Here is a 57,671-nt window from a genome sequence, read left to right on the forward strand (position 1 = left end):
GTGAACTTAAATCCTCACTCAAAGATTTGATTTCATTATCAGATTTTGAAAAATTATAATTAAAATCCCATCTAAAATTCTCTTGTCTAATTGGAACTATATTCAATGAAACTTCTATTCCTTTATTAACTAATTTTCCGGCATTCATCATTGCATATTTGAAACCGGCAGAACCGTCTAAAGGTACTTTAGTTATTAAGTCTTTGGTGGTAGTTTGATATAATGAAATATCCCCATTTAATCTTCTTTGGAACATTTGAAACTCAACCCCTAATTCAAAAGATTCCAATTTTTCGGGTTTTAATTTATCTGTTTTAGCAACAGTTGTTAACCAAAACCAAGGATCTTTTAAATACAAGCTGCCATAATTCGGATCCTCATCCTCATCTATATTGTAAAATGTATTGATGAGTTGATAAGGATCAGTATCATTTCTAACTTCAGAATATCCCCCTCTAATTTTTAAAAATTCCAACCAATTGCTGGTAAGATATCTAGTAACTACAAAACTGGTTGCTACTGATGGATAGAAAAAAGAATTGTTTTTAGAAGGTAATGAAGAAGACCAGTCATTTCTACCGGTAGTTTCTAAGAATACAAAATTGTCATATCCTAAACTAAATGAATAAAACAAACTGTTTACTCTTTTCTTCTCTTTTTCATTCATAACTAAAGACGGCTCTAATGAATTATTTAGATTATACCAGTCTCTTATAATTAGCCCTCCTTTAGTTTTTCCATTCATTCTTCTATATGTATATTCCCTTCGGTTAGTTCCGGCAAAAGAGTTAAGTGAAAAGTTCCCTATATTTTTGTCATAATGTAAAGTTGCTTCATAATTTAGATCAGTATATTTTCTCTCTGAAATTTTAAATTGAGAAAGAGCATGTGATCCAACAGCAGTCCTGTTTTCTGTATGAAGAGTATAGGTATCAAGCATTACCTTTCCATTTACATACATATCTTTTGTTAAATTATAAATTAAACCGGCGGTACCATATAAACGATCTCTATTGTCTTTATTGGTATTTTTGTTTATAGTCCAATAAGGATTATCTGAATAAGCAGGTTTTGGATTATCCCAAGATTCTCTGTTCCAAGTTCTTTGTGTACCGTCTGCTAACTCATATTTTTGTAGATCATTATAGTCTAATGAGGTTTGACCAAAATGAAACATTTTTTGAATAATGTTGTTATTGTCATATCCCACTTCAGGTCTGTTGAAACCTCTTGTAGAAGTATAAGCTGCAGAAGCATTTATTTTTAAATCATCAGATAATTTTGAATTCAGATTCATGGATAATGAATTTTTAGTTAAGTCTGAATTTGGAGTTATTCCGGATGATTTAGTATTATTATATCCCAATCTGATATTAGTATTTTCAACACTTCTGCTAAAAGAAATACCATTATTATATGTTACACCGGTTTTGAAAAATTTCTTATAATCATTTTTAGGATATATCCACGGTTTTGCAACTAAATAATCATTTGAAAATTCAGGATCGAATGCATTCCAATGTAAGACTTTAACATTCGGATCGTATTTTGGACCCCAAGATTCATCGGTTCTATAGTCAACCACCAGATAATCCACACCATTAATATTTTTTGTTGCAAATGTTTTGCTTCCGCCACCACCATATAATTTTTGCTGATGAGGCATTTTGTAAACTTTGTCAAATACAACACCTGAATTAAATACAATCTCAGTTTTACCTCTTTTTGCTTTTTTTGTAGTAATCATTATAGCTCCATTCATGGCTCTGGATCCGTATAATGCCGCGGCAGTAGCTCCTTTAAGCACGGAAATATTTGCTATATCGTCGGGATTAATATCACCGAATGAATCTCCATAATCAATACCACCGGCTCCTCGTTCAGTGTTTTTATCATTGATATTTTGATCTATTAAAGGAATACCGTCTACAACAATAAGAGGTTTATTGGATTGAGATAGAGACCTCATTCCTCTTAATCTGATTTGTGTTGAACCTCCCATGGTTCCACTATTATTAACGATTTGCAATCCCGAAACTTTTCCCGAAAGTGAATTAATTGGATTACTTTCCCTGGTAACGGAAAGATCGTCGCCATTTACTGATTGAGTCGCATAACCCAACGACTTTTTTTCTCTTGTGATACCTAAAGCAGTTACCACGACTCCTTCAATTACTGTTTCCTTTTTTTCAGCAGGTTCTTTGTTTTCTGTAACTAGAGGCTGTAGAACCACATCATAGAAACTTTGATCATTAACAATAAAACTTGCAGTTTCGTCATCAAATGATAAAATTTCGATGGTTTGTCCGGGTTCAGCATCAATTGAAAAATTTCCTGAGTCGTCAGTATACGTTTTTTTGGTAGATCCTTGTATCGTAACAGAAACATCAGCTTGTGGCTGACCGTCACTCCCAAGAACTTTCCCGCTAATCGTTTTCATCTGAGCCCAGGCAAAAGCCGAACCCAAGAAGATAAACGAAAATCCTAAGAAAATTCGGTTTACTCTCATATCTAATACATTAATTTATCGTTTCAAATATATAATATATTTTTTAATTATCGTAAAATAATTGTTAAATAATTACATAATTCACAAATTAATTCCTTTATTTAGTTGTCTATATTATAAAAATATCGGCCTTTTATGATGTAAACTATTAAACCATTAACAAAAAAAGCCGAGGTAAACCCTCGGCTTCATTATTATTATAAATAATTTGTTGACTTTTAGATTATTTAAGCTTGACCTTTAGGACCAAAATTTAAATGGTAGGTATCATCTTTAACTGCACCAAATTGTTGTTCGAATTTTTGAATATTATCAGTTAAAGCTGTTAATAATCGTTTCGCATGTTCAGGAGTTAAAATAATTCTTGATTTAACTTTAGCCTTAGGGACCCCCGGCATTATTTGTATAAAATCTACTACGAACTCAGTCGGAGAATGATTTATTAATGCCAAATTTGAAAATACCCCGGAAGCTACCTCATCCGTCAATTCAATATTTAAGTCTTGTTGATTCTGATTTTGATTTTCCATTTCGAATTAGTTTTTGGTTAAATTTTTTCGGTTATCATTTCCTCAAATTCCTTATTCGAACCTACAACTACGTGTTGATATTCAGTTAAACCGGTACCGGCAGGGATTCTGTGTCCTACAATTACATTTTCTTTCAATCCGTTTAGATAATCAACTTTACCGGCAACAGCAGCTTCATTTAAAACTTTAGTTGTTTCTTGGAAAGATGCTGCAGAGATAAATGATTTAGTTTGTAAAGAGGCTCTTGTAATACCTTGTAATACAGGACTGGCAGTAGCCGGAAGCGCTTCTCTGGCTTCAACCAATTTCTTATCTTCACGTTTCAATTTAGAATTTTCATCACGAAGTTCTCTTGAAGTAATGATTTGTCCGGCTTTTAATTCCAAACTGTCTCCAGGATCAGTAATAACTTTCATTCCGAAAATACGATCATTTTCCTCAATAAAGTCAATCTTATGTTCAAGATTACCTTCTAAGAATTTAGTATCACCGCAATCAACAATTTCTACTTTAGTCATCATTTGACGAACAATAATTTCGAAATGTTTATCATCGATTTTTACCCCTTGTAATCGGTATACTTCTTGAATTTCATTTACCAAATATTCCTGAACGGCAGTAGGCCCTTTGATGTTAAGAATATCGTTAGGAGTTATAGCACCGTCAGATAAGGCATCTCCAGCATGTACGAAGTCATTTTCCTGTACAAGAATCTGATTAGATAATTTAACCAAATATCTTTTAATTTCACCGGTTTTAGACTCAATAACTATTTCTCGATTACCTCTCTTAATTTTACCGTAACTAACTACACCGTCAATTTCTGAAACAACAGCCGGATTGGAAGGATTTCGTGCTTCAAACAGCTCGGTAACACGTGGTAAACCACCTGTAATATCCCCTGCTTTAGCTGATCTTCTTGGTATCTTTACTAAGATTCTTCCTGCCTTAATTTTTTCACCATCATTTACGATAAGGTGTGCACCAACCGGTAAGTTAATTGATTTTAACTCATTCCCTTTAGTATCTAATATTTTTAAGGTAGGAATTAATTTTTTATTTCTAGATTCTGAAATTACTTTTTCTTCAAATCCGGTTTGTTCGTCTATTTCTAGTTGATAAGTGGAACCTTGCTCAATTTGTTCGTATTCGATCTTACCGGCAGTTTCAGAAAGTATAATTGCATTATACGGATCCCATTTACAAATGATATCTCCTTTCTTAACTTCATCACCTGATTCAACTAATAAAGTAGAACCATACGGGATGTTGGTAAGCATTTGAATGTTTCCTTCCGCATTTAATAATTTAAATTCTGTGGAACGAGAAACAACGATTGAAACTTTATTTCCGTTTTCGTCTTCACTTTCAACAGTTCTAATATCATCAAACTCAACTTTTCCGTCTCTTTTAGCAACAATGCTGCTAACTTCTGCAACGTTTCCTGCAGTACCTCCCACGTGGAAGGTTCTTAAGGTAAGCTGTGTACCCGGTTCACCGATAGATTGAGCTGCAATAACTCCAACCGCTTCTCCTTTGTTGATTAATTTATTGGTTGAAAGGTTTACACCATAACATTTAGCACAAATACCTTTTTTAGATTCACAAGTTAAAGGCGAACGAACTTCTACTGATTCAATTCCGGATTGTTGAATTAATTTAGCTATTTCGGAAGTTATCATTTGATCTGCTTCAATTAATAGCTCATCTGTATCAGGATGGTATACATCATGAAGAGATACACGTCCTAAAATTCTTTCAGATAATGGTTCAACAATTTCGTCATTTTTCTTCAACGGAGAAATTTCGATACCTCTTAAAGTTCCACAATCTTGTTCATTAATAATAACATCTTGTGCCACATCCACTAAACGACGAGTCAAATAACCTGCGTCAGCGGTTTTTAATGCAGTATCTGCAAGACCCTTACGAGCCCCGTGAGTAGAAATAAAGTACTCAAGGATGGAAAGTCCTTCACGGAAATTAGAGATAATAGGGTTTTCAATAATTTCACCTCCGGAAGATCCCGCTTTTTGAGGTTTTGCCATCAATCCACGCATACCTGCTAACTGACGAATCTGTTCTTTAGATCCCCGTGCACCGGAGTCAAGCATCATATATACAGAGTTGAATCCACCTTTGTCGGTTTTCATTCGTTGCATGATTAAATCTGTTAATCGTGCATTAGTATTAGTCCAAACATCAATTACCTGATTATATCTTTCATTATTGGTAATTAATCCCATATTATAGTTAGCTCTGATCCCATCCACTTGTTCATTCGCTTCCTGAATCATGATTTTCTTTTCTTCAGGAGTTTTAATATCACCTAAGCTAAATGATAATCCACCTTTAAATGCAGTAGCATATCCTAAAGTTTTCATATCATCCAAAAACTTAGCTGTGGTAGGGAAATCGGTTCTTTGTAATATGGTACCGATAATGTTACGTAATGATTTTTTAGTCAATACTTCATTGATGAAACCTACTTTTTTAGGTACGATTTTGTTAAATAACACGCGCCCTACAGTAGTTTCAATCATTTTTTCAACTAATTCTTCACCTTCTACAACTGTTGCTTTTACTTTAATGATAGCATTTAAATCTACTGCTTTCTCATTATAAGCAATGTCTACCTCTTCTGAAGAATAGAAAATAGATCCGTGTCCTTTAACTTTAATTTCGTCCGTAGGTGTTAATGGTTTAGTCATATAATATAATCCTAAAACCATATCTTGTGAAGGTACTTGAATAGGAGATCCGTTAGCCGGATTTAAAATGTTTTGAGAAGCTAACATCAATAATTGAGCTTCCAAAATAGCTTCAGGTCCTAAAGGTAAATGCACTGCCATTTGGTCACCGTCAAAGTCTGCATTAAACGCAGTACAAACTAACGGGTGAAGACGAATAGCTTTTCCTTCAATCATTCTAGGTTGAAATGCTTGAATACCTAAACGGTGAAGAGTAGGGGCACGGTTCAACAATACCGGATGTCCTTTCATTACATTTTCCAGGATATCGTAAACTACCGGCTCTTTTCTTTCAATAATTCTCTTGGCAGATTTTACAGTTTTTACAATTCCTCTTTCAATTAATTTACGAATGATAAAAGGTTTATAAAGCTCTGCAGCCATATCTTTAGGAAGTCCGCACTCATGAAGTTGAAGGGAAGGACCTACAACAATTACCGAACGAGCAGAATAATCCACACGTTTACCTAATAAGTTTTGACGGAAACGTCCTTGTTTTCCTTTTAAGGAATCAGACAGAGATTTTAAAGGTCTGTTAGATTCAGATTTAACCGCAGATGATTTTCTGGTATTATCAAATAAAGAATCAACAGCTTCCTGAAGCATACGCTTCTCATTACGTAAAATAACTTCAGGGGCTTTAATTTCAATTAATCGTTTTAAACGATTGTTTCTGATAATAACCCTACGATATAAATCATTTAAGTCAGAAGTAGCAAAACGCCCTCCATCTAAGGGAACTAACGGACGTAAGTCCGGTGGAATTACAGGTATCACTCTCATGATCATCCATTCCGGTCTGTTAATGCGACCATTGGAATTAGCATCTCTGAAAGATTCAACTACTTGTAATCGTTTTAACGCTTCTGTTCTTCTTTGTTTGGAAGATTCATTATTGGCTTTATGTCTTAATTCATAAGATAAAGCATCTAAATCTGTTCTCTTTAAAAGTTCTTCCAAACATTCTGCTCCCATTTTGGCAACAAATTTATTCGGATCAGAATCATCTAAATATTGATTTTCAATAGGAAGAGTTTCTAATATATCTAAATATTCTTCTTCCGTTAAAAATTCAAGATGTTCTAATTCTTCACCATTTAATTTTTTAGCTATTCCGGCTTGAATTACTACAAAACGTTCGTTGTAGATAATCATATCCAGTTTTTTGGATGGAATACCTAATAAATATCCAATTTTATTGGGTAAAGAACGGAAATACCAGATATGTGCCACAGGCACTACCAAGTTGATATGTCCGATTCTTTCACGTCTAACTTTTTTTTCCGTTACTTCAACTCCACATCGATCACAAACAATTCCTTTGTAACGTATTCTTTTATATTTCCCACAAGCACATTCGTAGTCCTTTACCGGACCGAATATTCTTTCACAAAACAAACCGTCTCGTTCAGGTTTATGAGTCCGATAATTGATTGTTTCAGGTTTTAAAACCTCTCCTCTAGATTGTTGTAATATACTTTCCGGAGAAGCTAATCCGATTATAATTTTACTAAATTTGCTAGTTCTTTGTTTAACTGCCATTATTTTGTAATCAATTAAATTGAAAAAAATTTAAATTTATTAAGAGTTAAGAAAGAAATATTTATTCTTCCAATCTTACATCCAACCCTAAACCTTGTAATTCATGTAAGAATACATTAAATGATTCAGGTATACCCGGTTCAGGCATTGGTTCACCTTTAACAATTGATTCATAGGCTTTAGCTCTACCTATTACATCATCAGATTTAATTGTTATAATTTCTCTTAGAATGTTTGATGCTCCGAAAGCTTCTAAAGCCCAAACCTCCATTTCTCCGAATCTCTGACCTCCAAATTGAGCTTTACCTCCTAATGGTTGTTGAGTAATTAATGAGTATGGTCCGATTGAACGTGCGTGCATTTTGTCATCAACCATATGTCCTAATTTCAACATATAGATAACTCCCACAGTTGCTTTTTGCTCAAAACGTTCTCCGGTTCCTCCATCATATAAATAAGTAGTTCCCCATTGTGGTACTCCTGCTTCTTTTGTAAGTTCATCGATTTGCTCGGAAGTAGCTCCATCGAAGATAGGAGTTGCGAATTTTTTACCTAATTTTTTACCGCACCATCCTAAGATTGTTTCGTAAATCTGTCCAATGTTCATACGGGAAGGTACCCCTAATGGGTTAAGGACAATATCTACCGGTGTTCCGTCTTCTAGGAATGGCATATCTTCATCACGTACTATTCTAGCAACAATACCTTTGTTACCGTGACGACCTGCCATTTTATCTCCAACATTTAGTTTACGTTTTTTAGCAATATAAACTTTTGCCAATTTAACGATACCGGCCGGTAATTCATCTCCAACAGAAATAGTATGTCTTTCTCTATTTAGAGAACCTAGTAAATCGTTATGTTTTATTTTATAGTTGTGAAGCAATTCTTTAATAGAATTGTTTTTGTTATCATCTAAGGTCCAATTTTCTCCAGCTAAATTAAAATAGTCATCAATACTAGATAAAAGCTTTTGAGTGAATTTAACTCCTTTTGGTATTACTTCTTCATTTAAATCATTATAGATTCCTTGAGAAGTTTTACCATTTAGAAGGACATATAATTTCTCTAATAGTTGATTTTTTAAATCATTAAGCTTTACTTTAAATTCAGCTTCTAATTGTTCAATTTTTAATTTTTCGTCTCCTCTTTTACGTTTGTCTTTAATGTTACGTGTAAATAATTTTTTATTAATTACCACACCTTTTAAAGAAGGTTCTGCTTTTAGAGAAGCATCTTTTACATCTCCGGCTTTATCCCCGAATATGGCTCGAAGTAATTTTTCTTCTGAAGTTGGGTCAGATTCTCCTTTAGGAGTAATTTTTCCTACTAAAATATCTCCGGGTTTAACTTCTGCTCCAATACGGATCATCCCGTTTTCATCAAGGTCTTTAGTAGCTTCTTCACTTACGTTTGGAATATCCGGAGTAAGTTCTTCCATACCTAATTTGGTATCACGAACTTCTAAAGAATATTCGTCTACGTGAATAGAAGTAAACCAGTCTTCGCTAACTGCTCTTTGATTAATAACAATCGCATCCTCAAAGTTATATCCTTTCCAAGGCATGAAAGCTACTAGAAGGTTTCTACCTAAAGCAAGTTCTCCATCTTCGGTAGCATAACCTTCAGTTAAAACTTGACCTTTAGAAACTCTATCACCTGCTTTAACGATTGGTTTAAGCGTTATAGAAGTACTTTGATTGGTTTTTCTGAATTTCGTTAATTTATATGTTTTACTTGCAGAATCAAAGCTAACTAATTCTTCTTCTTCGGTTCTGTCGTATTTAATAGTAATAATGTTAGCATCCACATATTCTACTACTCCTTCACCTTCTGCATTAATTAAGATACGCGAATCTTTAGCAACTTGAAATTCTAAACCGGTTCCTACAATTGGAGCTTGAGGTTTCAATAAGGGTACTGCTTGACGCATCATGTTTGAACCCATCAAAGCACGGTTCGCATCATCGTGCTCAAGGAAAGGAATTAATGAAGCGGAAATACCTGTAATTTGATTAGGTGCAACATCCATCAGATCCACCTTATCAGGCTCAACAACCGGATAATCAGCTTCCTCTCTGGCAACGATTCTCTCATCAAGAATTTTACCGTCGCTGTCCATATTGATGTTTGCTTGAGCAATAATTTTTCCTTCTTCCTCTTCCGCAGTTAAATATTGAGGCTCGGATTCTAAATCTACTTTACCATCAACAACCTTTCTGTATGGGGTTTCCATAAATCCTAAGTCATTGATTCTAGCGTAACAGCCTAAAGAAGATATCAAACCGATGTTAGGTCCTTCCGGAGTTTCGATAGGACAAATTCTACCGTAGTGAGTGTAGTGAACGTCTCGCACTTCAAATCCGGCTCTTTCTCTTGATAAACCACCAGGACCTAATGCAGACATACGTCTTTTATGGGTAACCTCAGATAGTGGATTGGTTTGATCCATGAATTGAGATAACTGATTAGTTCCAAAGAAAGAGTTGATAACTGAAGTTAAGGTTTTAGCATTGATCAAGTCAATAGGAGTGAACACTTCGTTATCACGAACGTTCATTCTTTCTTTAATGGTTCGAGCCATACGAGCTAAACCTACACCAAATTGACCGGCTAATTGTTCACCAACAGTTTTAACACGACGGTTAGATAAGTGATCGATATCATCAACTTCAGCTTTTGAGTTGATTAATTCAATTAAATATTTAACAATTGCGATAATATCGTCTTTTGTTAAAACTTGAATATCTTCTGATATATTTAATCCTAACTTTTTATTAATACGATAACGACCTACTTCACCTAAAGAATATCGAGCATCAGAGAAGAATAATTTATCGATAATTCCTCTAGCCGTTTCTTCATCAGGTGGTTCAGCATTACGTAATTGACGATAGATATATTCTACAGCTTCTTTTTCGGAATTGGTAGAGTCTTTTTGTAATGTGTTGTGAATTATTGAGAATTCATTACTGTTTTCTTTATGAACTAAAATAGTTTTAATTCCGGAATCTATGATTAAATCAAGATGTTCCTTTTCTAAAACAGTTTCACGGTCAAGGATAATTTCATTTCTTTCAATAGAAACCACCTCACCGGTGTCTTCATCAACAAAGTCCTCGAACCAAGTATTTAAAACCCTTGCAGCTAGAGTCCTTCCTAACATCTTTTTTAGGTTGGATTTATTAACTTTTACTTCTTCTGCAAGATCAAATATTTCTAATATATCTTTATCACTTTGATAACCGATTGCACGAAGCAAGGTTGTCATCGGAAGTTTTTTCTTTCTGTCAATGTAAGCATACATCACGCCATTGATATCGGTAGCAAATTCCATCCAAGATCCTTTAAATGGAATAATTCTGGAAGAATATAATTTAGCACCGTTGGCATGATAAGATTGTCCAAAAAATACACCAGGTGAACGATGTAATTGGGATACCATAACTCTTTCAGCACCGTTTATAATAAACGAACCGCTTGGTGTCATATAAGGAATAGGCCCTAAATATACATCTTGAACTACTGTTTCAAAATCTTCATGTTCGGGGTCGGTACAATATAATTTCAGACGTGCTTTAAGTGGTACACTATAAGTTAATCCTCTTTCAATGCATTCTTCAATAGAGTATTTTGGAGGATCAACAAAATAATCTAAAAATTCTAAAACGAACTGATTCCTAGTATCGGAAATAGGAAAATTTTCAGTAAACGTTTTAAAAAGTCCTTCGTTTTTTCTTTGATCAGGACGGGTTTCTAATTGAAAAAAATCCTGAAATGATTTAACCTGTATATCCAGGAAATCAGGAAATTCAATTTGTCCTTTAGAGTGAGAGAAACTAAATCTCTTAGGGTTTTGAGTTTTTGACGCCAATGATTTACTCATATGATATATTAAAATCTTTAAAACACAAATAGGCTTAGACCTTACCAATGTTAAATTGGAGGCCTAAACCTTTATTTTTAGGTAGAATGAATTATTTCAATTCAACTTCAGCTCCAGCTTCTTCAAGCTGTTTTTTAAGACTTTCTGCTTCGTCTTTAGCTACTCCTTCTTTAATTGGAGTAGGAGCTCCATCTACAGCATCTTTAGCTTCTTTTAGACCTTTACCTGTAAGATCTTTAACTAATTTAACAACAGCTAATTTGTTAGCTCCTGCAGCTTTAAGAATAACATCGAATTCTGTTTTTTCTTCAGCAGCACCAGCATCAGCACCAGCAACAGGTGCAGCCATAGCTACAGCAGCAGCAGCAGGTTCAATACCGTATTCTTCTTTTAATATTTCAGCTAATTCATTAACTTCTTTTACTGTTAAATTTACTAGAGTTTCAGCTAATTGTTTTAAATCTGCCATTTTTAATTTTGTTTTAATTTTTGTTTAACAACTATTTATTATGAGTGTGAAATTATTCTTCTTTTTCAGATAAGGTTTTAACCAAACCGGCAATGGTATTTCCACCGGATTTAAGGGCAGAAACAACATTTTTAATTGGAGATTGAAGTAATCCAATAATTTCTCCAATAAGCTCTTCTCTGGATTTAAGATTTGCCAATGTTTCTAATTGAGCATCTCCTACAAATACTGCAGAATCAATCCAAGCAGCTTTTAGTAATGGTTTTTCAGTTTTCTTTCTGAAATTTTGTATTAATTTAGCCGGAGCATTTCCTTTTTCTGAAATGAAAATAGTAGAGTTTCCTTTTAGACTTTCAAAAACACCTGAAAAATCTTTATCTTCTACATTTTCCATTGCTTTTCTAAGAAGGGTGTTTTTAACAACTTTCATTGAAATTTCACCTTTGAAACAAGCTCTTCTTAGTTCTGAAGTCTGTTGTGCATTTAATCCATCAGTATCAGCTATATATAATACATTTGTACTTTCAAGTACTTCCTGTAATTCTTTAATTACCTCTGTTTTTTCTTGTTTTGTCATGTTTTGGTAAAATTAAAATTAGTTAATACCTTTAGGATCAATAGCAATACCCGGACTCATAGTAGAGGAAAGGTATATACTTTTCACATAAACTCCTTTTGCTGCCTGAGGTTTTAATTTTATTAAAGTAGAAATAATTTCTTGTGCATTCTCTTGAATATTTTTTGCATCGAAAGATACTTTACCTATTGCAGCATGTACAATTCCGTATTTATCTACTTTAAAATCTATTTTACCTGCTTTCACTTCTGAAATTGCTTTTCCTATTTCAGTGGTAACTGTTCCGGTTTTAGGATTGGGCATTAATCCACGTGGACCTAAAACTCTTCCTAAAGGACCTAATTTACCCATTACTTGAGGTTGAGTAACAATTACATCAACATCTGTCCATCCATCTTTTATTTTTTGTAGATAATCATCCAAACCTACATAATCAGCACCTGCGTTTTTAGCTTCTTCTTCCTTATCGGGAGTAACTAAAGCTAAAACGCGAGTTTCTTTACCTGTACCATGAGGTAAAGATACAACTCCACGCACCATTTGATTAGCCTTACGTGGATCTACTCCTAAACGTACAGCTATATCAACGGATGCATCAAATTTAGTATAATTAACTTCTTTAACTAAATTGGAAGCTTCCTCTAATGTATAAAGTTTTGATTTATCTACTTTAGCAACTACTGCTTTTTGTTTTTTCGTTAAAACTGCCATGATTCCTACAATTAATTATTAAAGGGATTTTGCCCAGTTACTCTAATACCCATAGATCTTGCTGTACCTGCAACCATGCTAACTGCTGATTCTATAGTAAAGCAATTTAAATCTACCATTTTATCTTCAGCAATTTGTTGTACTTGGCTCCAAGTAACGGATGCTACCTTATCTCTGTTTGGTTCGCCGGAACCTTTTTTAGCTTTAGAAGCTGCTAAAAGTTGAACGGTTACAGGAGGAGTTTTAACTACAAAGTCAAAAGATTTATCCTCATATACAGTAATGATAACCGGTAATACTTGTCCTTGCTTTTCTTGTGTTCGGGCATTAAATTGTTTACAAAACTCCATAATGTTAACCCCGGCAGCACCTAATGCAGGTCCTACTGGTGGTGAAGGATTTGCTTGACCTCCTTTCACCTGGAGTTTTACCATTTTAAAAATTTTTTTTGCCATTTTAATTTTTACTTAAAAATGTTTTATTTATATCTGTGGAAGCAGCCTATATTTTTTCTACTTGAGAGAAACTTAATTCAATGGGGGTTTTTCTTCCGAAAATCAACACCATCACATCTAATTTTCTTTTCTCTTCATTTATTTTTTCGATGGTTCCATTAAAACCATTAAATGGTCCATCAATAACTTTCACGGTTTCACCAAATACAAAAGGAATGTTTACGGTATCTTCAGATTCTGATAATTCATCCATTTTACCGAACATTCTACTCACTTCGCTTCGTCTCATTGGAAGTGGATCTCCTCCTTTAGTAGCACTTAAAAAACTAATTACGCCGGGTATATTCTTTATAGTGTGTGGTAATTCGCCAATTAAATTAGCTTCAACCATAACATATCCGGGATAATAGACTTTTTCTTTGCGAATTTTTTTTCCGTTTCTAATTTGTACTACTTTTTCCATAGGTACCACTACTTGGCCAAGATTTTTTTTAAGATGTTCGTATCTTAAAACTTCATTTTCAATATACATTTTCACCTTAGATTCTTGCCCACTGATCGTTTTCAGTACATACCATTTCATTTCATCCATCGCTTCCTAATATTAAGATTTTAATCCTATTAATATAGAATAAATATTCTGAAGCGCTTTAGCAAAAATCCAATCTACACCAAAGCAGAACATAGCCAAAATGATCGATGTAATCGCTACAACAGTTGTTGAGGATTGCAGATCGGACCATTTAGGCCACTCGACGTGATCTTTAAATTCTTCTATTGCGCCCTTTAAATACTTAATGAGTCCGTTCATTTATTATTATTTTGCGCGGGCGGAAAGATTCGAACTCACGACCTTTGGTTTTGGAGACCACTGCTCTACCAGCTGAGCTACACCCGCTTAAAAAAGAAAGAACTTTAAGTTCTTTCTTTTGTTATGATTTTATTTAAATTAATCTAAAATCTCAGTTACCTGACCTGCACCAACAGTTCTACCACCTTCACGGATAGCGAATCTTAAACCGTTGTTAAGTGCGATTGGTTGGTGTAATTCAACTGTAATAGTTAAGTTATCACCAGGCATTACCATTTCAGTTCCTTCCGGTAAAGTAATTGTACCGGTTACGTCAGTAGTTCTAACGTAGAATTGAGGACGGTAGTTATTGTGGAATGGAGTGTGACGTCCACCTTCTTCTTTAGTTAAGATATAAACCTCTGCTTTGAATTTTTTGTGAGGAGTGATTGAACCCGGTTTAGCGATAACCATACCACGACGGATATCAGTTTTTTCAATACCTCTTAATAATAATCCAACATTATCTCCGGCTTCACCTCTATCTAATATTTTTCTAAACATTTCAACTCCGGTTACAGTAGATGTTAATTTTTCATCTCCCATACCAACGATATCTACAGCTTCACCTGAGTTAATAACTCCGGCTTCAATACGTCCTGTAGCTACAGTTCCACGACCTGTAATAGAGAAAACGTCTTCGATTGGCATTAAGAATGGTTTATCTTGATCACGAACCGGTAAATCAATCCAGTTATCAACTGCTGCCATTAATTCATCAACAGTAGCAACCCATTTTGGATCTCCGTTAAGTGCACCTAAAGCAGAACCTTGGATAACAGGAGTGTTATCTCCGTCATAATCGTAAGAAGATAATAATTCTCTTACTTCCATTTCAACTAAGTCTAATAATTCAGGATCGTCAACCATATCCACTTTGTTCATGAATACAACGATTTTAGGTACGTTAACCTGACGACATAACAAGATGTGCTCTCTTGTTTGAGGCATAGGTCCATCAGTTGCAGCAACTACTAAAATAGCTCCGTCCATTTGAGCAGCACCGGTAACCATGTTTTTTACATAGTCAGCATGCCCCGGACAGTCAACGTGTGCATAGTGACGGTTTTCTGTTTGATATTCTACGTGTGCAGTATTGATTGTGATCCCTCTTTCTTTTTCTTCAGGAGCTGCATCAATTTGAGAGAAATCTCTTTTTTCTGCTAACCCTTTTTCTGCTAATACTTTTGTAATAGCAGCTGTTAAAGTCGTTTTTCCGTGGTCTACGTGACCGATTGTACCTATATTAAGATGTGGTTTGGTACGCTGAAAAGTTTCTTTTGCCATGATAAATATGTTTGTTTATATTTCCAAAAATGAGTGCAAATATACTCAATTTTTTTTAAATAACAATAGCTTATAAAAAATAAATACTTTTTTATAAACAACTGTTTTGTAAATATGTCTTTAAGAAAGTTTAGGCTTATTAATAAAATTTGTGATTGTATGTTTGGATAATTGAGAGCCAATGACGGGAATTGAACCCGTGACCTCGTCCTTACCAAGGAAGCGCTCTACCCCTGAGCTACATCGGCTGTTAAAAAATTGAGCGGAAGACGAGGGTCGAACTCGCGACATTCAGCTTGGAAGGCTGACGCTCTACCAACTGAGCTACTTCCGCTTATTTTTTGATTACCTTTGTAATTCGGTTGCAAAGGTAGAAATTTTTTTTGAATTACAAAATTTTTTTTTAATTTTTTTGTGGGGAGAGGAGGATTCGAACCTCCGAAGGTAAAAACCAACAGATTTACAGTCTGTCCTCGTTGGCCGCTTGAGTATCTCCCCTTCAAAAACGAGCCGGTAGAGGGATTCGAACCCACGACCCCGAGATTACAAATCACGTGCTCTGGCCAACTGAGCTATACCGGCATTAAATTTTTTATTTCAAAGAAAATATTTCGTTATTTTTCTAAGATCATTATCTTCGTCTAACGGATTGCAAAGGTAGATAAATTTTTAATATTTCCAAATTTTTATGAAAAAAAAATATGATTTTTTACCTACATTTTTTCTTTCCTTTTGAGTATCATCTTTTTAGCGGCTTCACAGGCTAAGTCAATACTTTCTTCAAATGTAGGGGACGTTTTTTTAGCTACTAATTCATCACCGGGAACTTCTAAAACGATTTCCGTAGTCTTATTTTCTTTATTTCCAACGTTTTCCAATTTTAGGAATATATTAGCATTGATTATTTTGTCGTAATATTGATCTAATTTTAAAACTTTTTTATTTAAAAATGCCAATAGGGTGTCTTGTGCATTAAAATTTACTGCTTGTACGTTAATTTTCATCTTTTTTATTTTTAAGCCCAAAAGGATGGGACCGGTTGAATACTTTTTTTAAATCTTCTATAGTATTATGAGTATAAACCTGTGTAGCTGCTAAACTACTGTGACCCAGTAATTCTTTTATGGAATTGATTTCGGCTCCGTTGTGTAAGAGATGACTTGCAAAGGTATGACGAAGCATATGCGGACTTTTTTTATCCTTAGTAGTTACCATGCTAACATATCTATGAATTAGGTTATATACATACTTTTCACTTAAAATTTTACCGTTTTTATTGGTAAATAAATATTCATAAGGTATACCAAAATTGATTTTATAGGCTAGAAATGCATTTATTTGCTCTGATAATTTTTGAGTTATAGGAATTAATCTTTCTTTATTTCTTTTTCCTGTAACTCTAATCGTCTGATTTTTTAAATCGATTGTTGAAGTTTTAAGTTGTAGAAGTTCCATTCTTCTGATACCTGTTTGATAAAATATCTCAAATATGAGATGGTTTCTAAGAGTTTCAAAGGAATCCGAATTATCTTTTCCTGCCTCACAAGAATTTATATAAGTTTCGATGGAATAAATTTCATCTTCAGTATAAGGAAGTAAAACTTTCTTCTTTTGTTTAAGATTTTTTAAGTGTAGGGTTGGACTTGTATCCAAATAACCAATTTTAAGCAAAAATTTAAAAAAGCTTCTTATAGAAGAAATTTTTCTATTGATGGAATTTTCCGATAGATTTTTATTGGATAGATGAATAATGAAATTCCTTAGTTGTTTGGCAGTAGCATGTTCTGCATCAGCAATGCTTTCAGATTCTAAAAGAAAGCTTTGAAGATCCAGCAAATCTCTTTCATAACTTTGTATGGTAAGAGAAGAGTAATGTTTCTCTAAGGTAAGGTATTCAAGAAATTTTTGTAACATATAAAAAGCCTACTTTTCAAAATTAAAAATAATTTCGAAAAATAGGCTAATATTTTATAGAAAAAGTTTCTTATGCTTCTTCTTGACTTTGCAATCTTTGTTTGTAAGCTGCTCTAATTACCTGTTGTCTTTTAGTAACAGAAGGCTTAATAAACTGTTGTCTTTTTCTTAATTCTTTAACAACACCGGTTTTATCGTATTTTCTTTTATATTTTTTTAGAGCTTTATCAATAGACTCTCCATCTTTTACTGGAATAATTAACATAATAACATCTCTTTTTTGTTCTTCATTTATTTTCGAAGTGCAAATATATGAAGATAATTTGCAAACGCAAATTTATTTTTAATATCAACGAAAGATTCGGTTGAATTATTAGAAAGATTTTGTTTTCCTTGATAGAGGTATATAATAGTTATAGGGTAATATCTCATTTTTTATAGTAAATTTGAACGTTGAATATAAATATCTAACCAAGTATATATATGAAATCTCAAGAAGATGTTTTAAAAAAGGTAGTTGCCCATGCCAAGGAATATGGGTTTGTTTTTCCTTCCAGTGAAGTTTATGACGGATTATCAGCCATTTACGATTACGGTCAAAATGGTGTTGAATTAAAAAATAATATTAAACAATATTGGTGGAAAGCAATGGTGCAGTTGAATGAAAATATTTTGGGATTGGATTCTGCTATATTTATGCATCCTACAATTTGGAAGGCTTCAGGGCATGTAGATGCGTTTAATGATCCGTTAATTGACAATAAAGACAGTAAAAAGAGATTTCGTGCGGATGTTTTAGTGGAAGATTTTGCGGAGAAGTTTGAAGATAAAGCAAAAAAAGAAATTGAAAAGGCAAGAAAACGATTTGGAGAAGCTTTTGATTTGGAACAGTTTGAGACTACTAATCCTAAAGTTTTAGAATATAGAAAGCAAAAAGCAGATATCTTACAAAGATTAGCTAAATCTTTGGAAACTAATTTAGCAGATACTAAAGCTTTAATCGAAGAACTGGAAATTGGTGATCCCGAAACAGGTTCTAAAAATTGGACAGAAGTTCGTCAGTTTAATTTAATGTTTGGGACAAAATTAGGCTCTACTGCTGATTCTGCTACCGATTTATATTTAAGACCTGAAACGGCACAAGGAATTTTTGTAAATTACCTAAATGTTCAAAAGACAGGAAGAAAAAAATTACCTTTTGGAATTGCACAAATTGGTAAAGCGTTTAGAAATGAAATTGTGGCAAGACAATTCATTTTTAGGATGAGAGAGTTTGAACAGATGGAAATGCAATTTTTTGTTCCTCCGGGCACAGAACTGTCTCATTTTAAAGAATGGAAAGAAAAACGTTTAAATTGGCATTTAGCTTTAGGATTGGGTAAAGATAACTATAGATTTCATGATCATGAAAAGTTAGCCCATTATGCAAACGCTGCCACTGATATTGAATTTAATTTTCCATTCGGATTTAAAGAATTGGAAGGTATCCATTCCAGAACTGATTTTGATTTATCGGCACATGAAAAATATTCCGGTAAAAAACTTCAATATTTCGATCCGGAACAAAATAAAAGTTATGTTCCTTATGTAGTGGAAACATCTATTGGATTAGACCGAATGTTTTTAGCTCTTTTATCTAAATGTTTAAAAGACGAAACATTGGAAGATGGCTCATCAAGAGTTGTTTTAAGTTTGCCTCCTGCTTTAGCGCCTAATAAAGTTGCTATATTTCCATTACTTAAAAAAGATGGATTGCCGGAATATGCAGAAAAGATTTTCAATGATTTGAAATTTGATTATAATGTAATGTATGAAGATAAAGATGCCATTGGTAAACGATATAGAAGACAAGATGCTATCGGTACTCCTTACTGTATTACCGTAGATCATGACACACTTTCCGATCATACTGTTACTATAAGAAACAGAGATACTATGAAACAGGAAAGAGTTTCAGTAGATTCCTTACGAACTATTTTAGGAGAGAATGTTGAATTAAAATCTCTTTTGAAGAAAATATAACAAAAATATGCTTCCGTTACTAACGGAGCATATACACTTATTCCTATCTTTACTAGTTACAATTATAAATTAATTTTATAATATAGGGAGATAGGAATATTTATTTATACGTATCTTATTCTTACTTATTAAATCACTAACATAAATTCGACGGATTTCATACATTTACAATTATGAAAGATTATACATATACTTATAAAATTTCAGCAGATGATTATCTTACTCATCAGCTTTTTAGTGCTTCGATGAATGAAATAGTAAAACAACAAAGGAAAAAAGGGCTACTTTTATGGACTTCCGCCTTTTTTGTACTTGCTGTAATTTTTGTTTTTTTAAAAAACTATGCATTAGCCGCTTATTTTGGAGTATTTGGAATTGGTTTTATATTTATTTATCCGATTTATTCTCGTTGGATATATAAAAGATTTTATAAACGTTTTGTTTATCGAAATTTTAATAAAACGCAATTAGAAACCATTGGACTTACTTTTTCAACGGATGATATAATCCTTTCCAACGGTGAAAATGAAGGAAAAATTCCTATTTCCAATATAGAACTAATCTATGAAATTCCCTCGCATTTTTTTATAAAATTAGACAGAGGAAGAAATATTATTATTCCTAAATCTCAAATTGAAGCTATAGACTCACTTACTAAAACTCTTACTGATTTAGCAGAATTAAAATCGATCCCGTATAAAAGAATGTTAGATTGGAAATGGAAATAATTTCGATTAAGACCTTTTACTGTTTAACTATATTTAATACATTATGTAAAGATATAGGCTAAGTAATTTTAAATTTATAAAATTGTTTAGGTGAGATGTATAAATTGAACGTATATTTTTTATCTTTGAATTCCAACCTAGTAGAAAAATAAATCATGAGTAATTTCGATATAGTAATCATTGGATCGGGGCCCGGGGGGTATGTCTCAGCCATTCGTTGTGCACAATTAGGATTTAAAACCGCATTGGTGGAAAAATATTTCCATTTAGGAGGCACCTGTTTACATGTGGGATGTATTCCTTCCAAATCCTTGTTAGATGCTTCCGAGCTTTATGATAAAGCTTTACACCAATTTAAAGACTTCGGAATTGAAATTACTAAGCCAACGATTGATTTTAGCAGAATGATTCAACGGAAAAATGAAGTCGTTGAACAAACAAGTAAGGGAATCGATTATTTAATGGATAAAAATAAGATTACGGTTTTTCATGGTATGGGTACTTTTAAGTCTTCCAATCAATTGGAAGTTAAAGATGAGAAAGGAAATATAAAAAACCTGGAAGCTCGATATTTCATTATAGCCACCGGTTCTAAACCTGCAAACCTTCCGTTTGCTCCCGCAGATAAAGAACGTTTGATCACTTCAACAGAGGCATTAAATCTAAAAGAAATTCCTAAGCATTTATTGGTTATCGGGGGAGGAGTTATCGGATTAGAACTAGGATCTGTATACAAAAGGTTGGGAGCAGAAGTGACCGTCATAGAATTTTTAGACCGATTAATTCCTACTATGGATGGCGGTTTATCTAAGGAATTACTTAAAGTGTTAAAAAAACAAGGAATGAAATTTTCTTTATCCACTCAAGTTACCAAGATAGAACGTAAGGGAGATAAAATATTTGTTCAAGCAGTGGAAAAGAACGGTAAGGAAATCAGGTTTGAGGGTGATTATTGTTTAGTCGCTGTCGGAAGAAAACCCTATACTGAAAATCTTGGATTGGAAAAGGCAGGTATTGAATTGGATGATCAAGGAAGAATAAAAGTAAATGAACATTTGCAAACGAATATTCCAAATATATATGCTATAGGAGATGTGGTTCGTGGACCTATGTTGGCACATAAGGCGGAAGAAGAAGGAGTTTTAGTTGCCGAACAGTTAGCAGGACAAAAACCTCATATAGATTATAATCTTATACCCGCTGTGGTATATACCTGGCCGGAAGTTGCAGGAGTAGGAAAAACTGAAGATCAATTATTAGAGGAGGGGCGTAGTTACAAAATAGGACAATTTCCCATTCGTGCTTTAGGAAGGGCTCGAGCCAGTGGCGATACGGACGGATTTGTAAAAATATTGGCTGATGAGGCAACCGATGAAGTATTGGGAATTCATATGATAGCCGCTCGTGCTGCCGATTTAATTGCGGATGCCGTGACTTTATTAGAATATCGAGCATCTGCTGAAGATATAGCTAGAATGAGCCATGCACATCCTACGTATGCTGAAGCCATAAAAGAGGCTGCCTTAGAAGCTACCGAAAAAAGAGCAATTCACAGTTAAAATAGTTATAACATTAGATAAAAAAACACTTTCAATATTTGAGAGTGTTTTTTTTTGTGATTTTTATTTTATACAATTATTTTATTTTTAATCATCTATTTAAATTTTAAATAAATAAAATAAATAAAATAAATCTTGTATATCTTATAATATAATGTAATTTTGTGAAAAAATTATAAAATAAGATGTTAGTACGGGTAATTATAAAAAATCTATTATCTTTTAAAGAAGAGACAGAATTTAATTTACTCACTTCTTCAAAAATTACCGAATTAAAACATCATAAAGTAAAAAAAAATAATCTTAATTTACTTACATTTTCAGCGATATATGGTGCAAATGCCAGTGGTAAATCCAATTTAATTAAAATTTTTTCACTTATAAAAGAAGTTGTAATAAATGGTAAAATTCCCAAATTTTACTATGATCAACACTTTAGATATAATGAGAGTTTAGAATCAGAATCCTCAGAAGTAGCAATTGAGTTTATATATAAACGTAATATTTATTTTTATACGTTTAGTTTCTTAAGAGAAATTTTCACTAATGAATCTTTATATGTTAAGAAAAAAGATTCATATATTAATATATTTAGTCGAGATAAATCAGGGGTTAGGATATTAAATTATAATGATGATGTTGTAGACTTTATTAATGATATGGTTAGTGATGATGAAAATTTTGTTTATTATATAGGAAACTATTATAAAGGTAAAAATAAAGATTTTAATATTATATTAAACATTCAAAATTGGTTTAAAGAAAACTTAGTTATCTTATTTCCGAATAGTTTTCCGGAGGATAAAGTTAATATGTTTTATAAATTTATATTTGGAAAAAATACTTATGTTCATTTAATTCAGTCTACAATAAAGCTATTGAATTTAGATATTGAAAATTTAAATTTAAAAAAAACAGAAATAGATCCTGCTTTTTTAGAACAAGTTTTAACTAAGTACCAATATAAATCATTTGTAATAGATAAAAATGGTCCTTTTAAAACAATATTTAACAGTAGTAATCTTAATGTATTTTATTATAAAGATATTCAGAATAGTAAATTCTATAAATATGAAATAAGTGCAATTCAAAAAAACGGGCAAGGAGTTAAAAAAATATTTAAATTGGATGAATTATCTGATGGTACCAATCGTCTTATTGATATGTTACCTATATTTCTGACTAAAATAAATACAGATAGTATAATAATTATTGATGAGATTGAAAGAAGTTTGCATCCATTAATGATAAAAAAAATTTTAAACTTATTCACTGAAGAGAAAAAAATTAAAGGACAGCTTATTTTTACTACTCATGAATCTAATTTATTAGATTTAAGCTTATTTAGAAAAGATGAAATATGGTTTGCAGAAAAAAATTATGAAGGAGCTACCGAATTTTATCCATTAAGTTATTTTTCAAAACATCAAACTAAAGATATTCAATCTGGATATTTACAAGGAAGATATGGTGCTATACCATTTTTAGGAGATCTTAAACAACTACTTAATAAAACTGCTTATGTTGAACCCCCAAAAAATAGGTTACAAACCAAAAGAAGTTGAACCCTACAAGGATGCTACCGTTATAAATATATTTTGTGAAGGCGATAAGAGAGAGAGCGATTATTTTACATATTTTAATGAATTATCTCGTAAATTAATAATACAAATAATTAAACCTGACTGTGATTCTTCGCCTGAAAAACTCAAATATAAATGTGAAGAAATTATTAAAAATGATAAAAATAGTAAATTCGATGAAATTTGGTTTGTAATTGATAAAGATTCTTGGGAAATAAAGAGTATAAAATCTTTAAAGAATTATTGTAATCAAAACAAAAATTTTAATATGGTTGTTAGTAATCCTTGTTTTGAAGTTTGGCTTTATTATCACTTTTATAAGACCAAACCAATTGAAAGTATTGATAAATGGAAAAATTTTTTGCATAAAAAAATTAAAGGGGGATTTGATTCAAATATCCATCCTATGTTTATTAAGAATGCAATATTTTTTGCAAAAGAAAATTTTTCAGGGACACAAGAATTTCCAGAAGAAGCATCTACTTCTCTCTATATATTAGGTGAAAAAATTTATAATCTCTTGCGTGTTTATTTAGATAGAGAAATGGAATTAAACAAGAATCATTTAAAAATTAAAGAATTTATTTAAATTATTTAAAATAGTAACTCATTATTTAAATAAATTAACAATCATATTATTTTAATATCAAAAATTAAAAATTAAATAAAAAAAGAGATTTTAACATTAAAACCTCTTTTAACTATTATCTAAATTGAAATCCTTTATTTATTCAATAACTTTTCCAATAATTCATCTTTTTCTTTCAGCATGCGCTCATATAAAGCCTCCTTTTCGTTATAGAGCTCTACAATTTTATCAATAGGATTGAAAGTACAATTTATTGGATTATTTAAAAATGAACTTTCTACTTTATCATTAAAAGTGTTGATATAATTAAAAGTTGCTTCATCATTCATGTTTTTAATAGCATCAATCGGAACATTAAGAGTTTTGGCTACTTTTTTTAGTGTAGAATCATCGATAAATTCTTTTTGCTCAAGTTCAGAAACGGCTTGTTGGGTAATATCCAATTCAATAGCGATCGCCTCTTGTTTTATTCCTAACATTTCGCGCAATCGTTTGATATTTCTACCATGATGTGTTTTTTGAGGAGCAATATCTAATTTCATTCTGTGTTACTATTTATTTATGTATACAAAAATACTAAAAATACGGCTAAAAATAATGTATTTGTGAAATACATCTCAATAATTGTATTATACAAGTAAGTACTTGTAAAATACCATATCAATAATGAGCTAATTTTGACAGTATAATAACAAATAAGAATGACAAATACTAAAGATTTTTGGCTTGATAAAGCGCGTCATTATTTACAATCTTCTCGGGCAACAGAGGATCTTGGATCGGAAGTTGCGTTTGAAAATTATGTGCAGTTGGGAGCTTTGCTTTACTCCATTATTCATATTTCACAAAAATCGTTGTTTTTTAAAGAAGAAAAATTAGAAGAAGAGGTGCGTACAGATATATATAATCTATTGGATATAGCTAAAAAATTAATTCCACGTTCCGAATTGGAATTTTTGGATGAAATTAGAAAGGAAATAGCGTAATATCTAGTTATTGTTAGTTTTAAAAAACCGGAATGATTTTTAAAATCATTCCGGTTTGATATATGTAACATTTCAAAATGAAAAATTATTTATTTTTATAAAAGTTATATACTACCTGAGAAATATCGGCAATTATTCGAGCATTGGTTTTGTCGTCTTCTTTGGAATCTTTAATAAATACTGCAATAGAATATTGTTTCCCATTGGGTAAATAAACAAAACCGATGTCATTATCGGCGGCTTTTAAGCCTTCCAAATTTCGGGAAGAACTGCCGGATTTATGTCCAATTAAAACTTTTTTAGGTAAAAGAGCTTTTAACTTATCCGAACCTGTTTCAGATTCTGTCATTGCTTGGAATAAGAAATCTTTATAGTTTTTACAAAAGATATCTTTATTTATAAAAATATCCAATAAACGGGCAGCTTCTAACGGAGTCGTCCAATTTATATATTGGTTATTAAAATCTTTGTTCATTTCCTCTTCAGTTGCTTGAATGGAAAAATTTTTACTTCCTAGTGTACGTAAATATAGATCTGTCATTTTAGTACCACTCATATAATAATATAAAGCATCAGAAGCATTGTTGTCACTTTTGGAAACCGTATAATTTAACAAATCGCCAATTGGAATAGTAAAATTACCTTCCGGGTACTCTTTTGCTAAAGGGCTGTAAGTATCTTTTTTTATGTCTGATTTTTTCAGATATAAATTAGATTCCAAAGAAAGTAAATTATTGTTCATGTAGTCCAACAAAGCAAGTGCTTGATGAAATTTAAAAACGCTCATCGCCGGATACTCCATATCGTTATTAACTGTTAAGGTATCTTTTCCGTCGAAAATTACGGCCACTCCCACAGTGGCTTTCTTATTCTTAGTAATGGAATGAATTTTTTTTTCTAAACTTTTGTCGGCAAGCTCTGAATGGCGATCGTATACATGATCATGAGAGTTAGAGTAATTTAAATTATCTTGTTTTTGTTGAAGTGAAAGTTCACGTTTTTTTTGTGCTTTTTCGTATCCGGATAAATTTTGATTTTTGCCTATCTCTTTATATTGTCTGCCGTATTCTTTATTCATTTCTTTTCTTCCGGATTGAGCAAAGGCAGAAGTAGACAGCATTACTAGAAATGCTAAGGTTAAAAACTTGTTCATTATTATTTTGGTTTTATTAAATTAATTAACAAATAAAACCAATCAAAAAATATGCCAGTTTTAAAAGCTTTTATGTGTTTAATTACTAGCTACATAACTGTAATTTCGTAAATCATTTGAGGTAAAATTAATTAAAATTAAGATAAAAATTCTTCAATTTCATCAATAGATAAATTTTTCTGATCGCCCGTTTTTATATTTTTAAGTGTTACTGTATTCGTATTAATTTCATCTTCTCCATAAAAGGCTACAAAAGATATTTCCTTTTTTTCTGCGTAGCTGAATTGTTTTTGAAGTTTAGATTTTTCAGGATATAAATCACAAGCAATGTTTTTACTTCTAAGTTCTTTAATTAGTTTCAATGCTTGAAGACATTCATTTTCACCGAAATTGAAAAAGAGAATTTGTTTTTGATGTAATGTAGCCTCAGGGAAAAGATTAAGTTCTTCCATAACCAAATATATTCGGTCTAATCCGAAAGAAATACCTACTCCCGGCATGTTTTTAACGCCGAATATTTCGGTGAGGTTGTCATATCGTCCACCTCCGCCAATTGATCCCATGGAGATATTTTTAGCTTTCACTTCATAAATAGTTCCGGTATAATAATCCAAACCTCGCGCTAGGGTCAAGTTGAAAACCAATTCCGCAGAGGTAAGACCAATTTCTTTTACCCGATTGTAAATAAATTCCATCTCTTGAATACCTTCTTGCCCTATTTCAATATCTGTGAGTATATCTTTTAGTTGCGAAATTTTTTCTTCAAAAGTTCCTGAAAGTTCAATAATCGGAATAAGTTTTTGTAAAGAATCTTGTCCAATACCTTTAGTTGACATTTCTTCTAAAACTTTATCTAAACCAATTTTGTCCAATTTATCCAAAGCAACGGTAAAATCGATTAATTGATTTTCGATAGATGCATATTGAGCAATAGCTGCCAATAACTTTCGGTTGTTTACATGAATTTCAATAGGGATATGTAAATCCGAAAAAGCCGAATCGTATAATAAAGTAAGATTTACTTCATGCCATAAACTGGCTGAACCAACGATATCGGCATCGCATTGATAAAATTCACGATATCGTCCTTTTTGAGGTCGATCTGCTCTCCACACCGGTTGAATTTGATATCGTTTGAAAGGTAGGGGAAGTTGCCCGTGATTCATAGCGACGTAACGCGCAAAAGGTACGGTAAGATCATACCGCAAAGCTTTTTCCGAAATGGAACCGATTATATTTTTGGAACTCCATTGAGACATATCCGGATTCTTTTTTTTCGCTTCAGCTAGAAAATCACCGCTGTTTAATATTTTAAAAATTAAACGATCTCCTTCTTCTCCATATTTACCGGTTAATGTATCTAAATTTTCAAAAGAAGGAGTTTCCAACGGTTGAAAGCAAAATTTTTCAAAATTGGATTGTAACTTAGTAATTATGTATCTTCTCTTTTGTAATTCTTTAGCGGTAAAATCTCTGGTGCCTTTAGGAATTCCGGGTTTCATTTCTTTATGTCTTATTTTTAAAACAAAGGTATAGAAATGTTTTGATTTTTTTTTAGGTAAATAAGGCAAAAAAAAGAGCATAAAAATATGCTCCTTTTTACATGTATATTGAAATATAAAATTTTTACCTGAAAGGAGAGGTAAGAGGGATTTCAGAATCCGGTTGTTTCGTAATTCGGTTTCGTAAATCTCTACGCGTAATTTCAATTATCCAGGTCCAGAACGCATGTCCGAAAAATTCAGAGAAATGTTCTGCAAAAGGCTGATTCCACGGGGCAGGTACTGTTCCCAGTATTGGCATTATAATAATATGGAACATTATGAAAATAAGTATTCCATAGGCAGTTCCCTGCCATAATTTAATTTTAGGATAATATTCCGCAACTAAGCAATAGATTATTGCACAGATAATTGAGAAGGAAAAATGAATAATAAAGCTCATGATCGGTCGTGGATTATCATTAAAATAATACATGAGATGGGAGAGGTCATGAGACATTCCCAGTTGTTCCAGGAGGTGTTGTGGTGGATTGGTCATATCTCTTTCAGGAGTACGGGGAGGAAATGGAACTTCCCAACCGAATTTGATAAAACCTGAAATGATTCCTGAAATGATTCCTACCCATACGGCAACATTTTTCTTAGGATGTAAAGCATTTTTCATAAACAGAATTATATAAATGATTAATTAATTGAAATAATAACACAATTTTTTGATACTAATGTATGCTATCTAAATACATATGTTTAAAGTTATTTTCAAAAAAAATGCCTAAAATTTTACATTTATTCAGTATAATACTAATTTTATTGCAATTTTATTTATGAAATTGATAGAATGGTTAAGCAATATTTACTTATTTCTTTATTAACAAAAATTATATCAATTATTCAAATATTCAAAGAACTATAATTTTAGCTTAAATATATATGGTGTGTATATATAACCTGTTCACAGGGTTATATATTAAAGTATTGATAATATTAAATTTATTAAATTCGCATTCAAAATTGATTGTATAATGCATATTCCTGATATTCCCAGTTATTTTGCCTTAAAAGCGATTCACATTATTTTTATGGTAAGCTATTTTGCGGGGATTTTTTACTTAATACGTTTATTTGTTTATTTTATAGATACCAATGAAAAACCGGAGCTTGAGCGTGAGATTCTTAGAAAGCAATACATATATATGATTTCTCGTTTATGGGATATCATAACGGTTCCGGCAGGAATTATAATGCTTATTACCGGAACATTAATGATGATTAATACTCGCGGGGATATTACTTTTTACATTTTAAGAGAACCTTGGTTCCATATTAAGCTGGTATTTGTTGGAGCGTTGGCTCTATATCATTACTGGAGTTGGAGGTGTATTAGGAGAATAAAGGCCGGAAAATTCAATACAACTTCTATTAAGCTCCGTATGATGAATGAAGTTGCTACTATTATTTTATTTGCCGTAATATTTATAGTTATTTTCAAACAATATTTTATGGGAATGTGGCTAAGCTTATTGATCAGTTTTATTGTTCTAGTTCTTGTAATTATGTTGGTTGTAAAATTAGTTAACAGAAAAAAGAAAAAGTAAGAATCGTATGTTTTCAATTTTTAAAAAAGAACTTTGGGCATATTTTGGAACATTAGGCGCATATATTGTTTCGGCTGCTTTCTTGTTAATCTGTTCTTTATTTTTATGGTTTTTCGATAATGATTTTAATGTTTTCAATGTAGGATTGGCTACATTAAATAACTTTTTTATACTTGCTCCCTGGGTATTGATGTTCCTATTACCTGCCTTGACAATGAAAAGCATTGCGGAAGAAGAGCAAAACGGTACTTTGGTCTGGTTATTTTCTCAACCATTGTCTGTTTCATCTATTGTTTTAGGAAAATATTGGGCAATTTTAATTCTAGTCTTATTTTCTTTACTTCCTACTTTTACCTTTGTTTATACGATTAATAATTTAAGTTTACCGAAAGGAAATATAGATTCAGGAATCATTGTTAGCGGGTATATCGGATTACTCTTTTTGTCCATGACCTTTGCTTCAATTGGTATTTTTTGTTCTTCCTTAGTAAAAAATCAGGTATTAGCGTTTGTCACAGGTGTCTTTTTTTGTTTTATTTGTTTTTATGGATTTGAAAATTTGGCATCGTATAATCTGTTAGGAAATTTAGATTATACCCTGCAAAAAATAGGATTTTTTCAACATTATACCAGTTTTACCAAAGGGATCGTAGATACAAGAGATATAGGTTATTTTATCTTTGTAATAGTTGGATTTCTTTTATTATCGATTCGAATAATCAACAGCAAAAAGTAATGATATATTTAAAAAAGATAAATATTAGCTTAGTATTCCTACTTATTGCAGGTCTTATATTGGCTAGTGGTTTTTTTTATAAAAGGTTTGACTTAACTTCGGATAAACGATATACGTTAACTGAAAGTACTCGTCAAGTATTAAAAAAAATTGATGAGCCGATGCAGATTGATGTATATTTAGAAGGAGATTTTCCTGCAGATTTTAAACAACTGCAGTCTGAAACTCTCAGTCTGCTGGATGAATTTAAAAGGTTAAATTCCAATATTAATTTTCAATTAATAGATCCAATAAAGGAAAAATTATCACAAGAGACATTAGAAGCTATGGGAATGGCTCCTTCGGCTTTGCGGGTTGAAAAAGATGGAGCATCATCTCAACTAATTTTATTTCCTTATGCAACTATAAAATATAAAGGCAATGGGCAAACAGTACCGTTAATAATTTCTCAGGCAGGAATAACAGGAGATGAGCAAATGGCTAAATCTATCGAAAATCTGGAATACGGTTTTATCAGTGCTATTGATAAGTTATCCAATAAACGTTTGAAAAGTGTAGGCATTTTAGTAAATCAAAAAGAACTGAATCGATTGGAAATGTTCAGCCTGGCTAACAGGATTCATCAAAGTTATAATTTCGGACCTATTTTTCCTAAAGATAGTCAGACCTTGTCACTTCAGGATTTACCAATACTTAAGAAATTTGACGCCATACTGATTGCCAAACCAAGAAAGGCTTTTACTGATAAAGAAAAATTAACGATTGACCAATATATCATGAGTGGAGGTAAAACACTATGGGCAATTGATCAAGTTAATGCCGAAATGGATACTTTGCTTAAGTCCAGTAAAATATTGGCTTATCCGTATGATCTTAATTTAACTGATTTATTATTTTCTTACGGAGTAAGGATAAATTCCGGAATTGTTAAGGATATAAAAAATCCTACTTATATAAATTTACAGGTTGGAGAAATACAAGGAAATGCACAAAATGCAAGAGTACCTTGGGTATATTTTCCTATGGGATTTTCCTTGAATAATCATCCGATAACCAAAAATATTAATCCAGTATCCTTTCAGTTTCCTACTTCAATAGATACCTTAGATACTCCCGGAGTTAAAAAAACAATTCTCTATCAAACTTCTTCCTATACTTCGCTTCAAGGAGTACCCTCTTATATATCACTTGAAGAAGCAAAGTTATTTGAAAGAGAAAATGTAAATTGGAACGAATACAATAAAGGGCCTAAAATATTGGCAGTTTTGCTTGAAGGGAAATTTACCTCTGCATACAAGGATAGGATAGAGTCTAGTGGAATTAAAAATTTTGTGGACCGGTCAAACAATAATAAGATGATCGTTATATCCGATGGTGACATAGCAAGAAATCAGGTGATAAAAGGTCAACCTTTGCCTTTAGGTTTTGATTATTCAACAGGTATTACTTATGGAAATGAAGAATTTTTAATAAACGCCCTGGACTATTTATTAGATGATCACGGTTTAATGCTTTTAAGAAACAGGACGGTACAAATGAGAATGTTGAATAAGCCTCTAATTGTTCAGGAAAAAACGTATTGGCAATGGTTAAATTTAGGCGTTCCTATCGTTTTAGTCAGTATCGTAGGAGGTTCTTTTATATTTGTAAGAAGAAAAAAGTTTAGTAAAAAATAATTATGGCTGTATTATATTTACTTCCTGCCTATTTAGGTGAAACCTCACCCAAAGATATATTTTCTCCGAGAGAAATCGAATTATTACATACGTTAAAATTTTTTGTTGCTGAAAATCAGAAATCGGCCAGAAAATTTATTAAATTTTTATGTCCGGATACAACTCAAAGCGAATTAAGTATTTCAATATTAGATAAAAGAACCACGGAAGAGGAATTGGAATATCTTTCACAGCCTTTGAAAAACGGGGAGGATGTTGGATTAATTTCAGAAGCGGGATTACCTTGCATAGCAGATCCGGGTAATATTTTAGTTTCTTGGTGTCACAGACACGATATTCGAGTAGTTCCTATTACAGGTCCTTCTTCCATCATATTAGCCTTAATAGCCAGTGGCTTAAATGGTCAAAATTTTGCTTTTAACGGTTATCTTCCCATAGATTCTAATGAAAGGAAAAAGACAATAGTAAATCTTGAAAAGATTAGCAGAAATCAAGGATCAGCGCAAATATTTATGGAAACTCCGTATCGAAATCAAGCGTTATTTGATGACTTGATTAAATACTTAAATCCAAAAACTTCTTTATGTATTGCAACGAATGTTACTCTTCCCAACGAATCTATTAAAACTTTATATTGCAAAGATTGGAAAGCTAAAAAACCAAATTTTCACAAAGAACCCACTATTTTTATAGTGCAAGCCTAAATTTTATTTTACACTTTAGCGTGTTTATCTATCTAAAATTGAGGGGTAATAAAAAACGTACTATTTACACTATAAAATAATTTTATTGATAAAACCCTTTATAGAACCATAATTAGATTATTTTTGCATCAAGAAAGTAAGAGATATCTTTAAAAAGATTTTTAATGATCTTTCAAGACATGATTACTTAAATGTAATCGCTTTCTCATTTTTTTGTGGTTTTAGTTTGAGGTCGCTTATGCGACCTTTTTTTTTTAAACAAAAACAGATGTTTTGAGTTACCAACTATTCGAAAGAATAACCGATAAACTTTTTTGTCAATAAACGAGTTTGATCTTTTTTAAAAACTTTTTTTCTCAACCGGGTAACGGGCAGTAATCCATTTTCATCACTAAGTATAAAAAATTCATCTGCAGATTGAGCTTCGAAAGGAGATATTGGTGCTTCTTTAAAGATGTAATTTGTTTTTTCTCGTAGAAAAAGGATGTAATTTTTCTTTAAAACAGATTGGATGGCACCTTCCGTAGTGGGAGGGGAAACTATCATATTATCTTGAATTAAAAATATATTACCTAATACAGATCTAGCTATTCTTTTTTCACTATTCAGTAAAATAACGTCCTGTAACTCATTTTCTCTTGCATATTGTTCTGCTATGCTATTAAGAGGCTGATAAATTAATAAATCAGACAATAAATTGGGATATATAAGAACTTCTTTATAAACATCAACTTCATTTTCAGTAGTTACAAAGAAATTTTTATGGGGTACAATTTGTATTATAAATGAAGGGGGATGATTTTGGATATTTCTATAGATTGTTATTTTTACTCTACCTTCTGTGGTGTTTAATTTTTCAGAGAGTATTTTAATTTGATTTTCAAATAATTCAGGAGTAAAAGCTAGAGGTATATCTATCCTCATTTTTCTCATGGATGCCATCAATTGGAAATATACATTTTCCCAATAAAGGAGTTTATTTTGAAATAGCCAACAGAAACCATTTACAAAATCCCCGGAAAAATAATTGTTTTCAGTGTAATTGATTACTAATTGATTTTCTTCAATACATTTTTGATTGAAAATAATTTTCATACTAAATAATTAGTATTTTTTTGTGTTAGTAGTTTTTTTGTTGGCCCTAATACGGGGATTAATTATTATTTAAGAACCTATAATCTTTTTTAGGTCTTCAATTAAATTTTCCCAATATAATTTAGAGTGTTCTAAGTCGCTTTCTTCGGCAAAATCAGTAATTACAAGAGCTACGTCACTGGTTACATCATCAACATGTATGGCAAGTTCCCAAAAATATTTGGTTCCTTCATCTTCTTCCCATCTAAAACGCACAAAAGACTCTTCTTTATATCGTATTAAGTTAGCTGATTCTTCTTGATCTCCCCATACAAAAGTAAATTTATCTCCTCTTTCAATTACGTCATCTGCTAACCACTCACTCATACCTGAAGAAGTTCCAATATATTCAAACAAAAGAGTAGTGGAACATTTCATAGCAAATTCTAATTGGTATTTTATCTTATTCATATTAATATTTAGATTTCAAGTTGCAATATATAAATTTGTTCTATATTTTAAAAATTATATTGCTTAATGAAAAAGTTTTGATTTTACTTCATGATATTTAAGTTTTGATAGTAATAGTAGGATTTTGCAATATAAATAAGAAAAAAATAAATCAATTTTATGTTGCATGAATAAAATATTATAATTTCATTAACATTTTTTAGGTTTTTTTAAAATTTTATATATACATTTGTTCCCTAAGAAGTTGTCTTGGTTGAAAATTGAAATTATTAGATATATAGAATAAAATTTTACTCTATTAACTAACAAATATCATAAGTGATGATAAAAAGAACTGACTGTGAATTAGTTCATTCTTATATTAATGGAAATGAAAATGCTCTTAAAACATTGTTGAATAGGCATAAGTTAAAGATATATAATTATATCAATCGAAAGGTTAATAACCCGGAGTTAGCTGAAGATCTATTTCAAGATGTTTTTATAAAAGTTATATTAACTCTTAAGGAGAAAAAATATAACGAAGAAGGGAAGTTTCTACCATGGGTTTTGAGAATTTCACATAATTTAATTATCGATCATTTTAGGGTTTCGAATAAAACGAAAATAATTAACGAATCCAGTGGACAGAATGAGGATTATAATATATTTGATTTTGTAAAAGTATCCGAACTATCCATAGAGGATTTAATAATAAATGAGCAAATTAACCTGGATCTTAAAAGACTTATAAATGAGCTGTCTCAAGATCAAAAAGAAGTTTTAGAATTACGCTTTTATAAAGGTTTAAGCTTCAAAGAAATTGCAGAAGAAACAAATGTCGGGATTAATACGGCATTAGGAAGAATGAGATATGCAATTTTAAATCTAAGAAAACTAATTGAGACCAAAAATTTAACATTCATTTACAATAATAAAATTTAATTTAATATCGTTATCTATACTATAACAACTAGTAAAGAACAATATTCAATGTACAAAAAATCTATTAATTTGTCAAATGAAAGGAGAGGTCCTTCCGATTATACTATAAATTTAATATTAAACTTTTCAAAAAGTATAAAAATTATTGAATTAAGTAAAATTAAACAGTCAGTAATTTATTGCAATTAAAAGCAGCCGGTAGATATATATAATTTTATAAATTATATATATCTATTAGTTTTTAACATCAATTTTCTGAAATATCATTATTTTTTTGGAAAAATAACTTAACTACTACAGGGGCGGTGGTTACTATTACCATTACTAATACAATAGTTTCAATATGACGTTTCAAATCGAAATTAAATTCCTTAAGGAATATTTGGTAAAGATAATGTCCCGAAAATAATAAGGAAAAAGACCAAGCCGTTGATCCTAAAACATTATACAATAAGTATTTACCCTTATTCATCTGAACAATTCCGGCAATTATGGGTGCAAATGTTCTTAAAATAGGTAAAAACCGAGCAAGAATAATTGCTCTTCCCCCATGTTTTTCATAAAATTCTTTTGCTTGGAAAAGATATTTTTTTTTGAATAAAAAGGTATCTTTTTTATTATAAAGATAAGATCCGCTTTTTTTTCCAAACCAATAACCTATTTCGTTACCAATTATACCGGCAATTGAAATTAAGCATGATAATAAAAAAACACTTAAAAAATCTGATTCAATATAAAAAATTTCTCTTATTAATTCCTTACTGTATATACCTGAGAGGAATAATAAACTATCTCCGGGAAGGAAAAATCCGGCAAAGAGACCCGTTTCAGCAAAAACTATAAATAAAACTAAATAAATACCGCCTAACTTTATATAAAACTCCGGATTAACTAATTGGCCCCAACTAAAATCATTCATAGGAACAAAGAAAAATTAAATATTAACAGGTGCAAAGATATTAATATTTAATTAAGAAAAATATTGTTATAGGAGTTCGATGATGTGTTAAAAAAATTAACATATTTATAGTTAATGTCTACCCAAAGAAAAAATAGGTAATAAAAATGGCTGTGATTACGCCTAATAAATCGGTCAGCAAACCTGCAGTAAGAGAATATCTAATTCTTTTAATACCGACACTTCCAAAATAAAGAGCAACTATATAGAAAGTAGTATCTGCACTTCCCTGAAATATACAGGTAAGTCTTCCTACAAAAGAATCAGCACCATAATTTTGCATGGCCTCAATCATTAATGCACGGCTACCACTCCCACTAAGGGGCTTCATTAAAGCAGTAGGTAGTGCAGGTAAAAAATCGGTATTGATATGTAACGAGGATAAGCAATAAGAAATAGAATTAATTAGATAATCCATTATCCCGCTGGTTCTCAATAAACTGATAGCAGCCAACATGGCAACTAAATAAGGAATTATTTTTACAGATACTCCGAAACCTTCTTTAGCACCATCAATAAAACTATCAAAAACATTTATTTTTTTTATAAAAGCGCCTGTAATAAATACAACGGGAATTAGTAATAAAAGTACGTTGCTAATCACTCGAGAGGCTGTACCACGCTCAAAATTTATATATTCTTGGTTAGTTTTACAGATCAACTCAGGAGTAATTTTTTTATCTTTTACGTTAATCTCTTTCTGAAATGAATCAGGATATAATTTAATAAAATCTTCTACAGTTACATTTTCAACCGATACAGTTTGAGGGGTGATATGAGATACATACTCGACAGCATATTTTGTCCGAGAATCTGTGGAATATTTTATGAAATAGGAAAGCCCAAAAATCAGTACTAGAGCCCCTAGTAGACCGATCAATATTTGGCGACTAAATAGGTTTAAGCGTTGTTTAATTCCTACTATAATTATACCAAATAAAGTAGTGCAAAAAGTTCCAACAATACACGGTACGAATATATCGGTAGGATCTTGTGCACCATTTAAATAGCGGTAGAGCATAATGGAAGTCGGGATTAATGTTAGTCCCGAGGTATGCAAAACTAAAAACATAATCTGTGCATCCGTTGCAATATCTTTTTTAGTATTCAGTGTTTGCAAACTGTCCATTGCTTTTAATCCTAAAGGAGTGGCGGCATTATCCAGCCCAAGAAGATTGGCACTAAAATTCATCATCATATTTCCTATTGCAGGATGACCTTTGGGAATGGAAGGAAATAATTTGGAAAAAAAAGGAGATACCAGTTTAGAGAGAAAACGTATAGCACCTGCATTTTCACCAATTTTCATTATTCCTAACCAGAAAGTCATCATTCCTGCCAAAGGCAAAGCTATATCCATTACTGCAACTTTGGTAGTACTAAACAACCCGTCAACCATATGTTTAAAGATTACCGTATCTCCTAAAAACAGGAACTTAAGAATTCCTACAAAAAAAGATAAGATAATAAAGGCAATCCAAATATAATTAAGGGTCATTTATTTGAGGAGATTATAAATTTTTAGGTAATGGATTAAAAAAAGAAAAGCTAATAATTATTAGCTTTTTCTTTGTTTTTTATATTTTATTTAACTTCTTTATTCATTAACATGTCAACACAATGTGAAATGGTATTTTTTAAATCTTTTCTGTGTGCGATAATGTCTATAAAGCCTTTTTCTAATAGAAATTCAGAAGATTGGAAACCTGGAGGCAAATCTTTTCCGATAGTTTCTTTAATTACTCTTGGTCCTGCAAATCCGATTAATGCGCCGGGTTCAGCAATTATAATATCACCGGTAGAACCATATGAAGCGGTTATTCCTCCAAAGGTTGGATCTGTTAGTACAGATATATAAGGAAGTCCGGCATCACTTAATTGAGCTAATTTAGCTTCAACCTTTGCCAATTGCATCAAAGATAGCCCTGCTTCTTGCATTCTAGCACCTCCGGATTGACTTATAATTACATATGGTAATTTATTTTTAATACAGTAATCGATGGCTCTTCTAATTTTTTCTCCAACCGCTGATCCCACAGACCCTCCGATGAAACTAAAGTCCATACAAGAAATATATATTTCTTTTCCATTTACTTTACCTACCGCATTTCTTATGGCTTCAGTTAAATTAGTTTTAGATTGTGCTTCCTTTAATCGATCTTTATACGGTTTGGAATCGACGAAATTTAATGAATCTTTGCTGTGAACTTTTACGTCAAGTTCTTTAAATTTACCATTATCAAATAAAATTTGGAAATATTGGGAACTACCAATTCTAACATGAAAATCATCTTCCGGACTTACATAGAAATTAGCTGTTAATTGATCAGTTTCAATAATTTTCCCGGATGGAGTTTTATAGTATAATCCTTCAGGAACCTCCCTCTTTTCGCTAATGTCAGTACTGATGTTTTTTTTCTGTCTAGTAAACCATCTCATATATTCTGTTTTACATTTAGATTGTAAATATAGGAAAAAATTGTACAAACGGAATTTTATGTTAAAAAATCCTTAATAGGATTAATCAATCGTGTTTATGACTACCGTGTCTTTGCATTTAGTAAATGTAACTTTTAAGCTTTCATAATGAAGGACATAATGAGGACAAGGCAATGCTTGAGCATTACTCATCTTAAAATTTATTTTACCTTTACTAAGAACTGTATCTTTTATAAAATTGAGAGATATTTTTTTTAGTTTAAGACTTTCCAGACTTTGATTTGAAAATTTTAAAGGTTTGGTTTGTATTTCAGCTAAAACCCTGTCATTGGGCAAATATGACCAAGAAAATACCTTATTACCAAATACAAATAATATAAATACAAGACCCATAAAAAAACCCGTAAGATAGAGTCTTAATCTTTTAGAAAATGACATGCTTAAATAATTAGTAAATGAATGTCTTGATACGGCAGGTTGTACCAAGAAGCTATCTGTCTATTAGTAATTCTGCCTTTGTACATATAAATGCCCTGACAAATTCCACGGTTTTTTCTAAACATAGCTTCAAATCCTCCTTGATTGTTCAGATTAAGAAAATAACTTAAAAAGAAATTACTTAAAGCTTTTGAAGCGGTTCTTGCAAATTTAGAAGTGATGTTGGGAACACAATAATGTAGGACTTCATGTTTAATAAAAGCTTCATTTTTAGCATTTATTTCTGAGGTTTCAAAAACTCCTCCGTTATCAATGCTTATATCAATGACAACAGATCCCGGTTTCATTCTTTTAACAGTATTTTCAGGTACAATAATCGGAGCCCTAAGTTCTCCCTTTAAGCAACCAATGGCAACATCGCAGCGAATTAACGCTTTGCTGAGCTCTTTCGGGTCTATCGTAGATGTATATAACCGTCGTCCCAGTAATTCTTGAAATCTTCTAAGTCGAGTAATAGAATTGTCAAACACTTTTACGGTGGCTCCTAACCCTAAAGCCGAACGTGCGGCGCTTTCTCCCACATTTCCTGCTCCTATAATTACTACGTTGGATGGTCTAACACCGGTTATTCCTCCTAGTAAAAGACCATTTCCCCCATGAGTTGAAGACAGTAATTCAGCGGCAATAAGTATGCTGGAAACACCGGCTATTTCACCAATAAGTCGTACAATGGATAATTCATTATGGCTGTCTCGTATATATTCAAATCCTAAAGCCGTAATCTTTTTTTTAGAAAGTTCTTCGAAATATTCTTTGCATTGAGTATTTATTTGTACAGCAGAAATCAAATAGGAATTTGGCTGCAAGTGCTTTATTTGATCTATGGATAAAGGTTCAACTTTTAAAATGATGGGTTGAGACAGAACCTCTTTAGGGTCGTATGAAATTGTTGCCCCTGCCTCGGAATATAAAGCATCGGAATAATGAGCCCCTAAACCGGCTCCACTTTCCATTATGATATCAATACCATTAGAGCTTAGAACAGAAACAGCATCGGGAGTGAGAGCAATCCTGCTTTCAATCAAATGATCTTCTTTAGGAATACCAATACTGCATTTTCCTCCTTTTTTTATCACTTCAATTCGTTCCTCCAGGGGAATCAGCTCTTCTTCGGAAAAAGGTGTATAAATACCCATATTAGTTAAATGTTAAGTGCCTGGTTTGATCCATCAAATTTAATAAAATTTTATGATGTTCAGGTAATTCATTTTCACATATATCCGGCCATTCTATAAAACAATAATTATCGGAATCTATGTATTCATAAAAACCAATATTTATTAATTCTTCCATATATTTAATTCGATATAAATCAAAGTGATAAATTCTACCTGCAGGACACAGGTATTCATTTACTAATGAAAAAGTTGGACTGGTTATGGTATCGGGGCATTCAAGTGTTTTGCATAAATATTTTACTAAAGTGGTTTTTCCGGCACCTAGATTTCCCTTAAGTGTAAAAATTTTATATTTTGAATTTGAAATTATTTCTTTAGCAACATCTTCTAAGTCTGAAAATGTATTGATAACATAATCCATAAAATTTATTTTTTAAAAAGATTATAAGAATAGTAACTGCAAAAATAAGTAAATAAATATTTTTATATTTGTTATTTAGAATTCTTCAAAAAAAGAAGTATGAAGCTAAGTTATAAATCACTTTCCATATTTATTGGAATTGGGTATTTTATAATAGGAATATTAATTATTGTTTATAAAAAGTTTTTTATTGAATTAGAACCTGAATATTCTTGGATTTTAGGGGGATTATTAATAGTTTACGGATTTTTTAGAGCTTACCGAGCGACTAAATATATTAGACAAAATGAACAATAGATTAATAATCAGACCCATAGTATTTTTAGCTTTTTTAATTATATGTATTTCGTGCCAAGAAGATATAAAAAAGAAACAAGCGTATAGGCAAGGGAATATAACTTTAGCTATTGATCCGTCACTTATGAATTTAGGCTCTGCTTTAGTTGAAGTTTTTCAATCCTCTTATCCCGAAACAAAAATTTTATTCAAGCCGGAAGTTGAAGATTTAGTGATCGCTGATCTTTTGAACGGTAAGGTTTCCTTAGCAATGACTACCAGGGATTTATCTTCAGAAGAAGCCGGGATTTTATATAATCATACCAACGTTACTTATATTTCAACACAAATAGCATGTGATGCAACCATTTTTGTTGTGTCAAAAGAAAGTTCCATTAAAGAAATTGACCAAACTTCTTTAAAATCAAATATTATTTCAAATGATAGTAAATTTGTATTTGATGGAGGAAATTCAAGTAATTTTAATAATTTAAAAAAAAAATTAGGGTTTAAACTTACTAAAAATCAAAAAATTAACTCATTTTCAAATGGAAAAGAGGTGATCCAATTTATTAGTAAAAATAGCTCTCATATAGGAATTATTGGTTTGGATGTATTAAGTGAAGAAAATAGTAATGAAGTTAAGGAGTTCCTTTCAAAAGTGAGAATATTGCCTATAAGAAGAGCGGATGGTAATTTAATAAATCCGACGGTGCCTAATTTGCGTGAAGGTATATACCCTTTCACCAAAAGAGTTTTTCTATTAAATGCTGAAAACAGTTTTAAAATAGGGAGCAGTTTTTCAAGATTTTGTGGCTCTCAGAGAGGACAGCTTATTGTTAAAAGGGCAGGACTTCAACCCTATTATTTGTATGAAAGAAGGATTGAACTTCATGGAAGATAAATTTTAAAAAATAAATAATTTTAATACTATTAGAATACAAATAATAGTTAAAAATAAAATAAAAAGAAAAATAAATAAAAATTTAGAATGAATTACGCGAAAAAAGAAATAGGTGCAACATTTGTAATCTCTGCTTTGATGTTATCAGGATTTATGAATGCACAAAGTATTCAAGAAGGTATTAAGTATTTAGGAAATGATCAATATAGCAAGGCTAAAAATACTTTTGAAAAATTAGCAGCTCAATCACCATCAGCAGACAATTATTATTATTTAGGGGCATATTATTTATCAATTTCTAAACCTGATCTAGAAATGGCTTCACAATATTTTAATAAAGGTTTGGCTTTAGATCCAAAATCTGATTTAAACAAAATCGGATTGGCGACAATAAAATTATATCAAGGAAAAAAATCGGAAGCAAATGCAGAATTTGAATCCATCGCCAAAGGATCTAAGTACAAAAATGCGGATGTATTATTTCAAATATCAAATGCCTATCAATTATTTACTAATAAGCCGGAAAGTACAGATTATGATAAAAGTATCGAATATGGCCAAAAGTTATTAGACTTGGTTAAGAATAAAGATAAGTCCGAATACTATATAGTTTTAGGAAATGCCTATTTTGAAAAAAAAGATCCGGGTAAGGCGGTTTCCAATTATACCAAAGCCTTAGGAATTGCCGAAGATAAATCCATACCTTATGCATTAATAGGAAACATATGGGGGCGAACCAACGGACAAGGAAAATTAGCTTCAGAAAATTTTGACAAGGCCATAGCAGCTAATCCTAATTATCCATTAACATACAAATATTTGTCAGACTTTAATGTGAGAAGCGGTAATTATAATGAAGCTTTTAAAAACTTACAAAAATATATTTCTTTGTCAGGGAACAACGATGCCGAAACACAATTTGAATTAGCTAAAGTTTCCTATTTTATTAAAGATTATGCAAAGTCTTTAGATTTACTGACTAAAAATTGGAATGATATATCCGATCCGTTAAAATTTAAGTTAAAAGCATTGGATTTAATTGAAAATTCTGATTTTTCCGAAGCCTATAAAAATATAAATCAATATTTACAAACCATTCCAGAATCAAAAAGAGAAGGTTCGGATTATGGAGTTTTAGGAAAAATACAATCCTCATTAATTAAAACTGCGAGCGGTCAAGAAAAAGAGGAATTAACTAAAACCGCGATATTAAATCTAACCAAAGCCATCGGTCAAGGAGATAAAACTTACGATTACCAATCAATTCTTTTATCCTTACAACCGGGAGCTAAAACAGAAGCATCTATAACTAATTCCAAAATCGAGGCTTTGAAAAAATCGGTTGCGGCTGATGCCAACGATACAACTTCATGGTATAATTTAGCTTTAGAACAATACGAAGCTAAAGATTACTTAGGCTCTGTTGCTTCATGGGATCAATTGATTTCTCTAATTCCTACCTGGGAAGTAGCTTATGCCGGAAAAGGTATGGCATTATACGCGTATGATTCGAGTGATAAAAGCGGTCTTACAGCTCAAGCCTTCCAAAAATATATTGATATGGTTGAACCGAAGAAAGAATATTCAGCCAATGAAAAAGCATATTTAGCTATTGCCTATACATTTTTCGCTTACAAAGAATATCATGAAGGAAATAAAGATAAAGCAGAAACTTATTTGAACAAAACATTATCTGTGGATCCTCAAAATGCAGATGCTTTAAATCTTCAAAAACTTTTACAATAATTTTTACAATTAACAAGATTAAAAGGCTATTTCATTTAAATGAAATAGCTTTTTTTATTGTTAAACTTTATAAGTTGTAAAGTTCAAAAAAATTAGAAAATATAAGTTTGGATTTAATATCTGAAAAGGTAGAGATTGAATTCTTGGTTGGGCTTTAAAATTGACGGATATGAATTAATATCTAATTAAAAAATTCTAACTCATATTGAGTTAGAATTTAAATATTTTAAAATTATACTAGATTATACTAGTTATAATTGAGTGATTTTCTCGTAATTATCTTCAGGTAAATTCCATGAACAAGATGTAGCCTTATCATTTAAGATGGCTATTTTTCTATTTTCATAATCAAAAATTCTAACACCTTTTAAAGAAGTTTGAGGAGTATGATAGATATGTAAACTAACAGATATTTCCGAAGAATTATTAACTACCGAATGAATACCCCCTAAATCTTCAGGAAAAATAGCACCTTCAGGAGCTACGCCTTCCCCTTCGTATACTATGAAATTTTTATCTTCCAAGTAACTAACTTCTGTAAGATTTCCTTTTAAAACTTTTATTAATCCGTCGTAGTTTAAATGGTCATGAATGGCCGTTTTATTATTTACCCCCCAAAGCATTAAAATCGCACAGCATTTATTAGCATAAATAGGTAATCGAACATAACTGCCTTCCGGAACATTTACTTTATTAATAGAAAAAGCTGCATCGTAATCATTAAAATTATATTTAAATAATTCTGATGCAACTTGCTCATAATCAGAGTTACTTAATTTTAGATTTTCTATACAGCTAAGTAATTCTTGACTTTTATTTTTAAATATCGTTTCCATAATCATTTATTTATTTTGATTTTAAACAAAGATAATAAATATGAATTTAATATCATCTAATTCCTATAGATTTAGTGGTAAATAAAAACATTTTTTTTAGTTCATTTTTTCAAATTGACTTGTAATAGAATGTATGGGTTCTAAATTCAATATATTTTAATTTAAAAAGGCTATCTAAAAAGATAGCCTTATAAATGTTATTTCAAAATATTTTTATGAAATTAATTCAACTGTTTTATTTTCATTAGTAACAGTAACAGTAATCAATGAATGTTTAGAAAGCGATTTCATGGCTTTGTCCCATTTTTTTCCACTTAGTCCGGCCAAAGATTTTAATTCATTTAATTCCATAGAAGAATTATTATTTTGTAATAATTTGATAATAATTTTTTCTTCCTCAGAATGTTCGATGGAAGAAACTTTTTGTTCGGGTTTCATTTGCGGGAAAAATAATACTTCTTGTATAGACGGATTATTAGTAAGGAACATAATTAATCGATCCATTCCTATACCTAAACCTGCAGTCGGAGGCATACCGAATTCCAATGCACGTAAAAAATCTTGATCAATAAACATTGCTTCATCATCTCCTTTTTCAGACAATTTTAATTGTTCTTCAAAACGTTCTCTTTGATCTATGGGATCATTTAATTCTGAATAAGAATTGGCGATTTCTTTTCCGCAAACCATTAATTCAAAACGTTCGGTTAATTCAGGATTATCGCGGTGTTGTTTGGTTAATGGAGACATTTCTTTGGGATAATCAGTAATAAAGGTTGGTTGTATAAAATTACCTTCACATTTTTCTCCAAATATTTCATCTATGATTTTTCCTTTACCCATAGTTTCATCCACCTCAACACCCATTTCTTTTGCTGCATTTCTCAATTCCTCCTCAGATTTTCCTGTTATATCAAAACCCGTAAATTTTTTAATGGCGTCAGTCATGGAAATTCGGGCATATGGAGCTTTAAAATCAATTTCATGCTCGCCAAATGTTGCTCGGGTTGTTCCATTAACTGCTATGGCGCAATGTTCCAATAATTGTTCAGTAAACTTCATCATCCAATTATAATCCTTATAAGCAACGTAAATTTCCATTGCAGTAAATTCAGGATTATGCGTTCTGTCCATTCCTTCATTTCTGAAGTTTTTAGAGAATTCGTAAACACCTTCAAAACCGGCAACAATAAGACGTTTTAAATATAACTCATTTGCAATTCGTAAATATAATGGAATATTTAAGGCGTTATGATGGGTTATAAACGGTCGAGCCGCAGCTCCACCGGGAATGGATTGAAGTATAGGGGTTTCAACCTCAAAATATCCTTTATCATTAAAAAAGGATCTCATAGCATTAAACAGACGAGTCCGTTTAATAAAAATATCTTTAATATGGGGATTGACTACTAAGTCAACATATCTCATTCTATATCTTAATTCAGGATCATTAAATGCATCATGGACTTTTCCTTCTTCATCAACTTTAGGTAGAGGAAGCGGTCGCAATACCTTTGAAAGAAGTTTAAAATCGTTAACCATTACGGTTTTTTCGCCCATTTTAGTAACAAATAATTCTCCTTCAACTCCTATAAAATCACCTAAATCGAGCAATTTTTTATAAAAATCGTTATATTTAAATTTATCATCGTCGGGACAAATTACATCTCTGTTAAAATACAGCTGAATACGCCCGCTGGTATCTTGCAGCTCAGAAAAACCCGCTTTTCCCTGAATACGATTAGACATAAGTCTTCCGGCAATCACAACCTTCTCTCCTTCTTTAAATTGATCTTTTATTTCTTGGGCAGTATGCGTAACTTTATATTCTGCAGCGGGATATGGATCGATACCCGCATCCTTAAGTTTTTGTAATTTTTCTCTTCGAATTAGTTCTTGTTCTGAAAGTTGCATAATAACAATTTTATCGTGCAAATTTAGTAATAATCTGTAAGTCCTTTAAAATGTTTACCGTATTTATTTGCTATTCTTTTTAAAAATTCTTCATGATAACTTATATTTCTTAAGAAAAATTTAAATATTGATAATTTTTTAATATTATACGTTTTGATTTTTTTGAGGAAATATTATATTTATAAAAAAAGGTAGACAATGAGCGTCTACCTTTACTAATATATTACTAAGAAAAATTACCTTACAAAAGCAATTTCAGTAACCGGGCTTCCGGTCAATGGGTCTAATATTCCATTTGCTATATATCCGTTAGCATCTTTAATAGTTATATTTTTAACATAACTAATTTTAGATATATTGAAGAAATTGATTTTTCTGAAAGGAATACACATATTGAATTTAAATGAGTTAGAAGTTACATTATATGGCAGCACTTTAACTGTTTTATTAGACTCAAGAAGAGTACCATTATCAGCATATACATCATAAGTTATTTCTAAATCACCGGAAATAGTTTTTCCTGGTAAGCTGTATTTATAATCTAACAAAACATCATATCCAAAAGAGGTCAAACCGCTACATGGTACAATGGTTGCTTTACCCGCTTTAAAATTTGAAAAAGAAACAGAATTAACATAGTCTCCTTTTTTCCATATATTTATAGATTTTTTGAAAATATCGGTGCTATAGGCAGGTAAACCTAAACTTGAAAAAGTGAATGCCGCAGAGGTATAAACGGTTCCTTGTGAAAAACTTTTAGAGTCATCTGAAGAAGTTCCGTTACCGATATTAGAAGTTTTAAGTCCTACAGTTATTTTACCTTTAACATCAATTAATTTAGATTGGAAAACTTGAACTTGAGGTATGATGATGAATTTCATATCGGTTAAAACTTCTCCGTATAAATTGTTATTAAATCCGTATATTTTTTGAATTCCATTTTCATAAATATAATCCGGATTATTATTAAGTGTGAATTTAACTCCTAATTTTACATTACCTTCTGCTTTAAAGCTCACGCTAGATCCTCTATAAACGTTTGCTTCAATTTCAGTTGGAAAATTAATTTGGTTTACACTAATTTTAACCGGAACGTCTCCTAAATATTTGCCGGTAGGAATTTTAATAGTTACACTATATTTTTTTAAATAATCGATCAGGATTTGTGGAACATTATCGATAAAATCATGAGAAAATTTACCTTTAAAGTCTTTATCTAAAGTTAAAGTTGGATTATATTCTGTATGGCTGTTATAATACATTTCAATTACGCTAGGTATAACGCGTGATTTATCAAAACCTAATTTTACAGCTATAGAAGGGGTTAATTTACTGTCCGGATTAAAAATTAGCCCTTTTACACGAAATTCTTTATTAAAAATCAAAGGATGAAAAACGTATTCTTTATCGTATGCATTTTTAAGTGCAAGTAAAGAACTATTCTTATTAGTATCATCAATATTTAAAGATAAGCTTAACGTACCGTTTTCAAAAACATCGCCTATATTGGCATCCGTTGTTTCTAAATTATATATATCATTTTTCTGATTAATTGAGGTGATATTTCTTATATACGTCGAATCTTGGGTAATTAAATAAACGGTATTACCCGGGATTAATTCTTTACCGATTTTTTCAGATATGTTTTGTAAACTAATAAATCCTCTTGATAACTCCTCTTTAGTACTAAGAATAGAACTATTTTCTGTATTCAAGGTTACTAAATTAGGGTTTACTTCTACATTATCAAATGAATAGGTAACTCCTTGTATAGAGCCGGACTGATTGATAATTTTCTTATCATTCAAAGAATGAGAAGGTGATGATCCATCATGTAAGTCTTCATTATTACATGAATATAGCGCTAAAATAGTGCTAAGTGTTAAAAGAATTTTTTTCATAAAAATTGTTATTAAAAAATTAGTAATTCATTTAAAATCAGTTGTTTATAACTTTCATTAATATAGTTTTTAATTTCAGATAAATATATATTATTTTTTAATATATAGAAATAAAATATATTAATATTTATCTAAATATTTTTAATATATAATTATATGGTAGTTTATATGTAATAATTTTTATAGAATTGGTGTTTGCGGGAGAAATGTTTAATACTAAATACATTTTTAAAAGAATTTTGCAAGTCTAGTTTGAAAAGAACTTTTGGGTTTTATTTTTAAAATATTATTGAATGAATCGCAAATATTATAAAAATTTTTAAAAAAAATTATATAAAATAAATTTAATTTTAGTGGTTGCAGCTGTTTATTGATATAATTTTATAGTTTTTTAAATTGTATGAATTTATAGGGTAAAAAATTTTTTAAATAAAATATACGAATAGTTCTTTGAATAAGAGATAAATATATTAAACGATTTAAATAATCAAATGTTTAGATTAAATTTTTATCCAATATAATATATAAATGCAATAAAAATAAATTGTGGCATTAAAAATAGGGGTTTATCTTATAATTTATTAAGATTTATAATTTATACCCATTAAAAAACATATGTTTATTTTGTTTTTAATTAAAAAATTATATTTTTGCTGTATAAAATATTGGGTATGCGTAAATATATTTTAATTCTAATTTTAATATTTGTAGGTTTAGTAAGCCTTTTTTCAAATACATTATTTTCAGCAGAGTCTTCAAAAGCAGTTGCAGAAGGCATAAATTTTAATTCTGCTGATGTAGCTTGGATGTTAGTAGCTTCAGTGCTTGTTTTTTTAATGACTCCCGGAGTAGGTTTTTTTTATGGAGGAATGGTTAACAGTAAAAATATAATAAGCACTATATTTCAGAGCTTTATAGCTATGGTGACAATAACCGTTTTATGGTTTATCTTTGAGTTTGGATTGGCATTCGGACCGGATATAGGGGGTATCATAGGAAATCCATTACCTCATATGTTTATGCAAGGAATTGGAACAACTTCTGCCTGGGTAGGAGCGCCTACGATCCCCATACTTTTATTTGCCCTCTTTCAATTAAAATTTGCCATTATAACTCCGGCATTAATTTCGGGAGGTGTTGCAGAGCGTATAAAATTCTGGGGTTATTTATTATTTATAGTTATGTTTTCAATTTTTATTTACTCCCCCCTGGCACATGCTACATGGCATCCGGAAGGAATATTGGCAAAGGCAGGAATATTGGATTTTGCCGGAGGCACGGTGGTTCATATGAGTTCCGGTTGGGCGGCCTTAGCAGGAGCCATTTTTTTGAAAAAAAGAAGAGATACAACTCTAGCATCTGCACAAATACCTTATGTAATTTTAGGGGCCAGTTTGCTTTGGATTGGTTGGTTTGGATTTAATGCGGGATCATCGTTTGCAGCTAATGAGTTAGGTGTACTAGCTTTTGCAAATACAACGGCAGCCTCTGCTTTAAGTGCTCTAACCTGGGGATTTTTAGAAAAAATAAATGGAAAAAAATTATCTTCAGTAGGAGTTTGTGTAGGAGCTGTAGTGGGTTTAGTAGCTATAACCCCGGGTGCAGGATTTGTTTCTTTAGGACATTCATTGTTTATCGGATTAATTGCCAGCGTGATTAGTTTTTACATGGTTAAATTTTTCCATACTAACGGTGTAGATGATACCTTAGACGTTTTTCCTTGTCATGGAGTGGGAGGTATGGTAGGAATGCTCTTAACCGGAGTTTTCGCGGATAAGTCTATAAATGAAGATATTCCTTCAAACGGATTGTTTTTTGGAGAGACCACATTGTTTGTTAATCACTTTATAGCAATGATTGCCGTTTCCATATTTGTTTTTTTTGGAACGTTGTTATTATTATTTATTGTAAATAAAATTATTCCATTAAGAGTTGACCCTGATAAAGAAGAATTAGGTTTAGATATATCACAACACGGTGAAAAAGTTTTTTAATAGTTATTAGAATATTTATTCAATGTTTATTTTAAAAGGTGCTTAATAGGAAAAGGATTTCGTAAGAAATCCTTTTTCTTTTATAATTTTGTATAATAAATAGTATGAAGAAAAATAAAATTATAGCAGATTATTTATTAGCATTAATATGCTTTATTATTTTTCTTGTCCCCATGATAATTATATTTATTGCGGTTACATTTGACACAGGTATGATTGGAATCTTTACTCAAAATAGAATAGGTAAAAATGGTAAACATTTCAATTTGTTCAAATTTAGAACGATGAAAGGGGTATATACATCAACGGTCACTACAGATAAAATGCAAATCACCCAATTAGGTAAATTTTTAAGAAAATATAAATTGGATGAATTACCCCAAATTTTAAATATTCTTATGGGTGATATGTCTTGGGTGGGTCCCAGGCCCGATGTTCCGGGTTATGCGGACAAATTAGAAGGGGAAGATAAAATTATTCTTTCCGTAAAGCCTGGGATTACAGGTCCGGCTCAACTAAAATACAGAAATGAAGAGGAAATTTTATCTAAAGTTGAAAATCCACAATTATACAATGATACGATCATTTGGAAGGATAAAATTAATATAAATAAAGATTATGTGAAAAATTGGTCTTTAAAGGAAGATTTTAACTATATGTTTAAAACTATATTTGTAAAATAAAAAAAAATAAAATTATGACTAAGTTGGCTATTTTTGATTTAGACGGAACTTTACTTAACACGCTAAATGATTTAGCTGATTCATGTAATTATATTTTAGAAAAAAATCATTTACCGGTACATGCTTTAGATTCATACAAAAATTTTGTTGGTAATGGAATGACTCAATTGATTGAAAGAGCTTTGCCATCCGAATTAAAAAGTGATCTCGAGGTAATTGAAAAAATTAAAGATGAATTCATTAAATACTATACTAAGCATTCAGATATAAAGACAGCACCCTATGACGGAGTAATTGAAATGTTAAAATCACTGAGTTCCATGAATATAAAACTGGCAGTAGCATCCAATAAATTTATGGAAGGTGCTCAAGCATTAGTAAAAAAATATTTTAGTGAAATAAAATTTTCATCTGTTTTTGGACAAAGAACTAACGTTCCCATGAAGCCGAATCCACAGATTGTTTACGATATTATGAATGAATTAGGTATAACAAATAAAGAAGAAATAATTTATGTTGGAGATACCGGAACAGATATGCAAACAGCTGTAAATGCAGGCATAACAAGTATAGGGGTTCTATGGGGATTTAGATATGAAGAAGAACTTAAAAAATATGGAGCCGAATACATAGTAAAAAGACCTGAAGAAATTTTAAGGTTGGTAAAAAATAATTAAAATCTAACTGCCATAAGTAAATTAAATTATGAAAAATTCAAGAGTGCCTATATTAGATGGACTTAGAGTGTTAGCTATAGGAATGGTTGTTTTAGGACATTATTATAATTTTTCAAAAAATGAAATAGTTAAATTTTTAGCTTATCAAGGATATTTAGGGGTTCAAATCTTTTTCATTATATCCGGTTTTGTTATTTCTATCTCATTGGAAAATTCTAAAAATTATCTACAATTCTTAAAAAAAAGATATATTCGGTTAGCTCCGGGGATGTTTATTTGTTCAACATGTACTTTCTTATTTTTTAGTTATATATACAAAGGCGAAGGATATTACAGTTCTAAAAATATAATTAATTATTACATAGCTAATACATTTATAGATCCAAATTTCGTAGATATATTCGTCGGTTATACCAAATATTACTATATAGATAATGCATATTGGAGCTTATGGGTTGAGGTGAATTTTTATTTTTTAATAGGATTTTTATATTTTCTGTCGCCTAAAAAAATGATAAGAAATTATATATTGACTTGTATAATAGGCATACCGATTTTTCTTTTATTTTCAAGTGAAATGGGACATGAAATTTTGAAAAATTTTATATCCCCGGAAAAAATTAAATACTATAAATTTGTCAGTAGAGGATTTATTTTTTTTCATGAATGTTTATGGTTTCTTGTGGGGCTTTTTTTATATAAATTATACAACAATAAAAAAGAATATAAGAACTTAAGCATAATGATTATATTGATAGTTATTTTAACAATTTGGGGGAAAGATATAAAGCTATTGTTTATTTACCTTTCCATTTTGTTATTGTTTTTAATTTTCGTTTATTTTCCAAAATATCTTTCTTTTTTAAATAATAAATGGGTTTGTAGATTGGGCGTTGCCTCATATTCTTTATATTTAATTCACTATCATATTGGAGTTGCTGCCATAAATAGTATCTATAATTTTTTAGGAAAGGAAATACTTCTCATACCTTTACTTATTGCTTCATTAGCTTGCATTTTTTCATTACTAAGCTATAAGTATTTAGAAACCCCTATATCCAGAGTTTTAAAAAAAGTATTATTAAATAAAAAGACTTGAAAGAATAATGAAAATTCATTGAAAAATTCAAAAAGATTTTAATAGAAAAAAAAATTTTATTAGCTTTGCACGCAAAATAAATGGCCGCGTAGCTCAATTGGATAGAGCGTCAGATTACGGCTCTGAAGGTTGAGGGTTCGACTCCTTCCGCGGTCACTAAAGTAAGTCATTTTAAACGAGTCAAATAGCTTGTTTTTAATGACTTTTTTATTTAATGTACAATGCTTAATCAAATTTCATCAAAATAGTTTGTCAGGATTTACTAAATGAATTTAACTACCTAATAAGTAATTTGACTTCAAATGTGAAATACGTTTAAATTAAAGTATTGTTCATTATTGTCTAAAATTTTTTAAACCAATAGGTATTATAAGCTTTCCATTGTTCTAAAATTATTTTTACAATAATTAAAGCAAAGTACAAGATACTTACATCCTATACGTTCTTTTATATAATTAGTTTAGCAAATAGATCCATCGTTAAAGTATTCTTTATGAAATCTCTTAAATTTCAATACGTTATATTTTTATTCTTCCCTCTAATTTTTGTTGCTCAAGAAAGAGCCTTATTTATATTTAAAGATTCGATAGAAAGTAATAAAAATAAGTATATAGATCATTGGGATGTAAAACATTATGACCTAATCATTGAACCGGACTTTAAAGCAAAATTTCTAAAAGGTTCAAACAAAATTAAATTCCAAAATAAAGGATCTGAAATAATTCAAATAGACCTTCAAAATCCAATGAATATTGATAGTATTTTGACTGTAAAAAATAACCGTGTACCCTATATAAAAAAAGGAAATTATTACTATTTAGACTTAAGTAGCGATGCAGAAAAAGAAAATGTCGATCAGGAACTTATTATTTATTTTAGCGGAAAGCCTAAAGTTGCAGAAAATGCTCCCTGGGATGGAGGTTGGATATTTTCTAAAGATAGAAATGGTAAAGATTGGATGACCGTTGCTTGTGAAGGCATTGGAGCTAGTGTGTGGTTTCCATGCAAGGGCTATTTGGGAGATGAGCCGGATGAAGGAATGACCTTAACTATTGTTACCAATAACCATTTAAAAGGTATAGGCAATGGGAAACTTAAAGATAACTGGAATGAATCACAAAAAAATTATTTTAAATGGCAGGTGATTAATCCCATAAATTCATACAATATAATTCCCTATATAGGAGATTACGTAAATTTTAAAAATGAATATAAGGGAGAAAAAGGAAATTTAGAATTAAGTTATTGGGTTATGCCTGAAAATTTAAATAAAGCAAAATTCCAGTTTTCACAAGTAAAAAAGATGCTTGAAGCATTTGAATATTGGTTCGGTCCGTATCCTTTTTATGAGGATGGTTATAAGATTGTTGAAGCGCCTTATTTGGGCATGGAACATCAAAGTGCAATTGCTTATGGCAATAATTATAAAAATGGCTATTTAGGTCAAGACAGAAGCGGCACGGGTATAGGATTAGAATGGGATTTTATTATAGTTCACGAATCCGGACACGAATGGTTTGGCAACAATATTTCTAATGCGGATATTGCAGACATGTGGATACATGAAGCATTCACTACCTATTCGGAAACGTTATTTGTTGAATATTTTTATGGAAAGGAAAAAGCAAATAGGTATATAATAGGACAAAGAAAGAATATTAAAAATGATATTCCCATTATAGGAACGTATTCTAAAAATAAAAAAGGAAGTACAGATATGTATGATAAAGGAGCCAATATGATACATACCATAAGACAAATTATCGGAAATGATGAACTATTCAGAAATATACTCAGAGGTTTAAACCAAAATTTTTATCATCAAACTGTTACTTCGAGCCAAATAGAAAATTACATATCAGAAAAATCAGGAATTAATTTTTCTAAAATTTTTGACCAATATTTAAGAACTGTAGATATACCCGTATTAAATTATTATATAAAAGATAATACCTTATTTTATAAATGGTCAAACGTTGTTAAAGGCTTTTCAATGGAAATAAACACGTCTATAGGTGAAATTAAACCTACAGAAAATTGGAAATCCGTCAAACCTAAGAATTTAACCAATAAATTTTATGTTGATGAAAATTTTTATGTTAAAGTCTATAAATCAAATGAATAACTTATTTCTTTTTTAACTTTTTAATGGTAATAATTGAAATACTTATAAATCCTATAATTGTAGCAAAAAGATAGGTTAAGAACATAAAATTTAAATACTTAGAAGGTATGGGATCATACCAATAGATAATAATCATTTCTGCTGCCTGAAAAAATAGTAATATACCGACTATGTATAAAATAATGAAAAACATATACTTCATTATATCGGTAGTTTTTAGTAAAAACCGATAAAGCATAAATGAAATAATAATAAATCCAATAAAGAGCAAACTATAAATAAAGTAAATCATAAAAAATAGTATTAATCAGTAATTTCATCTTCAGCGGAACTCTCCTCGTTTTCCTCCGTAGAATTAAGTTTTTCCATTAATACTTTATCTATTCTATTTGCATCTTTATCTACAATTTCAAATGAAAATCCGTTATAATTGAATTTTTCGGCAACTTCAGGAATATACTCCATGTGATAAATAATAAATCCGGCTAATGTAACATATTCATCATCGTCTAATTCTATAATGGTATCATCAAAAAAAGAATTTAAATCTCTAATTCCTATATTACCGTTAACTAAATATGAACCATCTTCACGTTGCACAATTTCTGTCTCCTCTTCATCGCTCTCAGGCATGTCACCTACAATACCTTCAATAAGGTCTTGCAAAGTGATAATACCTTGAAAAGTACCATATTCATCTACAACAAAACCCATATGCTGTTTATTTTTACGGAATTCCTGTAAAATATCAACAGAATGCATATTTTCATGAATGAAGATCGGAGTTTTTAAAATGGATTTGATATCAAAATTTGGTGTATTTATATTTTCATAAAATTCTTTTATTGCCAAATAGGCATTAGCTTCATCTAAATTACCGTCACAAACTGGAAATTTGGTAAAATTGCTGTCTTTAATTTGCTTTTCAATTTCTTCGAAACTATCTTTTAGATTAATCCATTCAACTCTTTTGCGGTATGTCATTAAACTTTTTGCTTTTTGTTCTGAAAAAGCAAAAACATTCTGATGCAATTCACTTTCCTCTTTTTCTAAAACCCCTTGTAAACTTGCTGTCTTAAGCATATAAATTAGTTCGTCCTCAGAAATTTTTTCACCTTCCACATTTGAAATTTTAAATATCTTGTTAAATATATGGGTTGAAAATGAAAGGATTTTAACAAACGGATACAAAGCCATTGAAAAAACTTTGATAATTGGAGCAACAGTCAAAGCTATTTTTTCAGGATTTCTCATGCCGAAAGTCTTAGGAATTAACTCTCCCAAAACTATGGACACATAAGTAATCAATGCTATAATTACCATATAAGACAGTTCATTAGCATGGGTTGCTGTCAATGAGAAATGCTCAAAAAATGGAGTAACGTATTTTACTAAGGTAGCGCCTCCATAAGCACCCGATACAATACCGATCAAAGTTATACCCACTTGAATAGAAGATAAAAAATCTTCCGGTTTTTCTAAAAGATTGAGTACTATTTGAGCCTTTTTATTTCCTTTTTTAACTTTGTTTTCAATTTTTTGCCTCTTTACAGATACTAAGGCAATCTCAGATATAGCGAAAAAGGCATTTAAAAGAGTTAATAATAAAAGAATTCCTATTTCTAACATTTTAATATAAAAAAATTAAGTTTATTCCCAGGTAGTTGTTTCAATCATTTTAATAATATCTTTTTCAATATATTCAACAGCAGGTTGTAAAGAATCAGGCCGAGGCTGAACTTTAAAATATAAATTTCCTGAAAGGAAATGTTTAATACTGTCTGTTACATAAAATTGAATATTTGAAGCAGATTCGCCTCCCAATCGATAAAGATTCCCAAATACCTTTTTTTCCGGATAAGAAAATGATTTGGTTTTTATAGAATTGGCTTTTATGGTATGTTCATATACAAGTCTCTGAGCTTCTTTTAATAGCGAATTTAAATTTCCGTTTACCTCAGAATAAGTTAAATATAGAGTTGCTTTCATGAATGGATAACTAAAATTGTACCAACAATTTTTGTGTTTATCCTCTACTTTAGTGAGGTTCGAATACTGAAATTCAAAAGGACATTTTTCTTTTTTAAAAAGTATGTAATTGGGTGCAGGGTATTCTAATCTTACCTGGCCGATTGGCTTAGGTAAATATTCTTCTTTCTTACAACTAAGTAATAAAAAAGAAAATAGAATAATAAAATATAAAATATATAATTTTTTTAATGATTTATTCATCTAAATAAATAAATTTAGTATTTAATTAAATAATATATATAACGAATTTTTAGATACAATACGTATATTATCCCATCTATTACCAATAAATAGAAACTTTTTATATAAATATTTTATCTTGTAATAAAAATATTTTTGAGGGGATAAAGTATATGCAAAAGCAGTCAATGCACATACCTGTAGAATTTTACTAAATAACTTAAAGAAAGTTTTTCTCTTAAAACAACAGGAGAAGAAAAAAATATAAAATAAGAGGATATAAATTAATGAAATACTCGTGGGCCCGGGCTCGTCCATATAAATTGAAATTTTATTATAAGTATTTTTGAAGTTTAAAAATCATGCTGAATTATGTCTTCATTTTCAGGTTGTTTACCCAATAAGTTGGATAAAAATAAAATATTATCTGCAATAACTTCGGTAATATGTTTAGTAATACCGTTATCATCAAATTTACGGGTTTTAAGTTTTCCTTCAATGTAAACTTTACTTCCTTTTTTCAAAAATTTTTCACAAAGTTCTGCCAGTTTATTTCTTGCAGTTATATTATGCCAATCAGTTACATCTACTTTTTCTCCGGTTTCTTTATTCATATAACTTTCAGATGTGGCAACCGGAAAGTTAACAACAATATTTCCATCACTAAACCTATAAGATTTTACGTCAGTACCTAAATTCCCAACTAAAATTACTTTATTAATAGATGTACTCATTTTTATATATAAATTGATCGCATTGATGAGCAAAAATAATAAAAAATTTAATTATAAAATAAAAAATTTTCCATGGGTTTTGGAAAAGCGTAGCTTTTTAAGTTGTTTTTATTCAAAATTATAGCATTTATTTTATGGGCGACTTGATAAAAATCATTTTCATCAATTTCAATTTCTGAAATGGTAATAGTTAACAATCTATGACTAAGCTTATGTTTGATCTGATGGTTATGGATAATTTGGTAATTTTTAAAATTTTGGTCAAATAAGGGGAATTCATATAACCCTTTCCAAATCGAATTGTTATTTCTTTTTTTTATTAATGTTAAGTCTTTACAAAAAAGATAAGCATAAT

Annotated in this window: 52 protein-coding genes and 6 tRNA genes (2 of these 58 cut by a window edge); 20 read left to right on the top strand and 38 right to left on the bottom strand. The window is 30.8% G+C overall.

Annotation, left to right across the window (positions count from 1 at the left end):
• The 19 genes from G8C41_RS01585 to rpsU all read right to left on the bottom strand — a co-directional run.
• Positions 1–2,509: the 5' portion of a SusC/RagA family TonB-linked outer membrane protein gene (locus G8C41_RS01585; RefSeq protein ID WP_166005911.1), read on the bottom strand. Its footprint begins 689 nt before the window's first position; the window shows 2,509 of its 3,198 coding nt (coding positions 1–2,509); its start codon is at positions 2,507–2,509; its stop codon lies beyond the left edge, outside the window.
• A gap of 227 nt (positions 2,510–2,736) precedes the next feature.
• On the bottom strand, positions 2,737–3,039 hold the full coding sequence (locus G8C41_RS01590) for a DUF3467 domain-containing protein (protein WP_105298070.1): 303 nt from the start codon (positions 3,037–3,039) through the stop codon (positions 2,737–2,739).
• A gap of 17 nt (positions 3,040–3,056) precedes the next feature.
• Complete coding sequence (rpoC, locus tag G8C41_RS01595) at positions 3,057–7,331, bottom strand: DNA-directed RNA polymerase subunit beta' (protein WP_160557118.1); 4,275 nt, start codon at positions 7,329–7,331, stop codon at positions 3,057–3,059.
• A gap of 61 nt (positions 7,332–7,392) precedes the next feature.
• On the bottom strand, positions 7,393–11,217 hold the full coding sequence (rpoB, locus tag G8C41_RS01600) for a DNA-directed RNA polymerase subunit beta (protein WP_105298068.1): 3,825 nt from the start codon (positions 11,215–11,217) through the stop codon (positions 7,393–7,395).
• 91 nt (positions 11,218–11,308) lie between these two features.
• Positions 11,309–11,686, bottom strand: coding sequence for a 50S ribosomal protein L7/L12 (rplL, locus tag G8C41_RS01605; protein WP_105298067.1), 378 nt, complete (start codon positions 11,684–11,686; stop codon positions 11,309–11,311).
• A 52-nt stretch (positions 11,687–11,738) separates the two neighbouring features.
• Entirely contained in the window at positions 11,739–12,263 is a 525-nt protein-coding gene (rplJ, locus tag G8C41_RS01610; RefSeq protein ID WP_105298066.1) for a 50S ribosomal protein L10, read from the bottom strand.
• An 18-nt stretch (positions 12,264–12,281) separates the two neighbouring features.
• The gene (rplA, locus tag G8C41_RS01615; protein ID WP_105298065.1) at positions 12,282–12,974 is read right to left on the bottom strand and encodes a 50S ribosomal protein L1; all 693 of its coding nucleotides are present in this window, start codon (positions 12,972–12,974) and stop codon (positions 12,282–12,284) included.
• A gap of 11 nt (positions 12,975–12,985) precedes the next feature.
• On the bottom strand, positions 12,986–13,429 hold the full coding sequence (gene rplK, locus G8C41_RS01620) for a 50S ribosomal protein L11 (RefSeq protein ID WP_105298064.1): 444 nt from the start codon (positions 13,427–13,429) through the stop codon (positions 12,986–12,988).
• 46 nt (positions 13,430–13,475) lie between these two features.
• The gene (gene nusG / locus G8C41_RS01625; protein ID WP_105298063.1) at positions 13,476–14,021 is read right to left on the bottom strand and encodes a transcription termination/antitermination protein NusG; all 546 of its coding nucleotides are present in this window, start codon (positions 14,019–14,021) and stop codon (positions 13,476–13,478) included.
• Between the two features lie 12 nt (positions 14,022–14,033).
• On the bottom strand, positions 14,034–14,240 hold the full coding sequence (secE, locus tag G8C41_RS01630) for a preprotein translocase subunit SecE (protein ID WP_105298062.1): 207 nt from the start codon (positions 14,238–14,240) through the stop codon (positions 14,034–14,036).
• 14 nt (positions 14,241–14,254) lie between these two features.
• Positions 14,255–14,327: transfer RNA gene (locus G8C41_RS01635), tRNA-Trp, on the bottom strand.
• A gap of 51 nt (positions 14,328–14,378) precedes the next feature.
• On the bottom strand, positions 14,379–15,566 hold the full coding sequence (gene tuf, locus G8C41_RS01640) for an elongation factor Tu (RefSeq protein ID WP_105298061.1): 1,188 nt from the start codon (positions 15,564–15,566) through the stop codon (positions 14,379–14,381).
• A 176-nt stretch (positions 15,567–15,742) separates the two neighbouring features.
• Positions 15,743–15,814 (bottom strand) — tRNA-Thr (locus tag G8C41_RS01645).
• A 13-nt stretch (positions 15,815–15,827) separates the two neighbouring features.
• Positions 15,828–15,900 (bottom strand) — tRNA-Gly (locus G8C41_RS01650).
• Between the two features lie 81 nt (positions 15,901–15,981).
• A tRNA-Tyr gene (locus G8C41_RS01655) sits at positions 15,982–16,064 on the bottom strand.
• Positions 16,065–16,074: 10 nt separating this feature from the next.
• Positions 16,075–16,148 (bottom strand) — tRNA-Thr (locus G8C41_RS01660).
• Between the two features lie 131 nt (positions 16,149–16,279).
• Complete coding sequence (hpf, locus tag G8C41_RS01665) at positions 16,280–16,570, bottom strand: ribosome hibernation-promoting factor, HPF/YfiA family (RefSeq protein WP_105298060.1); 291 nt, start codon at positions 16,568–16,570, stop codon at positions 16,280–16,282.
• Positions 16,560–17,480, bottom strand: a complete 921-nt coding sequence (locus G8C41_RS01670; protein ID WP_166005912.1) for a tyrosine-type recombinase/integrase — start codon at positions 17,478–17,480, stop codon at positions 16,560–16,562. The genes hpf and G8C41_RS01670 overlap by 11 nt, the downstream gene beginning before the upstream one ends.
• Positions 17,481–17,550: 70 nt before the next feature.
• Positions 17,551–17,745, bottom strand: a complete 195-nt coding sequence (gene rpsU, locus G8C41_RS01675; RefSeq protein WP_055425292.1) for a 30S ribosomal protein S21 — start codon at positions 17,743–17,745, stop codon at positions 17,551–17,553.
• A gap of 218 nt (positions 17,746–17,963) precedes the next feature.
• Here rpsU and G8C41_RS01680 point away from each other — a divergent pair, with 218 nt between their 5' ends.
• The 5 genes from G8C41_RS01680 to G8C41_RS01700 all read left to right on the top strand — a co-directional run bounded on the left by G8C41_RS01680 (position 17,964) and on the right by G8C41_RS01700 (position 23,961).
• Positions 17,964–19,502, top strand: coding sequence for a glycine--tRNA ligase (locus G8C41_RS01680; protein ID WP_166005913.1), 1,539 nt, complete (start codon positions 17,964–17,966; stop codon positions 19,500–19,502).
• Positions 19,503–19,675: 173 nt separating this feature from the next.
• Positions 19,676–20,230: a YcxB family protein gene (locus tag G8C41_RS01685; protein ID WP_166005914.1), complete on the top strand. Its 555-nt coding sequence runs from the start codon at positions 19,676–19,678 to the stop codon at positions 20,228–20,230.
• 155 nt (positions 20,231–20,385) lie between these two features.
• Positions 20,386–21,789, top strand: a complete 1,404-nt coding sequence (gene lpdA, locus G8C41_RS01690) for a dihydrolipoyl dehydrogenase (protein WP_166005915.1) — start codon at positions 20,386–20,388, stop codon at positions 21,787–21,789.
• Positions 21,790–21,974: 185 nt separating this feature from the next.
• Positions 21,975–23,354 (top strand): AAA family ATPase, encoded by a 1,380-nt coding sequence (locus tag G8C41_RS01695; RefSeq protein ID WP_166005916.1) that lies wholly within the window; start codon positions 21,975–21,977, stop codon positions 23,352–23,354.
• Positions 23,311–23,961 (top strand): RloB family protein, encoded by a 651-nt coding sequence (locus G8C41_RS01700; protein WP_166005917.1) that lies wholly within the window; start codon positions 23,311–23,313, stop codon positions 23,959–23,961. The genes G8C41_RS01695 and G8C41_RS01700 overlap by 44 nt, the downstream gene beginning before the upstream one ends.
• Positions 23,962–24,095: 134 nt before the next feature.
• On the opposite strand, the gene G8C41_RS01705 is transcribed toward G8C41_RS01700, so the two are convergent.
• A complete protein-coding gene (locus G8C41_RS01705) occupies positions 24,096–24,503 on the bottom strand; it encodes a helix-turn-helix domain-containing protein (RefSeq protein ID WP_166005918.1) in 408 nt (135 codons plus the stop codon).
• Positions 24,504–24,662: 159 nt separating this feature from the next.
• On the opposite strand from G8C41_RS01705, the gene G8C41_RS01710 reads away from it, so the two are divergent.
• Positions 24,663–24,947 carry a hypothetical protein gene (locus tag G8C41_RS01710; protein WP_166005919.1) on the top strand — a complete coding sequence of 95 codons (285 nt, stop codon included), beginning with the start codon at positions 24,663–24,665 and terminating at the stop codon, positions 24,945–24,947.
• An 85-nt stretch (positions 24,948–25,032) separates the two neighbouring features.
• On the opposite strand, the gene bla is transcribed toward G8C41_RS01710, so the two are convergent.
• The 3 genes from bla to G8C41_RS01725 form a co-directional block, all read right to left on the bottom strand.
• Positions 25,033–26,100: a class A beta-lactamase, subclass A2 gene (gene bla, locus G8C41_RS01715; protein ID WP_221411731.1), complete on the bottom strand. Its 1,068-nt coding sequence runs from the start codon at positions 26,098–26,100 to the stop codon at positions 25,033–25,035.
• A 137-nt stretch (positions 26,101–26,237) separates the two neighbouring features.
• A complete protein-coding gene (hisS, locus tag G8C41_RS01720) occupies positions 26,238–27,602 on the bottom strand; it encodes a histidine--tRNA ligase (protein ID WP_166007643.1) in 1,365 nt (454 codons plus the stop codon).
• A 124-nt stretch (positions 27,603–27,726) separates the two neighbouring features.
• The gene (locus G8C41_RS01725; protein WP_166005920.1) at positions 27,727–28,266 is read right to left on the bottom strand and encodes a YagU family protein; all 540 of its coding nucleotides are present in this window, start codon (positions 28,264–28,266) and stop codon (positions 27,727–27,729) included.
• A 358-nt stretch (positions 28,267–28,624) separates the two neighbouring features.
• On the opposite strand from G8C41_RS01725, the gene G8C41_RS01730 reads away from it, so the two are divergent.
• Genes G8C41_RS01730 through G8C41_RS01745 form a run of 4 tightly spaced genes read left to right on the top strand, consistent with a single transcriptional unit; the run spans position 28,625 to position 32,313 of the window.
• Positions 28,625–29,197: a CopD family protein gene (locus G8C41_RS01730; protein ID WP_105298050.1), complete on the top strand. Its 573-nt coding sequence runs from the start codon at positions 28,625–28,627 to the stop codon at positions 29,195–29,197.
• A 7-nt stretch (positions 29,198–29,204) separates the two neighbouring features.
• The gene (locus G8C41_RS01735; protein WP_160557133.1) at positions 29,205–29,933 is read left to right on the top strand and encodes an ABC transporter permease subunit; all 729 of its coding nucleotides are present in this window, start codon (positions 29,205–29,207) and stop codon (positions 29,931–29,933) included.
• Complete coding sequence (gldG, locus tag G8C41_RS01740; protein WP_166005921.1) at positions 29,933–31,609, top strand: gliding motility-associated ABC transporter substrate-binding protein GldG; 1,677 nt, start codon at positions 29,933–29,935, stop codon at positions 31,607–31,609. The genes G8C41_RS01735 and gldG overlap by 1 nt, the downstream gene beginning before the upstream one ends.
• A gap of 2 nt (positions 31,610–31,611) precedes the next feature.
• Entirely contained in the window at positions 31,612–32,313 is a 702-nt protein-coding gene (locus tag G8C41_RS01745; RefSeq protein ID WP_166005922.1) for an SAM-dependent methyltransferase, read from the top strand.
• A gap of 285 nt (positions 32,314–32,598) precedes the next feature.
• Here G8C41_RS01745 and G8C41_RS01750 read toward each other — a convergent pair whose 3' ends face one another.
• Both G8C41_RS01750 and G8C41_RS01755 read right to left on the bottom strand, forming a co-directional pair.
• Entirely contained in the window at positions 32,599–33,408 is an 810-nt protein-coding gene (locus G8C41_RS01750) for an aminotransferase class IV (protein ID WP_166005923.1), read from the bottom strand.
• Between the two features lie 69 nt (positions 33,409–33,477).
• Positions 33,478–33,858 carry an START-like domain-containing protein gene (locus G8C41_RS01755; protein ID WP_105298045.1) on the bottom strand — a complete coding sequence of 127 codons (381 nt, stop codon included), beginning with the start codon at positions 33,856–33,858 and terminating at the stop codon, positions 33,478–33,480.
• A 321-nt stretch (positions 33,859–34,179) separates the two neighbouring features.
• On the opposite strand from G8C41_RS01755, the gene G8C41_RS01760 reads away from it, so the two are divergent.
• Positions 34,180–34,782, top strand: coding sequence for an RNA polymerase sigma factor (locus G8C41_RS01760; protein ID WP_166005924.1), 603 nt, complete (start codon positions 34,180–34,182; stop codon positions 34,780–34,782).
• A 247-nt stretch (positions 34,783–35,029) separates the two neighbouring features.
• On the opposite strand, the gene G8C41_RS01765 is transcribed toward G8C41_RS01760, so the two are convergent.
• The 6 genes from G8C41_RS01765 to tsaE all read right to left on the bottom strand — a co-directional run bounded on the left by G8C41_RS01765 (position 35,030) and on the right by tsaE (position 40,216).
• Positions 35,030–35,701 (bottom strand): DedA family protein, encoded by a 672-nt coding sequence (locus G8C41_RS01765; RefSeq protein ID WP_160567009.1) that lies wholly within the window; start codon positions 35,699–35,701, stop codon positions 35,030–35,032.
• 118 nt (positions 35,702–35,819) lie between these two features.
• The gene (locus G8C41_RS10100) at positions 35,820–37,238 is read right to left on the bottom strand and encodes a nucleoside recognition domain-containing protein (protein ID WP_221411732.1); all 1,419 of its coding nucleotides are present in this window, start codon (positions 37,236–37,238) and stop codon (positions 35,820–35,822) included.
• 86 nt (positions 37,239–37,324) lie between these two features.
• A complete protein-coding gene (gene accD, locus G8C41_RS01775; protein WP_105298041.1) occupies positions 37,325–38,179 on the bottom strand; it encodes an acetyl-CoA carboxylase, carboxyltransferase subunit beta in 855 nt (284 codons plus the stop codon).
• Positions 38,180–38,260: 81 nt separating this feature from the next.
• Entirely contained in the window at positions 38,261–38,617 is a 357-nt protein-coding gene (locus G8C41_RS01780; protein WP_160564188.1) for a DUF4258 domain-containing protein, read from the bottom strand.
• A gap of 2 nt (positions 38,618–38,619) precedes the next feature.
• Entirely contained in the window at positions 38,620–39,813 is a 1,194-nt protein-coding gene (locus G8C41_RS01785) for an alanine dehydrogenase (RefSeq protein ID WP_166005925.1), read from the bottom strand.
• A gap of 1 nt (position 39,814) precedes the next feature.
• Positions 39,815–40,216 carry a tRNA (adenosine(37)-N6)-threonylcarbamoyltransferase complex ATPase subunit type 1 TsaE gene (gene tsaE, locus G8C41_RS01790; RefSeq protein ID WP_166005926.1) on the bottom strand — a complete coding sequence of 134 codons (402 nt, stop codon included), beginning with the start codon at positions 40,214–40,216 and terminating at the stop codon, positions 39,815–39,817.
• Positions 40,217–40,315: 99 nt separating this feature from the next.
• Between tsaE and G8C41_RS01795 the strand changes: the two genes are divergently transcribed.
• The 3 genes from G8C41_RS01795 (at position 40,316) to G8C41_RS01805 (ending at position 43,142) form a co-directional block, all read left to right on the top strand.
• Positions 40,316–40,513: a C4-dicarboxylate ABC transporter gene (locus G8C41_RS01795; RefSeq protein WP_105298037.1), complete on the top strand. Its 198-nt coding sequence runs from the start codon at positions 40,316–40,318 to the stop codon at positions 40,511–40,513.
• Complete coding sequence (locus G8C41_RS01800; protein ID WP_166005927.1) at positions 40,503–41,396, top strand: PstS family phosphate ABC transporter substrate-binding protein; 894 nt, start codon at positions 40,503–40,505, stop codon at positions 41,394–41,396. Before G8C41_RS01795 ends, G8C41_RS01800 begins: the two co-directional genes overlap by 11 nt.
• Positions 41,397–41,483: 87 nt before the next feature.
• On the top strand, positions 41,484–43,142 hold the full coding sequence (locus G8C41_RS01805; RefSeq protein WP_166005928.1) for a tetratricopeptide repeat protein: 1,659 nt from the start codon (positions 41,484–41,486) through the stop codon (positions 43,140–43,142).
• Positions 43,143–43,393: 251 nt separating this feature from the next.
• Here G8C41_RS01805 and G8C41_RS01810 read toward each other — a convergent pair whose 3' ends face one another.
• From G8C41_RS01810 to G8C41_RS01820, 3 genes are all read right to left on the bottom strand, one after another.
• Positions 43,394–43,978: a cysteine dioxygenase gene (locus G8C41_RS01810; protein ID WP_166005929.1), complete on the bottom strand. Its 585-nt coding sequence runs from the start codon at positions 43,976–43,978 to the stop codon at positions 43,394–43,396.
• Between the two features lie 213 nt (positions 43,979–44,191).
• Positions 44,192–45,892, bottom strand: coding sequence for a lysine--tRNA ligase (lysS, locus tag G8C41_RS01815; protein ID WP_166005930.1), 1,701 nt, complete (start codon positions 45,890–45,892; stop codon positions 44,192–44,194).
• Positions 45,893–46,128: 236 nt separating this feature from the next.
• On the bottom strand, positions 46,129–47,793 hold the full coding sequence (locus G8C41_RS01820; protein WP_166005931.1) for a hypothetical protein: 1,665 nt from the start codon (positions 47,791–47,793) through the stop codon (positions 46,129–46,131).
• A gap of 671 nt (positions 47,794–48,464) precedes the next feature.
• On the opposite strand from G8C41_RS01820, the gene G8C41_RS01825 reads away from it, so the two are divergent.
• From G8C41_RS01825 to G8C41_RS01850, 6 genes are all read left to right on the top strand, one after another.
• Positions 48,465–49,787, top strand: a complete 1,323-nt coding sequence (locus G8C41_RS01825; protein WP_166005932.1) for an ammonium transporter — start codon at positions 48,465–48,467, stop codon at positions 49,785–49,787.
• A 104-nt stretch (positions 49,788–49,891) separates the two neighbouring features.
• On the top strand, positions 49,892–50,470 hold the full coding sequence (locus G8C41_RS01830) for a sugar transferase (protein WP_166005933.1): 579 nt from the start codon (positions 49,892–49,894) through the stop codon (positions 50,468–50,470).
• Positions 50,471–50,484: 14 nt separating this feature from the next.
• Positions 50,485–51,147, top strand: coding sequence for an HAD family hydrolase (locus tag G8C41_RS01835; protein WP_166005934.1), 663 nt, complete (start codon positions 50,485–50,487; stop codon positions 51,145–51,147).
• Positions 51,148–51,175: 28 nt separating this feature from the next.
• Entirely contained in the window at positions 51,176–52,246 is a 1,071-nt protein-coding gene (locus G8C41_RS01840) for an acyltransferase family protein (protein WP_166005935.1), read from the top strand.
• Positions 52,247–52,328: 82 nt separating this feature from the next.
• A tRNA-Arg gene (locus G8C41_RS01845) sits at positions 52,329–52,402 on the top strand.
• 337 nt (positions 52,403–52,739) lie between these two features.
• Positions 52,740–54,371, top strand: coding sequence for a M1 family metallopeptidase (locus tag G8C41_RS01850; protein ID WP_166005936.1), 1,632 nt, complete (start codon positions 52,740–52,742; stop codon positions 54,369–54,371).
• A gap of 303 nt (positions 54,372–54,674) precedes the next feature.
• Here G8C41_RS01850 and G8C41_RS01855 read toward each other — a convergent pair whose 3' ends face one another.
• The 4 genes from G8C41_RS01855 to mutY all read right to left on the bottom strand — a co-directional run.
• Entirely contained in the window at positions 54,675–56,000 is a 1,326-nt protein-coding gene (locus G8C41_RS01855) for a hemolysin family protein (protein WP_160564163.1), read from the bottom strand.
• 21 nt (positions 56,001–56,021) lie between these two features.
• Positions 56,022–56,603, bottom strand: a complete 582-nt coding sequence (gldD, locus tag G8C41_RS01860) for a gliding motility lipoprotein GldD (protein ID WP_166005937.1) — start codon at positions 56,601–56,603, stop codon at positions 56,022–56,024.
• Between the two features lie 332 nt (positions 56,604–56,935).
• Complete coding sequence (locus G8C41_RS01865) at positions 56,936–57,316, bottom strand: single-stranded DNA-binding protein (protein WP_105298023.1); 381 nt, start codon at positions 57,314–57,316, stop codon at positions 56,936–56,938.
• 47 nt (positions 57,317–57,363) lie between these two features.
• Positions 57,364–57,671, bottom strand: the 3' portion of a protein-coding gene (gene mutY, locus G8C41_RS01870; protein WP_160557155.1) for an A/G-specific adenine glycosylase. It continues 685 nt past the right edge of the window; the window shows 308 of its 993 coding nt (coding positions 686–993); the start codon falls outside the window, past its right edge; the stop codon is at positions 57,364–57,366.

The organism is Apibacter sp. B3706 (genome assembly GCF_011082725.1).
Taxonomy (GTDB): Bacteria; Bacteroidota; Bacteroidia; order Flavobacteriales; family Weeksellaceae; genus Apibacter.

What these genes read in the sequence shown, in the direction of transcription:
- G8C41_RS01590 (WP_105298070.1), bottom strand. Translation starts at nt 3,039, where the DNA reads ATGGAAAATCAAAATCAGAATCAACAAGACTTAAATATTGAATTGACG.
- rpoC (WP_160557118.1), bottom strand. Translation starts at nt 7,331, where the DNA reads ATGGCAGTTAAACAAAGAACTAGCAAATTTAGTAAAATTATAATCGGA.
- rpoB (WP_105298068.1), bottom strand. Translation starts at nt 11,217, where the DNA reads ATGAGTAAATCATTGGCGTCAAAAACTCAAAACCCTAAGAGATTTAGT.
- rplL (WP_105298067.1), bottom strand. Translation starts at nt 11,686, where the DNA reads ATGGCAGATTTAAAACAATTAGCTGAAACTCTAGTAAATTTAACAGTA.
- rplJ (WP_105298066.1), bottom strand. Translation starts at nt 12,263, where the DNA reads ATGACAAAACAAGAAAAAACAGAGGTAATTAAAGAATTACAGGAAGTA.
- rplA (WP_105298065.1), bottom strand. Translation starts at nt 12,974, where the DNA reads ATGGCAGTTTTAACGAAAAAACAAAAAGCAGTAGTTGCTAAAGTAGAT.
- rplK (WP_105298064.1), bottom strand. Translation starts at nt 13,429, where the DNA reads ATGGCAAAAAAAATTTTTAAAATGGTAAAACTCCAGGTGAAAGGAGGT.
- nusG (WP_105298063.1), bottom strand. Translation starts at nt 14,021, where the DNA reads ATGGATGAAATGAAATGGTATGTACTGAAAACGATCAGTGGGCAAGAA.
- secE (WP_105298062.1), bottom strand. Translation starts at nt 14,240, where the DNA reads ATGAACGGACTCATTAAGTATTTAAAGGGCGCAATAGAAGAATTTAAA.
- tuf (WP_105298061.1), bottom strand. Translation starts at nt 15,566, where the DNA reads ATGGCAAAAGAAACTTTTCAGCGTACCAAACCACATCTTAATATAGGT.
- hpf (WP_105298060.1), bottom strand. Translation starts at nt 16,570, where the DNA reads ATGAAAATTAACGTACAAGCAGTAAATTTTAATGCACAAGACACCCTA.
- G8C41_RS01670 (WP_166005912.1), bottom strand. Translation starts at nt 17,480, where the DNA reads ATGTTACAAAAATTTCTTGAATACCTTACCTTAGAGAAACATTACTCT.
- rpsU (WP_055425292.1), bottom strand. Translation starts at nt 17,745, where the DNA reads ATGTTAATTATTCCAGTAAAAGATGGAGAGTCTATTGATAAAGCTCTA.
- G8C41_RS01680 (WP_166005913.1), top strand. Translation starts at nt 17,964, where the DNA reads ATGAAATCTCAAGAAGATGTTTTAAAAAAGGTAGTTGCCCATGCCAAG.
- G8C41_RS01685 (WP_166005914.1), top strand. Translation starts at nt 19,676, where the DNA reads ATGAAAGATTATACATATACTTATAAAATTTCAGCAGATGATTATCTT.
- lpdA (WP_166005915.1), top strand. Translation starts at nt 20,386, where the DNA reads ATGAGTAATTTCGATATAGTAATCATTGGATCGGGGCCCGGGGGGTAT.
- G8C41_RS01695 (WP_166005916.1), top strand. Translation starts at nt 21,975, where the DNA reads ATGTTAGTACGGGTAATTATAAAAAATCTATTATCTTTTAAAGAAGAG.
- G8C41_RS01700 (WP_166005917.1), top strand. Translation starts at nt 23,311, where the DNA reads ATGTTGAACCCCCAAAAAATAGGTTACAAACCAAAAGAAGTTGAACCC.
- G8C41_RS01705 (WP_166005918.1), bottom strand. Translation starts at nt 24,503, where the DNA reads ATGAAATTAGATATTGCTCCTCAAAAAACACATCATGGTAGAAATATC.
- G8C41_RS01710 (WP_166005919.1), top strand. Translation starts at nt 24,663, where the DNA reads ATGACAAATACTAAAGATTTTTGGCTTGATAAAGCGCGTCATTATTTA.
- bla (WP_221411731.1), bottom strand. Translation starts at nt 26,100, where the DNA reads ATGAACAAGTTTTTAACCTTAGCATTTCTAGTAATGCTGTCTACTTCT.
- hisS (WP_166007643.1), bottom strand. Translation starts at nt 27,602, where the DNA reads ATGAAACCCGGAATTCCTAAAGGCACCAGAGATTTTACCGCTAAAGAA.
- G8C41_RS01725 (WP_166005920.1), bottom strand. Translation starts at nt 28,266, where the DNA reads ATGAAAAATGCTTTACATCCTAAGAAAAATGTTGCCGTATGGGTAGGA.
- G8C41_RS01730 (WP_105298050.1), top strand. Translation starts at nt 28,625, where the DNA reads ATGCATATTCCTGATATTCCCAGTTATTTTGCCTTAAAAGCGATTCAC.
- G8C41_RS01735 (WP_160557133.1), top strand. Translation starts at nt 29,205, where the DNA reads ATGTTTTCAATTTTTAAAAAAGAACTTTGGGCATATTTTGGAACATTA.
- gldG (WP_166005921.1), top strand. Translation starts at nt 29,933, where the DNA reads ATGATATATTTAAAAAAGATAAATATTAGCTTAGTATTCCTACTTATT.
- G8C41_RS01745 (WP_166005922.1), top strand. Translation starts at nt 31,612, where the DNA reads ATGGCTGTATTATATTTACTTCCTGCCTATTTAGGTGAAACCTCACCC.
- G8C41_RS01750 (WP_166005923.1), bottom strand. Translation starts at nt 33,408, where the DNA reads ATGAAAATTATTTTCAATCAAAAATGTATTGAAGAAAATCAATTAGTA.
- G8C41_RS01755 (WP_105298045.1), bottom strand. Translation starts at nt 33,858, where the DNA reads ATGAATAAGATAAAATACCAATTAGAATTTGCTATGAAATGTTCCACT.
- G8C41_RS01760 (WP_166005924.1), top strand. Translation starts at nt 34,180, where the DNA reads ATGATAAAAAGAACTGACTGTGAATTAGTTCATTCTTATATTAATGGA.
- G8C41_RS01765 (WP_160567009.1), bottom strand. Translation starts at nt 35,701, where the DNA reads ATGAATGATTTTAGTTGGGGCCAATTAGTTAATCCGGAGTTTTATATA.
- G8C41_RS10100 (WP_221411732.1), bottom strand. Translation starts at nt 37,238, where the DNA reads ATGACCCTTAATTATATTTGGATTGCCTTTATTATCTTATCTTTTTTT.
- accD (WP_105298041.1), bottom strand. Translation starts at nt 38,179, where the DNA reads ATGAGATGGTTTACTAGACAGAAAAAAAACATCAGTACTGACATTAGC.
- G8C41_RS01780 (WP_160564188.1), bottom strand. Translation starts at nt 38,617, where the DNA reads ATGTCATTTTCTAAAAGATTAAGACTCTATCTTACGGGTTTTTTTATG.
- G8C41_RS01785 (WP_166005925.1), bottom strand. Translation starts at nt 39,813, where the DNA reads ATGGGTATTTATACACCTTTTTCCGAAGAAGAGCTGATTCCCCTGGAG.
- tsaE (WP_166005926.1), bottom strand. Translation starts at nt 40,216, where the DNA reads ATGGATTATGTTATCAATACATTTTCAGACTTAGAAGATGTTGCTAAA.
- G8C41_RS01795 (WP_105298037.1), top strand. Translation starts at nt 40,316, where the DNA reads ATGAAGCTAAGTTATAAATCACTTTCCATATTTATTGGAATTGGGTAT.
- G8C41_RS01800 (WP_166005927.1), top strand. Translation starts at nt 40,503, where the DNA reads ATGAACAATAGATTAATAATCAGACCCATAGTATTTTTAGCTTTTTTA.
- G8C41_RS01805 (WP_166005928.1), top strand. Translation starts at nt 41,484, where the DNA reads ATGAATTACGCGAAAAAAGAAATAGGTGCAACATTTGTAATCTCTGCT.
- G8C41_RS01810 (WP_166005929.1), bottom strand. Translation starts at nt 43,978, where the DNA reads ATGGAAACGATATTTAAAAATAAAAGTCAAGAATTACTTAGCTGTATA.
- lysS (WP_166005930.1), bottom strand. Translation starts at nt 45,892, where the DNA reads ATGCAACTTTCAGAACAAGAACTAATTCGAAGAGAAAAATTACAAAAA.
- G8C41_RS01820 (WP_166005931.1), bottom strand. Translation starts at nt 47,793, where the DNA reads ATGAAAAAAATTCTTTTAACACTTAGCACTATTTTAGCGCTATATTCA.
- G8C41_RS01825 (WP_166005932.1), top strand. Translation starts at nt 48,465, where the DNA reads ATGCGTAAATATATTTTAATTCTAATTTTAATATTTGTAGGTTTAGTA.
- G8C41_RS01830 (WP_166005933.1), top strand. Translation starts at nt 49,892, where the DNA reads ATGAAGAAAAATAAAATTATAGCAGATTATTTATTAGCATTAATATGC.
- G8C41_RS01835 (WP_166005934.1), top strand. Translation starts at nt 50,485, where the DNA reads ATGACTAAGTTGGCTATTTTTGATTTAGACGGAACTTTACTTAACACG.
- G8C41_RS01840 (WP_166005935.1), top strand. Translation starts at nt 51,176, where the DNA reads ATGAAAAATTCAAGAGTGCCTATATTAGATGGACTTAGAGTGTTAGCT.
- G8C41_RS01850 (WP_166005936.1), top strand. Translation starts at nt 52,740, where the DNA reads ATGAAATCTCTTAAATTTCAATACGTTATATTTTTATTCTTCCCTCTA.
- G8C41_RS01855 (WP_160564163.1), bottom strand. Translation starts at nt 56,000, where the DNA reads ATGTTAGAAATAGGAATTCTTTTATTATTAACTCTTTTAAATGCCTTT.
- gldD (WP_166005937.1), bottom strand. Translation starts at nt 56,603, where the DNA reads ATGAATAAATCATTAAAAAAATTATATATTTTATATTTTATTATTCTA.
- G8C41_RS01865 (WP_105298023.1), bottom strand. Translation starts at nt 57,316, where the DNA reads ATGAGTACATCTATTAATAAAGTAATTTTAGTTGGGAATTTAGGTACT.